Annotated in this window: 49 protein-coding genes, 3 tRNA genes, 1 other RNA gene and 2 pseudogenes (1 of these 55 running past the window's edge); 32 read left to right on the plus strand and 23 right to left on the minus strand. The window is 32.2% G+C overall.

Annotation, left to right across the window (positions count from 1 at the left end):
- Positions 1 to 186 precede the first annotated feature (186 nt).
- From ACGH6S_RS05560 to ACGH6S_RS05575, 4 genes and pseudogenes are all read left to right on the plus strand, one after another.
- Positions 187 to 370: pseudogene (locus ACGH6S_RS05560) on the plus strand (transposase); the annotation flags it as partial.
- A 100-nt stretch (positions 371 to 470) separates the two neighbouring features.
- Positions 471 to 716: an IS3 family transposase gene (locus ACGH6S_RS05565; RefSeq protein WP_411578472.1), complete on the plus strand. Its 246-nt coding sequence runs from the start codon at positions 471 to 473 to the stop codon at positions 714 to 716.
- A gap of 57 nt (positions 717 to 773) precedes the next feature.
- Positions 774 to 1,229 (plus strand): integrase core domain-containing protein, encoded by a 456-nt coding sequence (locus ACGH6S_RS05570; protein WP_411578462.1) that lies wholly within the window; start codon positions 774 to 776, stop codon positions 1,227 to 1,229.
- A 129-nt stretch (positions 1,230 to 1,358) separates the two neighbouring features.
- Positions 1,359 to 1,496, plus strand: coding sequence for a DUF454 family protein (locus ACGH6S_RS05575; protein WP_411578473.1), 138 nt, complete (start codon positions 1,359 to 1,361; stop codon positions 1,494 to 1,496).
- Positions 1,497 to 1,673: 177 nt separating this feature from the next.
- On the opposite strand, the gene ACGH6S_RS05580 is transcribed toward ACGH6S_RS05575, so the two are convergent.
- On the minus strand, positions 1,674 to 2,726 hold the full coding sequence (locus ACGH6S_RS05580) for a dihydroorotate oxidase (RefSeq protein ID WP_085164072.1): 1,053 nt from the start codon (positions 2,724 to 2,726) through the stop codon (positions 1,674 to 1,676).
- A gap of 521 nt (positions 2,727 to 3,247) precedes the next feature.
- On the opposite strand from ACGH6S_RS05580, the gene ACGH6S_RS05585 reads away from it, so the two are divergent.
- The 5 genes from ACGH6S_RS05585 to ACGH6S_RS05605 all read left to right on the plus strand — a co-directional run bounded on the left by ACGH6S_RS05585 (position 3,248) and on the right by ACGH6S_RS05605 (position 10,206).
- Positions 3,248 to 6,019: a flavocytochrome c gene (locus tag ACGH6S_RS05585; protein WP_411578463.1), complete on the plus strand. Its 2,772-nt coding sequence runs from the start codon at positions 3,248 to 3,250 to the stop codon at positions 6,017 to 6,019.
- Positions 6,020 to 6,048: 29 nt separating this feature from the next.
- Positions 6,049 to 7,014, plus strand: a complete 966-nt coding sequence (locus ACGH6S_RS05590) for an FAD:protein FMN transferase (RefSeq protein ID WP_085164070.1) — start codon at positions 6,049 to 6,051, stop codon at positions 7,012 to 7,014.
- A gap of 255 nt (positions 7,015 to 7,269) precedes the next feature.
- Complete coding sequence (locus ACGH6S_RS05595; protein ID WP_174798220.1) at positions 7,270 to 8,730, plus strand: DASS family sodium-coupled anion symporter; 1,461 nt, start codon at positions 7,270 to 7,272, stop codon at positions 8,728 to 8,730.
- Between the two features lie 399 nt (positions 8,731 to 9,129).
- Positions 9,130 to 9,513, plus strand: coding sequence for a hypothetical protein (locus ACGH6S_RS05600; protein ID WP_034910600.1), 384 nt, complete (start codon positions 9,130 to 9,132; stop codon positions 9,511 to 9,513).
- A 360-nt stretch (positions 9,514 to 9,873) separates the two neighbouring features.
- Complete coding sequence (locus ACGH6S_RS05605) at positions 9,874 to 10,206, plus strand: DMT family transporter (RefSeq protein WP_034910602.1); 333 nt, start codon at positions 9,874 to 9,876, stop codon at positions 10,204 to 10,206.
- 91 nt (positions 10,207 to 10,297) lie between these two features.
- On the opposite strand, the gene priC is transcribed toward ACGH6S_RS05605, so the two are convergent.
- Positions 10,298 to 10,801 carry a primosomal replication protein PriC gene (gene priC / locus ACGH6S_RS05610; protein ID WP_065589141.1) on the minus strand — a complete coding sequence of 168 codons (504 nt, stop codon included), beginning with the start codon at positions 10,799 to 10,801 and terminating at the stop codon, positions 10,298 to 10,300.
- 5 nt (positions 10,802 to 10,806) lie between these two features.
- Positions 10,807 to 11,271 carry a terminus macrodomain insulation protein YfbV gene (yfbV, locus tag ACGH6S_RS05615; protein WP_167370046.1) on the minus strand — a complete coding sequence of 155 codons (465 nt, stop codon included), beginning with the start codon at positions 11,269 to 11,271 and terminating at the stop codon, positions 10,807 to 10,809.
- 195 nt (positions 11,272 to 11,466) lie between these two features.
- On the opposite strand from yfbV, the gene ACGH6S_RS05620 reads away from it, so the two are divergent.
- Both ACGH6S_RS05620 and pta read left to right on the plus strand, forming a co-directional pair.
- The gene (locus ACGH6S_RS05620) at positions 11,467 to 12,672 is read left to right on the plus strand and encodes an acetate kinase (RefSeq protein WP_296318361.1); all 1,206 of its coding nucleotides are present in this window, start codon (positions 11,467 to 11,469) and stop codon (positions 12,670 to 12,672) included.
- Positions 12,673 to 12,738: 66 nt separating this feature from the next.
- Positions 12,739 to 14,889 (plus strand): phosphate acetyltransferase, encoded by a 2,151-nt coding sequence (pta, locus tag ACGH6S_RS05625; RefSeq protein WP_065589138.1) that lies wholly within the window; start codon positions 12,739 to 12,741, stop codon positions 14,887 to 14,889.
- 223 nt (positions 14,890 to 15,112) lie between these two features.
- Here the strand turns inward: pta and ACGH6S_RS05630 are convergent, their stop codons facing one another.
- Positions 15,113 to 15,580 (minus strand): MarR family winged helix-turn-helix transcriptional regulator, encoded by a 468-nt coding sequence (locus ACGH6S_RS05630; protein WP_065589137.1) that lies wholly within the window; start codon positions 15,578 to 15,580, stop codon positions 15,113 to 15,115.
- Positions 15,581 to 15,583: 3 nt separating this feature from the next.
- Positions 15,584 to 16,015 (minus strand): hypothetical protein, encoded by a 432-nt coding sequence (locus ACGH6S_RS05635; protein ID WP_085164065.1) that lies wholly within the window; start codon positions 16,013 to 16,015, stop codon positions 15,584 to 15,586.
- A gap of 258 nt (positions 16,016 to 16,273) precedes the next feature.
- On the opposite strand from ACGH6S_RS05635, the gene guaA reads away from it, so the two are divergent.
- Positions 16,274 to 17,857 carry a glutamine-hydrolyzing GMP synthase gene (gene guaA / locus ACGH6S_RS05640; RefSeq protein WP_411578464.1) on the plus strand — a complete coding sequence of 528 codons (1,584 nt, stop codon included), beginning with the start codon at positions 16,274 to 16,276 and terminating at the stop codon, positions 17,855 to 17,857.
- A gap of 547 nt (positions 17,858 to 18,404) precedes the next feature.
- Here guaA and ACGH6S_RS05645 read toward each other — a convergent pair.
- The 3 genes from ACGH6S_RS05645 to ACGH6S_RS05655 form a co-directional block, all read right to left on the minus strand.
- A tRNA-Arg gene (locus ACGH6S_RS05645) sits at positions 18,405 to 18,481 on the minus strand.
- A gap of 427 nt (positions 18,482 to 18,908) precedes the next feature.
- The gene (locus ACGH6S_RS05650; RefSeq protein ID WP_411578465.1) at positions 18,909 to 20,102 is read right to left on the minus strand and encodes an MFS transporter; all 1,194 of its coding nucleotides are present in this window, start codon (positions 20,100 to 20,102) and stop codon (positions 18,909 to 18,911) included.
- Between the two features lie 184 nt (positions 20,103 to 20,286).
- Positions 20,287 to 21,378 (minus strand): alpha/beta hydrolase, encoded by a 1,092-nt coding sequence (locus ACGH6S_RS05655; RefSeq protein WP_411578474.1) that lies wholly within the window; start codon positions 21,376 to 21,378, stop codon positions 20,287 to 20,289.
- A 189-nt stretch (positions 21,379 to 21,567) separates the two neighbouring features.
- Between ACGH6S_RS05655 and ACGH6S_RS05660 the strand changes: the two genes are divergently transcribed.
- A complete protein-coding gene (locus ACGH6S_RS05660) occupies positions 21,568 to 22,455 on the plus strand; it encodes a LysR family transcriptional regulator (RefSeq protein ID WP_081296763.1) in 888 nt (295 codons plus the stop codon).
- A 194-nt stretch (positions 22,456 to 22,649) separates the two neighbouring features.
- On the opposite strand, the gene ACGH6S_RS05665 is transcribed toward ACGH6S_RS05660, so the two are convergent.
- From ACGH6S_RS05665 to ACGH6S_RS05730, 14 genes and pseudogenes are all read right to left on the minus strand, one after another.
- A tRNA-Gly gene (locus ACGH6S_RS05665) sits at positions 22,650 to 22,725 on the minus strand.
- 12 nt (positions 22,726 to 22,737) lie between these two features.
- Positions 22,738 to 22,825, minus strand: a tRNA-Leu gene (locus tag ACGH6S_RS05670).
- A gap of 239 nt (positions 22,826 to 23,064) precedes the next feature.
- The gene (gene pgsA, locus ACGH6S_RS05675) at positions 23,065 to 23,616 is read right to left on the minus strand and encodes a CDP-diacylglycerol--glycerol-3-phosphate 3-phosphatidyltransferase (protein ID WP_034913104.1); all 552 of its coding nucleotides are present in this window, start codon (positions 23,614 to 23,616) and stop codon (positions 23,065 to 23,067) included.
- Positions 23,617 to 23,724: 108 nt separating this feature from the next.
- Complete coding sequence (gene uvrC, locus ACGH6S_RS05680) at positions 23,725 to 25,560, minus strand: excinuclease ABC subunit UvrC (protein WP_065575175.1); 1,836 nt, start codon at positions 25,558 to 25,560, stop codon at positions 23,725 to 23,727.
- A gap of 1 nt (position 25,561) precedes the next feature.
- Positions 25,562 to 26,239: an arginine ABC transporter permease ArtM gene (gene artM, locus ACGH6S_RS05685; protein WP_174798226.1), complete on the minus strand. Its 678-nt coding sequence runs from the start codon at positions 26,237 to 26,239 to the stop codon at positions 25,562 to 25,564.
- Positions 26,240 to 26,251: 12 nt separating this feature from the next.
- Positions 26,252 to 27,001 carry an arginine ABC transporter permease ArtQ gene (artQ, locus tag ACGH6S_RS05690; protein ID WP_411578466.1) on the minus strand — a complete coding sequence of 250 codons (750 nt, stop codon included), beginning with the start codon at positions 26,999 to 27,001 and terminating at the stop codon, positions 26,252 to 26,254.
- 111 nt (positions 27,002 to 27,112) lie between these two features.
- Positions 27,113 to 27,847 carry a transporter substrate-binding domain-containing protein gene (locus ACGH6S_RS05695; RefSeq protein WP_065560282.1) on the minus strand — a complete coding sequence of 245 codons (735 nt, stop codon included), beginning with the start codon at positions 27,845 to 27,847 and terminating at the stop codon, positions 27,113 to 27,115.
- A 23-nt stretch (positions 27,848 to 27,870) separates the two neighbouring features.
- Positions 27,871 to 28,599, minus strand: coding sequence for an arginine ABC transporter ATP-binding protein ArtP (gene artP / locus ACGH6S_RS05700; protein WP_296210296.1), 729 nt, complete (start codon positions 28,597 to 28,599; stop codon positions 27,871 to 27,873).
- 179 nt (positions 28,600 to 28,778) lie between these two features.
- A pseudogene (locus tag ACGH6S_RS05705) lies at positions 28,779 to 29,408 on the minus strand (ElyC/SanA/YdcF family protein); the annotation flags it as partial.
- 1 nt (position 29,409) lies between these two features.
- Positions 29,410 to 30,099 (minus strand): CidB/LrgB family autolysis modulator, encoded by a 690-nt coding sequence (locus ACGH6S_RS05710; protein ID WP_174798228.1) that lies wholly within the window; start codon positions 30,097 to 30,099, stop codon positions 29,410 to 29,412.
- Positions 30,096 to 30,551: a CidA/LrgA family protein gene (locus ACGH6S_RS05715; RefSeq protein WP_174798229.1), complete on the minus strand. Its 456-nt coding sequence runs from the start codon at positions 30,549 to 30,551 to the stop codon at positions 30,096 to 30,098. The genes ACGH6S_RS05710 and ACGH6S_RS05715 overlap by 4 nt, the downstream gene beginning before the upstream one ends.
- A gap of 88 nt (positions 30,552 to 30,639) precedes the next feature.
- The gene (gene sbcB, locus ACGH6S_RS05720; RefSeq protein ID WP_411578467.1) at positions 30,640 to 32,085 is read right to left on the minus strand and encodes an exodeoxyribonuclease I; all 1,446 of its coding nucleotides are present in this window, start codon (positions 32,083 to 32,085) and stop codon (positions 30,640 to 30,642) included.
- Positions 32,086 to 32,262: 177 nt separating this feature from the next.
- Positions 32,263 to 32,748, minus strand: a complete 486-nt coding sequence (locus ACGH6S_RS05725; protein ID WP_411578475.1) for an SCP2 domain-containing protein — start codon at positions 32,746 to 32,748, stop codon at positions 32,263 to 32,265.
- A 21-nt stretch (positions 32,749 to 32,769) separates the two neighbouring features.
- Positions 32,770 to 34,401 (minus strand): Na+/H+ antiporter, encoded by a 1,632-nt coding sequence (locus tag ACGH6S_RS05730; protein WP_065590948.1) that lies wholly within the window; start codon positions 34,399 to 34,401, stop codon positions 32,770 to 32,772.
- Between the two features lie 155 nt (positions 34,402 to 34,556).
- Here ACGH6S_RS05730 and recO point away from each other — a divergent pair, with 155 nt between their 5' ends.
- Positions 34,557 to 35,249 (plus strand): DNA repair protein RecO, encoded by a 693-nt coding sequence (gene recO, locus ACGH6S_RS05735; RefSeq protein ID WP_065610871.1) that lies wholly within the window; start codon positions 34,557 to 34,559, stop codon positions 35,247 to 35,249.
- 41 nt (positions 35,250 to 35,290) lie between these two features.
- On the opposite strand, the gene ACGH6S_RS05740 is transcribed toward recO, so the two are convergent.
- Positions 35,291 to 35,740: a YaiI/YqxD family protein gene (locus ACGH6S_RS05740; RefSeq protein WP_065560286.1), complete on the minus strand. Its 450-nt coding sequence runs from the start codon at positions 35,738 to 35,740 to the stop codon at positions 35,291 to 35,293.
- A gap of 242 nt (positions 35,741 to 35,982) precedes the next feature.
- Here ACGH6S_RS05740 and thrS point away from each other — a divergent pair, with 242 nt between their 5' ends.
- From thrS to htpX, 18 genes are all read left to right on the plus strand, one after another.
- Positions 35,983 to 37,908 carry a threonine--tRNA ligase gene (gene thrS / locus ACGH6S_RS05745; RefSeq protein ID WP_174798268.1) on the plus strand — a complete coding sequence of 642 codons (1,926 nt, stop codon included), beginning with the start codon at positions 35,983 to 35,985 and terminating at the stop codon, positions 37,906 to 37,908.
- 27 nt (positions 37,909 to 37,935) lie between these two features.
- Complete coding sequence (infC, locus tag ACGH6S_RS05750; RefSeq protein ID WP_065590951.1) at positions 37,936 to 38,475, plus strand: translation initiation factor IF-3; 540 nt, start codon at positions 37,936 to 37,938, stop codon at positions 38,473 to 38,475.
- A gap of 84 nt (positions 38,476 to 38,559) precedes the next feature.
- A complete protein-coding gene (gene rpmI, locus ACGH6S_RS05755) occupies positions 38,560 to 38,757 on the plus strand; it encodes a 50S ribosomal protein L35 (RefSeq protein ID WP_025315575.1) in 198 nt (65 codons plus the stop codon).
- Between the two features lie 32 nt (positions 38,758 to 38,789).
- Positions 38,790 to 39,143, plus strand: coding sequence for a 50S ribosomal protein L20 (gene rplT, locus ACGH6S_RS05760; RefSeq protein WP_024496189.1), 354 nt, complete (start codon positions 38,790 to 38,792; stop codon positions 39,141 to 39,143).
- A 213-nt stretch (positions 39,144 to 39,356) separates the two neighbouring features.
- Positions 39,357 to 40,340, plus strand: a complete 984-nt coding sequence (gene pheS / locus ACGH6S_RS05765) for a phenylalanine--tRNA ligase subunit alpha (RefSeq protein ID WP_174798269.1) — start codon at positions 39,357 to 39,359, stop codon at positions 40,338 to 40,340.
- A gap of 16 nt (positions 40,341 to 40,356) precedes the next feature.
- Positions 40,357 to 42,750 (plus strand): phenylalanine--tRNA ligase subunit beta, encoded by a 2,394-nt coding sequence (gene pheT, locus ACGH6S_RS05770; protein WP_411578468.1) that lies wholly within the window; start codon positions 40,357 to 40,359, stop codon positions 42,748 to 42,750.
- A 4-nt stretch (positions 42,751 to 42,754) separates the two neighbouring features.
- Positions 42,755 to 43,048, plus strand: a complete 294-nt coding sequence (locus ACGH6S_RS05775; protein WP_034913150.1) for an integration host factor subunit alpha — start codon at positions 42,755 to 42,757, stop codon at positions 43,046 to 43,048.
- Positions 43,049 to 43,193: 145 nt separating this feature from the next.
- An RNA gene (gene ffs / locus ACGH6S_RS05780) (signal recognition particle sRNA small type) lies at positions 43,194 to 43,289 on the plus strand.
- A 190-nt stretch (positions 43,290 to 43,479) separates the two neighbouring features.
- Entirely contained in the window at positions 43,480 to 44,580 is a 1,101-nt protein-coding gene (locus tag ACGH6S_RS05785; RefSeq protein ID WP_411579489.1) for a polysaccharide biosynthesis/export family protein, read from the plus strand.
- 29 nt (positions 44,581 to 44,609) lie between these two features.
- Positions 44,610 to 45,509, plus strand: a complete 900-nt coding sequence (locus ACGH6S_RS05790; protein WP_034913158.1) for a hypothetical protein — start codon at positions 44,610 to 44,612, stop codon at positions 45,507 to 45,509.
- A complete protein-coding gene (locus ACGH6S_RS05795) occupies positions 45,509 to 46,312 on the plus strand; it encodes an ABC transporter permease (RefSeq protein ID WP_174798272.1) in 804 nt (267 codons plus the stop codon). Before ACGH6S_RS05790 ends, ACGH6S_RS05795 begins: the two co-directional genes overlap by 1 nt.
- The gene (locus ACGH6S_RS05800) at positions 46,312 to 46,971 is read left to right on the plus strand and encodes an ABC transporter ATP-binding protein (protein WP_174798273.1); all 660 of its coding nucleotides are present in this window, start codon (positions 46,312 to 46,314) and stop codon (positions 46,969 to 46,971) included. The genes ACGH6S_RS05795 and ACGH6S_RS05800 overlap by 1 nt, the downstream gene beginning before the upstream one ends.
- Before the next feature lie 26 nt (positions 46,972 to 46,997).
- Positions 46,998 to 49,091, plus strand: a complete 2,094-nt coding sequence (locus tag ACGH6S_RS05805) for a capsular polysaccharide biosynthesis protein (protein ID WP_174798274.1) — start codon at positions 46,998 to 47,000, stop codon at positions 49,089 to 49,091.
- Positions 49,092 to 49,508: 417 nt separating this feature from the next.
- Positions 49,509 to 50,702, plus strand: coding sequence for a capsule biosynthesis protein (locus ACGH6S_RS05810; protein WP_174798275.1), 1,194 nt, complete (start codon positions 49,509 to 49,511; stop codon positions 50,700 to 50,702).
- A gap of 23 nt (positions 50,703 to 50,725) precedes the next feature.
- Complete coding sequence (locus tag ACGH6S_RS05815; protein ID WP_174798276.1) at positions 50,726 to 51,952, plus strand: acyltransferase; 1,227 nt, start codon at positions 50,726 to 50,728, stop codon at positions 51,950 to 51,952.
- 34 nt (positions 51,953 to 51,986) lie between these two features.
- Complete coding sequence (locus ACGH6S_RS05820; protein WP_174798277.1) at positions 51,987 to 53,072, plus strand: stealth family protein; 1,086 nt, start codon at positions 51,987 to 51,989, stop codon at positions 53,070 to 53,072.
- Positions 53,073 to 53,151: 79 nt separating this feature from the next.
- Positions 53,152 to 57,285 (plus strand): CDP-glycerol glycerophosphotransferase family protein, encoded by a 4,134-nt coding sequence (locus ACGH6S_RS05825; protein WP_174798278.1) that lies wholly within the window; start codon positions 53,152 to 53,154, stop codon positions 57,283 to 57,285.
- Positions 57,286 to 57,386: 101 nt separating this feature from the next.
- Positions 57,387 to 57,671, plus strand: the beginning of a protein-coding gene (gene htpX / locus ACGH6S_RS05830) for a protease HtpX (protein WP_174798279.1). The gene runs 585 nt beyond the window's last position; only the first 285 of its 870 coding nucleotides appear in the window; it begins with the start codon at positions 57,387 to 57,389; its stop codon lies off the right edge, out of view.

The raw sequence follows: 57,671 nt of genomic DNA on the forward strand, positions 1-57,671 counted from the left end.
CTATCATTTTTGGCGAAATGAATAATGACGATTTCACATCTGTCATAGAATGCGCTGACAAAATACTTGAAGCGTGTAACTATCCCCTAAAATAGTACAGCAAAAAAGTAGAAAATTCTCTTCATTAACCAACAGAGGATTTAAACATGAAATAGATAACACCATATCAATTCGTAGCTATTTTAAAAAAAAGTTGAAGCCGGTATTCCTGTCAAAGAACTTTGCCGTAAATATGGTATGGGGAATTCAACTTTCTATAAATGGCGTGATAAATACGGTGGTATGGAAACCTCCGATATCAAATGTTTAAAGCAGCTGGAGGCTGAAAACCGCAAGCTTAAGCAGGTGTTTGCTGAGCTCAGTTTAAAATCTCAACTTCAGGAGGAAATCATAATAAAGCTATAGTACCTACCAAGGCACGTAAAGCATGGGCTTTGGAGTTACAAGAAAATCATCCTGTTACTATTACCATGAGCTGCGCTATTGTTGGCTTAAGCCGCTGTGCTTACTATTATCAGCCCAAGTTACCAGATGATTCAGTAATTAGGTCGGTACTCAGTGCGATCACCGATAAGCATTTACGCTGTGGCTTTCCCAAGTGTTATAATCGCATCAGAAAGCTCGGCTATAAATGGAATCATAAACGTGTGTATCGGGTGTATTGTGAATTGAAGCTTAATCTCAGGGTAAAGCGTAAACAACGCATTCCTCCATGAAGCCCGGAAAGACTATCAGTACCCAATAAACAAGGTGAATGCTAGTCAATGGATTTTATGAGTGACAGCAGTCGCAATCAACGACGCTTTAGAACTTTCAATGTGATAGATGACTTTAATCGTGAGGCGCTAGGCATTGATATTGCAGTAAGCTTACGAGCTGGCAGGATTACCCGTTATCTGGATAAACTGGCCGAATATCATGGTTATCCACTCAAAATACGAGTAGATAATGGACCGGAATTCACTAGAAACACGTTTACTAATTGGGCAAAATCACATGGTATAACTATAGATTACATCAACCCCAGCAGCCCATATCAAAACGGGTATATTGAACGATTTAATCGTACCTATCGTACTGAAGTACTCGATTTATATCTTTTTAACAACTTAGCACAAGCAAGGAGAATAACCGAAGAATGGTTAACGATTTATAATACCGAAAGACCGCATGAGGTATTAAATAACATGACACCGATTGAGTATAAAACACTAAAACAGGCAGCATGATTTTCTACGTGAGTTGTGTACTAAGTTTGGGGTATTTACATATTGAATTGAATACTGAAACCTTTCTAAGTTACATTTTATAATGTTTAAAAAATGGTTTTTTATAATTATAGGTAGTGCTTCATTTTTATTGGGACAGTTAGTATTTTCGTGCCGCTCCTACCAACAGTGCTTTTTTATTTATTAACGACCTATTTTTTGAACAATATCTCAGATCGTCTTTATAGCTATTTTACTGATAATCATTACTATCAAACTTATATATAAAAAAGAAAGCAACAAAAATAAATTTGTTTGAAATGTTAGCAATGGCCTTAATTGTATTGTAAATACTTTTTATTTTATTATTTTAGGAAAAATTAAGAATGCAGTAGGGTATATAGGCAGTAAAAAATTACAGGGTAAGTTACCCTGTAACAAATGTGAGCCTAACTGTAAATAATTTTATTTAAGATTTTTCTTAATTTCTATAGCAAGCATTGGGTTCCACATGGCACCCGTAGCACTCATGACCGCATCTGCGCCATTATCGATAAACTGACGATAATGCTCACTAGAACTAACACCACCAACACCAACAATAACAAATTTTAGATCCATTTCTTTTCGATATTTAGCTAATCTACTTACCATATCTAAACCAGCCCAACGAATTGCATCTCCACAGACACCGCCTTCTTTTCTATTTTCCCCTAAGGCAGGATTACCTTTAGCATCAACTGGTTTAGCGGACAGTGTGTTAATTGTACTTAAGCCGTCGATAATAGAACCGACACGAGTCAATAAAGAAACGATCCTTTCATCATCAGGGAAATAGGCTAGTTTTAAAATAAGTGGGCGATCAGGAACAGCTGTTTTAATAGCGTTAACAATTCGTTCGACTTTATCTATATCAAAGCAAAGTAGTTTACTTGCTCCTTCGTTTGGGCAACTTAAATTTGCTTCAAGAATAGGCGCATTGGTTTCTCTAACTAATTTTGCAGCTAAAGCATAATCGATTTCTATTGCTTCATTGCTTTGCGTCCCCTGAAAACTACCAATTACATATTGCCCATGACCTGCAGATTTTACTGCATCAGCCATATCTGGTTGCCAAATATCTGGAGAAAAAGAAGGAACCCCAAAAGAGTTGGTAATTGATAGAGGTTGATTGTAAGCAGTATCTGCTAATACTGTATCTAAATTACACGATAATTTACCTTTAGGATGAACTGATAACACATTCGGTAATGGATGGCATTTATGTAGTTTTGTTCGAACTGTTTTATATACGCATAAATCAAATCCATAGGCAAATGCGGCTTTAATGTAGTTTGCATTTAATAAAGGACCTGCCGGTATACCAAATGGTAAATTAACGTCATGGTTTAAAAATTTTGAAGATTTTGTTGGGATTTGCTCAGCTTTATCTAATTGTGTAAAAAGACCAAATGGTCCTTGAGCATAATTATCTTCGTAGCTTATAGAAGGATTATAAAAAGGTGTTAAAGATTCCATACTATCTCCTGGTCATGCATGTTCTTAAAGTGAAGTTGGGTATTAAGTTGTAATAAAAATAAAATGAATAAGGTTTTATAGCCAAAAAAAATCCTCCATAAGGAGGATTAAGAAATAGGAACAATAGAGAGTAGAAAGATGGGGTAGATTCAGAACTGCTAATTGGAATTAAAGACATTAAGTTATTCTCTATTGTATAAATTTGTACACATTTTATCTGAATAAAATTAAAGTTCAATATGAAAATCATAAAAATATTTAACTAAATGAAAAGGTTATAGTATTTTTTTCTAGATTTTAAATCATAAATTCGACAATATAATCTCTCTAAAATACCCAAAATAAGCATGATCTTATCCTATTTATCGTGATAATTTTATAATTGCTTAATAACACTAAAAAAATTTATGTCTAAAAAATGATACTTGTTGTTATTAATGTAGATAATCCATGTGGAGAGTAACTATTGTTAATGTTATCATAATTAAAAAGCTTAAATACTAGTGAGTAGGTATATAAAAATGAAAAATGAACATATTTTTAGTCCGATAACTCTACCTAATGGCGTTGAACTAAAAAATCGTATAATGATGGCCCCAATGACAACTTGTTCTGGTTTTTATGATGGTTCAGTTACTCAAGATCTAATTGAATATTATCGTGTACGATCTGGTGAAATAGGGACAATTATTGTTGAATGTGGATTTGTTGATAATAAAGGATTAGCTTTTCCTGGTGCAATTGGTTTAGATAGTGATGACAAAATTGAAGGATTAGCAAAGATTGCGAAGGCAATCAAAGAAAAAGGCTCCAAAGCAGTAATTCAAGTTTACCATGGAGGGCGAATGGTTGAGCCAAAATTAATTGGTGGACAATCGCCTGTGGGGCCAAGTGCAATTGCAGCACCACGCCCTGGTGCAGCAATACCAGTAGCACTAAGCGCTGATGAAGTCGATGAAATGATCGAAAAATTTGGCCAAGCAGTGCGACGCGCTATCCAAGCTGGATTTGATGGTGTTGAAATTCATGGTGCAAATACTTACCTTATTCAGCAATTCTATTCACCAAATTCAAATCAACGAGATGATAAGTGGGGAGGAAGTCGTGATGATCGTACTCAATTCCCTTTAGCCGTCTTAGATATCACTCATAGTATGGTAAAGCAATATGCATCCCCAGAGTTTATCGTTGGTTATCGCTTTTCTCCAGAAGAATTAGAAATCCCAGGCATTCGTTTTGATGACACAATGTATTTGCTTGAAAAATTGGCCCTAAAAGGGCTTGATTATGTCCATTTCTCAATGGGAACAACGCTTAGATCGTCGATTGTTGATACTCAAGATCCAACTCCATTAATTAAAAAATTTGTTGCGATGCGTTCACCAATTTTATCAAAAATTCCTGTTGTAGGTGTCGGTAATGTTGTTAATCAAAGTGATTTGGATAGTGCCATCGACAATGGCTATGATTTAGTTGCGGTTGGTCGAGCTTGCATTGCTTATCCTGATTGGGTTAGTCGCATAAAGAAAGGTGAAAAACTAGAGCTATTTATCAATAGTGATAAACGTGAAGATCTGAATATCCCAGAACCTCTATGGCATTTTTCTCTCGTTGAAAGTTTAATTCGTGATGTGAATCTTAATATTAAAAAATTCAAACCTGGTAATTATCAAGAAAAAGTTAATGATGAATCTTATGAGTTTTTGATTAATGTTGAATTAGGAAATGATTTTATCAAAGATATACAACTCGTTAATGCTAACAACTTTGATAGCGAAGTATTAAATAATTTTACTGAAATTAAGCATCGAATTATTGACTCTAACAGCCCTCATGTTGATACCATTTCTGGCGCAACGACACAATGTGAGGCATTTAAAAAAGCTGTAACTAAAGCAATAGCCAAATCTAACAAAGAAGCGATTCTTGCGGAAGGTGGTGATCCTAATGACCAATCTTTTGATGTTGTGGTTGTTGGTAGTGGTGGTGCAGGGCTTACTGCTGCGATCCAAGCTCATGATCTTGGTGCAAATGTGGTTATTGTTGAACAAATGTCTGTAATTGGCGGTAATACCAATAAAGCTTCAGCTGGTATGAATGCGGCAGAAACCAAATTCCAAAAACTCAAAGGTATTACAGATAGTAAAGAACTCTTTTATAACGAAACGATGATAGGCGGAAAAAATAAAAATAACCCTGATTTATTACATTATTTTGTTGAAAATGCACCAAATGCCATTGATTGGTTAGATGAAAATGGTATTGAATTAAGTGGTATTACAACAACTGGTGGAATGAGTATTGATCGAACTCACCGTCCTGAAAGTGGTGCTGCAGTAGGTGGTTTCTTAATTAGTGGCCTAGTTAAAAACATCAATAAGCGTGGTATTGATGTTATGCTTGATACTGTAGTTACTGAAATTATGACAGAAAATAATAAAGTGGTTGGTGTTAAAGTTTCAGAAGAAGATGGCTCAAATCACGTAATAAAAACAAAAGTAGTTATTATTGCAACTGGTGGGTTTAGTGCCAATACCACAATGGTTGAAAAATATCGACCCGATCTTAAAGGTTTTGTCACCACTAATCACAAAGGCGCTACTGGTTCAGGCATTATGTTATTGGAAAAACTTGGTGCAGGAACCGTTGATATGGGAGAGATTCAAATCCACCCAACGGTTGAACAAACAACATCTTATTTAATATCTGAATCGATTCGAGGTGGAGGCGCAATACTTGTATCACAAAATGGTCAACGATTCGTTAATGAACTTGATACAAGAGATAAAGTTTCAGCTGAGATTATAAAATTACCTGAGCACTATGCTTATATCTTATTTGATCAGCAAGTCCGTAATGAAAACAAAGCAGTGGAAGAATATGTTTCAAATGAACTTGTATCACAAGCAAATACAATTGAGGAATTAGCACAAAAATTATCAATTGATACTAATACATTAACTAAAACTGTAAAGCGTTATAATCAGTTTGCTATTACCAAACAAGACAAGGATTTTGGCCGAACAACAGGTATACGTCATCCAATAGAAAAAGGTCCTTTCTATGCAATAAAGATCGCACCGGGCGTTCACCATACCATGGGGGGAGTGACAATCAACCCCCAAACACAAGTCCTAGATGCTAATAAAAATATCATCCAAGGGGTCTTTGCCGCAGGCGAAGTTGTTGGTGGTGTACATGGTGCTAACCGTATTGGTGGCAATGCTGTTGCTGATATCATTATTTTTGGTAGACAAGCAGGTAAAAAGGCTGCTGATTATATTAAAAATTAAATTATTACAACTAGCTGAGCTTGTTTAATATGGTATGTTCGAGATATGAATATTCTCAAACTTTAATGGGAACAACGGTGTCATTAACGCTTTTAGAGCCAAATGAAGCCGTTGCACACACTGTTTTTCAAATTATAAAAATGCTTGAGGATAAATTGACTGTTAACCGGTTATTTTCAGAAGTTATGTCAATTAATTTAGCTGCGGGTAAACACCCAGTGACAGTGAGTCGACCTATTTTTTCCCTAATTGAACAAGCTCAAAAAGTCAGTCTGTATTTCAATAGTTGCTTTAATTTTGCTATTGGCCCATTAGTTAAGCTTTGGAAGATTGGTTTCCAAGGTTATCAAGTACCATCTGCTGAATTAATAAAACAACAACTATTGTTAATTGATCCTAAAAATGTCGAACTTGATACAAACACACATTCCGTTTTTTTAAAAAAAACTGGAATGGAAATTGATTTAGGTGCAATTGCTAAAGGGTATATTGCTGATATTGTCAAATTGGTTTTACTCGAAAATCAAGTGTATCAAGGTATTATTAACTTAGGTGGAAATGTATTAACTTTAGGTGAGTGTTTAACAGAACAAAGTGGTTATTGGAATATAGGATTAAGAAAACCGTTTTCAATTAGTGATGAGCTGTCTGGCGTTATTAAAGTTAAAAATAAATCAGTTGTCACATCGGGAATTTATGAGCGCTTTTTTATGCAAAATAATAAACTTTATCATCACATATTTAATCCCAAAACAGGCTATCCGTTGGACAACGAACTTGAAAGTGTGACAATAATTTCAGATTCTTCATTAGAAGGCGATATTTATTCGACTGTTTTTTATGGATGGGGGATTGAGAAAAGTAAGGCGTATTTGCGAAAGAATCAAAATTTATCAGCCATATTTTTGCTAAAAAATAAAACTATAGCATTAATAAATCCTGATAACTTTAGTTTTCAAAAAACCGATACTCAATACACTATAAAAATAGATTAATTATTCAATTTGCAATAAATGCGATTTTAGTTAACGATATAATTTTATTATTTTTTATGAATTTTTTTTTGTGTAAATGGCTTAATATATAGGTCTTTTCACAAAAAATATTCAGGTAGATTGTTGATTTTATTTATTTTTTTTGATTATACAAACATGAGCAATTATAAATAATAGCCAAACAAAGAATAGTATTATTGTAACTGAATTAAATCTTATAAATTAAATAATATTTAAGTTAAAAAGGAAAATATTATGAGCGTAGTAAAGAAACCACCAGTAAAATGGTTGCCACTTATCATTATTGTGGTAATTTCAGCGATATTTTGGTTGTTTGTATCTCCACCTGAAGGTATTAGTCAAGAGGGTTGGCAAACCAGCATCATTTTTGTTGCAACAATTGCCAGTATTGTTGCCGAAATAATGCCAATTGGCGCAATTGGTCTATTAGCAATTACTGTTTTTGCTGTATTGAGACCATCTGGTGCAACAACAGCGACTGAGTCAATAAAAATCTCGTTAAGCGAATTAAATAGTAGTCTTATTTGGTTAATTGTTATTGCCTTTATGATCGCTCGTGGTTTTATCAAAACAGGTTTAAGTAAACGAATAGCCTATTATCTTGTTAAAATTTTGGGTAAAAATACCTTAGGACTTGCTTATGGTTTATCCGTTACTGATATTGCATTGGCACCAGCTATTCCAAGTACAACAGCACGTGCTGGCGGCGTTATTTATCCAATAGCGGAAGCACTAGCAATCAATTTTAAATCCAATCCCAAGGATGAATCAAGAAATCGCATAGGTACTTTTTTAATGCTAACTATTAGCCATGTAAATGATATCACCTCGGCAATGTTTCTAACGGCATTTACAGGAAATTTATTAGCAGCTAAATTAGTTACAACATCATTAAGTATTACATTAGGGTGGGGCCAATGGTTTGTTGCAGCAATTGCGCCATGTTTAGTTTCATTCGTTGTGATACCTTTGGTGATTTACTTTCTGACTAATCCAGAATTAAAAAGAACACCAGAAGCGCCAGAATTAGCGGCTGAAGAATTAAAGAAAATGGGGGTAATTACTGTTAAAGAAATCATTATGGGCGTTACTGTTGTACTTTTGTTAGCGCTCTGGATTTTTGGTAAAAATTTCGGTATTGATTCAACAACTACTGCGTTTATTGGCTTAACTATTTTGATCTTAACTGGTGTATTAAGCTGGGATGATATAAAAGGAGAAAAAGCTGCCTGGGACACATTAATTTGGTTTGCGGCATTACTTATGATGGCGGGGCAAGTTAATAAACTTGGTGTAACAAAATGGTTAGGGGACACAATAGGTGGAGCTGTACAAGGTCATTTAGGTGAAAGCAGTTGGGTATTAGTATTAGTTATTTTGTGTGTTGCCTATGTTTATTTACATTATTTCTTTGCAAGTGGAAATGCTCATATTGCTGCATTATTTCCCGTTTTCCTATCGATCGCTATTGCCTTAGGTGTACCAACTCTAACTGCAATTTTTGCGTTGGTTATTTGTACTAACTACTTTGGATCAATTACACAGTTTGCCAATGCTCGAAATCCACTATTATTTGCCGAAGGTTTTGTACCAGTAAAAACTTGGTGGAAAGTTGGGTTTATTTGTAGTGTTGTAAATCTAATTATCGTATTTACTGTTGGAATTTTATGGTGGAAGATAATAGGTCTGGATTAATTGTTATGTAACTGTAACTATCCTCTAAAATAATACATATTCCACCTTGAATCATTAAAAAAGTTATAGGTACTGTGAATGTTAATCAATGAATTTTATAAGTGATGGTAGTAGAAATTAACGTCATTTCAGAACATTCAATGTAATAAAATGGCTTTAATTGTGAAGTGTTAGATATTGATATTGCGGTCAGCTTACCAATAATTATCCGCTATTTGGATAAGCTGACTAAATATCATGGTCATCTAGTAAAAATATGAGTAGAGAAAAAAGAGACTATTTACTTAGTGAGATAATATTTCCCTTGATATGGCAAGAACAGTTGTGAAATTTGATGCATCAGTACGAATATCAACTCCATTTAATTCATCATTTTTAAATTGAAAATTTGAGGATAACATGCAAATAATTAAAAAATTATGTGATGACCTTAATTTGCCATATGGCGATCGATTTACTCAGGATTGGGCTTATGAGTTACCAGATCAATATAGAACAAAATATTGGTTAAATAAATATATTTTTGCATATTTATATAATGGATATTCTTCAATAGAAAAAAAAGAATTAATGATTTTATCTCTTGATGTTTGTAACGATTTAATTTCTTCGGGATTAAACCCTAATGATAAAGTTATTCAAAAGGTTTTAAATATTCTTTTTAACAATTATAAGAATTATGAGGATTTAATTAATTACTGGGCATTAGATAGTGCACCATTAACAGATTGTTTTACATTAACACCTATAATAAGAAAATTAAAATATCAAAATTATTTATAGAATTACTAAATTTTTTGTGCAGTATAAAATTTATTGGCACTACAAAGCGCCTTATTTTTAGGTATAATAATGGCTATTATATAGAATAGTGGAGTTGGTTTGATATGCATTTTTATTAATAATTAATAATTAATAATTTATTTTTTAAAATGGAAACCTAAGCTATCATAAAGCTTTTCCTTTTCAAGCGTTAATAGCTATCTATCTTTACCTCTTCATCACAATTAATGATATTAAAACAAAGCAAAACTATATTTTTCATCTATCAATGTTTAACAGTTAATTAGATATTGATTGTTATAAGATTTCAACATTAATTTTAGGTAATAGGCTTTTTATTTAACGACTATAGGTATTAAGATGAATTCATATTTATTACTTTTTTTTGCAATTATTTGTGAAGTTGTTGCAACTTCTTCATTAAAACTATCTGATGGATTTACCAATCTTATCTATTCCATCATTACCATTGTGGGCTATAGCGCTTCGTTTTATTTACTCTCATTAGCTCTAAAAACTATTCCCGTAGGTATTGCTTATGCTATCTGGTCTGGAATTGGAATTGTATTAATAAGCTTAATTGCATGGGTTTTTTTAAAACAAACTTTAGATTTTGCAGCTTTAGTTGGTATGGGGTTTATTATGTTTGGTGTTGTGATTATTAATTTATTTTCAAAAGTATCAGGGCATTGATTAATCGTAAATTAACTATAGGATAAATCCAAATAAAACTGTTCAATCAAATGAATGAGATCAGATTAAAATTAGGAAAGTATGAAATTTATTAATTGATATCATTCTCAATTTCAAATTCAATCTTTTTAATTGCTTGTTCACAGCGGTAAATTCGGTTATCAATTGCGGCGATTTTACTTTGATTGATAATTTCGGGCGATAGCTCTAGTTCGTATTTCATATTTTGTAGTCGGCGCAAGTAATCTAGGTGACGCATATGTTTTTGGGCTAAGGTTTCTGCAATAATATTTTGGAACCCTTTTTTGCGTAGGTTTTGGGTTGCTAGTTCACGCGTTAGGGCTGCAATTTGGTTAACTAACTTGTCAGATAAAAAAGTTATTTGTTCAACTTTTTCTAATTTTATGTTAGCAACTAATACTTGATAAGTTTGTTTGATTTTTTCAAGGTAAAACGTTTTATCTGTTACAACTTTATTAGTTTGAAATAGTTGCTCGTCAAAATAAGGTTCTTGAAATAGTTGCTCGTTTGCTAAATTAATTTGCTGTTCTAATTTGTCAATTTGTTTTTGTAGTATAGTGAGTAAATTTGCCATTGTGATTATTCTTTATAATAAGTTGAGCTATCGTTGTCTTGACCGAAATAATCACCTAAATGTAATTTGGCTAGGTTGATAATTTTCATAAATGCTTCAAATGTTAATTTATTGTCATCTAAACTATTTTTTTCGGCAATAATTTTTTTAGCAATTAATTTTATTTTTAATTGGTTATAACAGTCAATTAAATTAAGTGGTAAGGGCGATAGAGCACGTTTTCCTAGCCAAAATATTCCTTGCAAAGGCATGCTTAAGGTGAATAGTATGGTTATTATTGTTACAGCAATTTGTGCCGGCATGAAATACTGCCAAAAGAGTAAGCCAATAATGATAGGAGGCAAGTATTTATTTGCGGTTTTTATGTAGTTAATAATTTTTAATTCAGGAAATGAATGTGTTAATTGTTTGTCTACTGGGCAAAGCTTCATATACCTTTGACCAGCTTTAAATGTGGTTATTAAATTCATATTATTGTGATTCCTCGACATTCACTTCTTATTGTCTTAAAATAGTGCCATTCAAATTGGGGACTCTCTCTATTTTATCTCAAAAAACAAGATATCAGAAGTCACCTTAGCGTAGTCACATTGATTTTAAATCATGTGTTGAGTTACCAATTTTGATTGGTATATGTCTTTATTATTCAATTTATAGGAATTACTATGTCATCAAGTAATAACGCTCTTGTTCTTAATTGCGGAAGTTCATCATTAAAATTTGCCATTATAAACCCTGAAAATGGTGATGAGTTTTTATCTGGTTTAGCTGAATGTTTTCATCTTCCTGATGCTCGTATTAAGTGGAAGCTTGATGGTGTTAAGAACGAAGCTTCTTTAGGCGCTGGTGCAGCACACAGTGAAGCAATTCGTTTTATTGTTAATAGCATCTTTCCACAAAAGCCAGAATTATTAGATAGCATTAAATCGATTGGTCACCGTATTGTTCATGGTGGCGAAAAATATACCCAGTCAGTTGTTATTGATGATTCAGTATTAAAAGGAATTGAAGAAGCATCTGCTTTTGCGCCGTTACATAATCCTGCACATTTAATCGGTATTCGTGAAGCATTTGCTGCGTTCCCACACCTAAAAACTAAAAACGTTGCAGTGTTTGATACTGCATTCCATACAACAATGCCAAAAGAAGCTTATCTATATGCTCTTCCAAACGAACTTTATACTAAACACGGTGTTCGTCGTTATGGTGCGCATGGCACTAGCCATTATTATGTTAGTCGCGAAGCTGCTAAATTATTAAATAAACCAGTTGACCAAACTAATGTTATTACTTGTCATTTAGGTAATGGCGCATCAATTACAGCTGTTAAAAATGGTAAATGTGTTGAAACTTCAATGGGTTTAACTCCGCTTGAAGGCTTGGTGATGGGTACACGTAGTGGTGATATCGATCCAGCGATTATGTTCTTCTTACATGATAACTTAAAAATGTCTGTTGCTGATATTAATAACCTTTTAAACAAAAAATCTGGTTTATTAGGTTTGACTGGTGTGAGCAGTGATTGCCGTTATGTAACCGATAATTACGAAACAGATGAAAACGCTAAAAACGCTTTAGATGTGTTTGTTCATCGCTTAGTAAAATATATCGGCGGCTATGCTATGCTTTTAGATGGTCGTTTAGATGCTATCGTGTTTACTGGAGGTATCGGTGAAAACTCAGAAGAAGTGCGTCGTATGGCATTACAAAAATTAGGTATTCTTGGTTTTGAACTTGATCAAGAACGTAACCTTGCAGCTCGTTTTGGTAAGGGTGGCAAAATTACTAAAGATGGTTCAGCTATTGCGATGGTTATTCCAACCAATGAAGAACTTGTCATTGCTCAAGATGCTGCGCGTCTAACTGCTTAATAAATATTCAAAACCGCCTAAATGGCGGTTTGTTTTTATACAATAAAGATTTAAGAGGTAATAATTATGTCTCGTACAATTATGCTCATCCCAACTGGCACTAATGTCGGGTTAACAGGTGTGAGTCTGGGCGTTATTCGAGCTATGGAGCGTCAAGGTATTAATTTAAATGTGTTTAAACCTGTCGCGCAACCAAGAGCTGGTGGCGATGCGCCAGATAATACCACAACTCTAGTGAGCAACAATACATCAATTCCAACACTAAAACCGCTTAAAATGAGCCATGTTGAAAACCTATTAGGTTTAAATCAACAAGATGTGTTAATGGAAGAAATCGTTGCCCTTTATGCCGAAAATACTAAAGGAGCTGATGTTGTTTTAGTTGAAGGTATTGTGCCAACATCTGATTATCCTTTTGCTAATGAACTTAATAATAATATTGCTAAAACTCTTGGCGCCGAAATTATTTTTGTAGTTAATATGGGCAAAGATACGCCAGAACAACTTAGAGATCGTATTGAAATTGCTCGTTCTAACTTTGGTGGTATTAAAAATGATAAAATCGTCGGTGTGATTGTTAATAAAGTTAATGCGCCAGTTGAAGAGCAAAATCTTGCTCGTCCTGATGTTGCTGAAATTTATCATACCCCTAAATTTGATGATAAGAAAATTACTATCGATGATTTAAATGCACACAGTCCATTGCCTGTTCTTGGTTGTATTCCTTGGAATATTGATCTAAGTGCTTGTCGTGCTATAGATATTGCTAAGCATTTTGATGCAAAAATCATTAACGAAGGTTGTATTAAAAATCGTCGTATTAAACATGTGTCTTTCTGCTCTCGCAGCGTACCAAATATTATTAACCACCTACAACCAAATGCACTTTTAGTGACTTCTGCTGATCGTGCTGATGTGTTAGTTACTATCAGTTTAGCGGCAATGAATGGTGTGGCAATTGGTGGTGTACTCCTAACTGGTGGTTATGAAATCGACGATAAAATTGCAAAATTATGCCAACCTGCATTTGATACTGGTTTACCTGTATTTACAGTTAAAACCAACACTTTCCAGACATCGATTAGTCTACAACAATTTAATTTAGAAATTCCTGCTGACGATAAAGAACGTATGGAAAACACCCAAAATTATGTAGCTGATCATATTGATGCTAAATGGATTAAATCATTAAATGAAGTAGTGAATTCTGCACGTCGCTTGTCTCCTCCTGCATTTCGTTATCAATTAACTGAACTTGCACGTAATGCGAAAAAAGTAGTGGTATTACCAGAAGGTGACGAACCAAGAACAGTTAAAGCAGCTGCAATTTGTGCTGAACGTAACATTGCAAAATGTGTTCTTATTGGTAATCCTGACGAAGTGCGTAAAGTTGCCGCTTCACAAGGCGTGACTTTAGGTCAAGGAGTAGAGATCGTTGATCCTGAAAATATCCGTGAAAAATATGTTCCTCGCCTAGTTGAATTACGTAAAAACAAAGGGATGACTGAAGTTATTGCTCGTGAGCAATTGGCTGATAATGTCGTATTGGGTACCATGATGCTTGAAGCTAATGAAGTTGATGGTTTAGTTTCAGGTGCTGTACATACAACCGCTAATACTATTCGTCCACCGTTACAATTAATTAAAACTGCACCAGGCAGTTCCCTTGTTTCATCGGTGTTCTTTATGTTAATGCCTGACCAAGTATATATTTATGGTGACTGTGCAATTAATCCAGATCCAAACGCACAAGAGTTAGCCGAAATTGCCATTCAGTCAGCCGATACAGCAATCGCCTTTGGTATTGAACCTCGCGTTGCGATGATCTCATACTCAACAGGTAGTTCTGGTCAAGGTGCTGATGTTGAAAAAGTGAAAGAAGCAACTCGCATTGCTCAAGAAAAACGTCCTGATCTAATGATTGACGGCCCATTACAATATGATGCAGCGGTAATGCCTGATGTAGCTAAATCAAAGGCGCCTAATTCACAAGTTGCAGGTAAAGCTACTGTATTTATTTTCCCTGATCTTAATACAGGTAATACTACATATAAAGCAGTACAACGTTCAGCTGATCTTGTTTCGATTGGTCCTATGCTACAAGGCATGCGTAAACCTGTGAATGATTTGTCTCGTGGTGCATTAGTTGACGATATTGTCTACACTATTGCATTAACCGCAATTCAATCAGCACAAGAACAAAATGCTACAAAATAAGTTTAGCAAAACGTTTTAACGATTTATAAAAGGTGATGCAATATCACCTTTTTTAATTAAATTTAACCAAGTAATGAGTTTTAAAAGCTTGAGTTATAAAGATTCAGTTTTAAAGTATTTTGTTCTAGAAATTTGAGACAAGGTCTTCAAAAACTTATTTTAAGTCAATTCCATGCATTCAACGTTGATAAAAACAATAAATAATAAAAATTTATAAATGATGTTATCCCTTCATGTTGGTTTTTAATAGTGTTAATAACATTTCCATAAATTGTTCTTTATCACCTTGTAATGTTGAAAAAAAATCTTTATCTATTTGTTCAACTAAAGGTACAGTTTCATTTGCTTTATTCAATCCTTTTTGTGTTAATTGAATGGATTTTGCTCGACTATCTTTAATTGAGCAAGAGCGTTTTATATAATCCTTTTTTTCTAAATTCTCTAATATTTGGGAAATTGTCATCACATCGATATTTGTTTTATTTGATAAAATAATTTGTGTTATTTCATCTAGTCGCTGTGATAGATAAGCAAGCGTTGCAAGCACTATAAATTGAGGATGAGTGATAGACTGTTTTTTCAAGCAATTTTTGATATTCGTATGCCAGGACGAATAAGTTTTCATAAAAATAAAACCAATAGATTCAGAATCAGTTTGGAATTGAGTCAAAAACTTATTGTCCTTTGTCATAATTTACCCTTCAACTAAGCCATTTAATTTGTAAGTTTTATCTATAATATCATCTGAAATCTGTTTTATAAAATCATAGGATGCTTTAGTATCCATTTTTGGATCCGGTTTTAGAGAAATTTCTGATTTTAATGCATATTGATTATGCGATATTTCAATAATTTGATGTGAGAAAAACAGTAAACCTATTTCAGGCATATCAAATTGCTCTGTAAATTCTTGCTTATCAATAATCTTTGATAAAGTCACTTCCATTTCCGGTATATTTTGTAATTTGAAAATACCTTTAGACCCTGTTTTTAAGTCACCAAATATACGAAAGTCTTCAAGATCAGTTTCCCATAATTTTCTTAAATTAAGATCAGTATAGTATTGCCAAATTTGAGTTGGTTTAGCTTTGGTTGGTAATATGAAAGAAATTGAAATGGTATTCATAGCGTCTCCTTTTGATAAGTTAACTTATTATAAGTCTACTTATTAATTAAGTAAAGAGAATTCAATTTTTTTGATTTGTTGACCTATTACAAGGTTAATTTGATGACCATGATATTGAATTCTGTAATAAGATGATTTCGAAATTATTAATAATATAAAATATTTATAATTGTTTTTAATTAATGCTCTCAATTTAATTGGTAAATGGTACAATATCAGCCTGATTTTGTATTAGTTCATAGTTTAGGAATAAAATTGATGAAAAAAGACATCCACCAACAGCGCATATTAATCCTCGATTTTGGTTCACAAGTTACTCAATTAATTGCTCGACGTATTCGTGAAATTGGTGTGTACTGTGAACTTTGGCCGTGGGATGTATCAGAAGAGAAAATCAAACAATTTAATCCTAAAGGTATTATTTTATCAGGTGGTCCTGAAAGTACCACCGATGATAATAGTCCTCGTGCTCCCGAGTATGTTTTTAATGCTGGCATACCTGTTTTGGGTATTTGTTATGGCATGCAGACTATGGCAATTCAAGTTGGTAAAGGCGGTCAAGTCACTGGCTCTAACCAACGTGAATTTGGTTATGCTAAAGTGGATCTTATTGGATCGTCAAAATTAACTGATGGTATTTTGGATAGTACAAGCGAACAAGGCATTAATCAACTTGATGTCTGGATGAGCCACGGTGACAAAGTAACAACCTTGCCTGATTGTTTTACACTAATTGGTCGTACTGAAACTTGTCCATTTGCTATTATGGCTAATGACGAAAAACAATTTTATGGTGTTCAATTCCACCCAGAAGTGACTCACACTGTTAAAGGTTTCGAGTTATTGCAACGTTTTGTGATTGATATCTGTCACTGCGAAAAACTTTGGACACCATCTTCAATTATTACCGATGCTATTGCTCGAATTAAAGAACAGGTTGGCAATGACAAAGTATTACTTGGCTTATCAGGAGGGGTTGATTCTTCTGTTACAGCATTGTTATTACACCAAGCTATCGGAGATCAATTAACTTGTGTATTTGTTGATCATGGTTTGTTACGTTTGAACGAAGCTCAACAAGTTATGGATATGTTTGGTAATAAATTTGGCTTAAATATCATAGCTGTAAATGCTGAAGATCGCTTTTTAGCTGCACTAAAAGGTGAAGCAGATCCTGAAGCAAAACGTAAAATTATCGGGCGTGAATTTGTTGCTGTATTTGATGAAGAGGCGGCAAAATTAAAAGATGTAAAATGGTTAGCTCAAGGTACTATCTATCCAGATGTTATTGAATCGGCTGCTGCTGATACTGGCAAAGCCCATGTAATTAAATCACATCATAATGTAGGCGGATTACCAGAAGATATGAAAATGGGCTTAGTTGAGCCACTGCGCGAATTATTTAAAGATGAAGTCCGTAAAGTGGGTTTAGAACTTGGATTACCTTATGACATGCTTTACCGTCATCCATTTCCTGGTCCAGGTCTTGGCGTGCGTGTACTTGGTGAGGTTAAAAAAGAGTATTGCGACTTGTTACGTCAAGCTGATGCTATTTTTATTGAAGAACTTTATAAAGCTAATCTATACCACAAAGTAAGTCAAGCCTTTACTGTGTTCTTACCTGTTCGTTCAGTAGGTGTAATGGGGGATGGTCGTAAATATGATTGGGTTGTATCCTTGCGTGCAGTTGAAACCATCGATTTTATGACGGCTCATTGGGCTCAGTTACCTTATGATTTCCTAGGACGAGTTTCAAATCGAATTATCAACGAAGTTAATGGTATTTCTCGTGTCGTATATGATATAAGCGGAAAACCGCCAGCGACTATTGAATGGGAATAATTGTATTTAATATCACGTAATCTCATATTGTCTTTTTTTGTTATTTTAAGCCTTGTTTATCAAGGCCTTTTAACCTCATTTAATCCCACTTAGACTCAACTTTTTTAGAGGTATCTTTAATCAGGAATAAATACACTAACAAAAACTAAGTTTAAATTAGTAAAACAAAAGGAAAAAATAAAAATTCCATTTTGATTGTATGTTGCATTTTCTAAAATTGGGATAAACCCTTTTTCAAATTAGGTATTTGATAAGCGCATTATTTACTAGAATTATTTACAATAATTTGAGAAACTACTGTAATAAATATACATAAAAAAACAAAACTAACGCCTTATCACAGACAAGAGATATGGTGCTTATATCACAAAGAAAAAATAACGGTGACTGATTAGGCAAAATATCTGATTAAGTTTGAACTACCGCAAATTAATAGCTTACAAAGTCCTGTTACAATATAGCTTAAATCGTAAGATATTTCTTTAGAATCAACACATACACCATAATGTATCATACCAAACTTAATTAGTTTGAATCTTGCTTGTAATGGCGTCCCCTACAGGATTCGAACCTGTGACCTACGGCTTAGAAGGCCGTTGCTCTATCCAGCTGAGCTAAGGAGACTTAGATAGGTTTTTTATTTAGATGTTGTGTATTATATAAAGCTATTTCGATACGTCAATGATTTTTAATGGCCTATTATATCGGATTGATAAAATATCATCAATTTGGTTTTTTATTAGAGTCGTTGATGTTTTGTATTAATCATAAAATTTCTTTACATTTTTAACTATTAGCAAATTATATAATAGGCCTATGTAATTAAATGTCGAATATTGTTGTTAATAATATTCAGTTTTTATACATTCTAGTAATTAATTTTGGTATAGTAATATCTAGCTATGATTTAGTTAAATGATGACTTATAATGCTTTTTTAGCAATCTTTTCCAGTAGACAGTTATTATGACTCCCAAATTGTCCTTTAAGGTATCTTTTATCAACTGAAAGATGAAAATAGAGCCTAAAAGATTATTAGAGAAATAATTTTTTTAACTTTTTGTTTTATTTTTATAAAATACAATAGACGTTGCTATTACCGAACCAATTAATAATATACCACTTAATACAAAATTGCTTTGCCATCCCAGATAATCAAAAAACAATCCGCCTATCGTTGAACCTATCGCAATTGATGATTGAATTACTGCAACCATTAGTCCTCCACCAATTTCTGCATCTTTGGGTAATGTTTGTGCTATCCATGCCCACCACCCAGTTGGTGCGGCCGTAGCAAACAATCCCCATAAACTGAATAAAGTAGCTACAGTCCAGATGTGACTACTAGTTAAAAATAAACCTATGATAATGACAGTCATTATTAAAGAAATCATCATTAGTGTTTGATAGAGTTTAGTTTTCAGAAAGGTTGCAATTACCATTGTTCCAATAAAACCAGCGACACCTATAGCAAGTAAAATTAAAGATAGATTAAAATTATCTACCTTAGCCACTGTTTCTAGAAAAGGGCGCACATAGGTGAATAAAGTAAACTGTCCCATGAAAAATAATCCACATGCCAGTAAGCCTATAGATAGAATTGGTTTTTTTAGCAGTTGAAGCATAGGCTTGTTAGGTTGATTTTCTTTATAGGTTTTCATAGTAGGCAGGCTAATGCATTGCCAAATAAATGCAAAAATAGCAAGGGGAATGATACAAATAAATGCTCCACGCCAGCCTATTGTTTCTCCTAAGTAGCTTCCCAGTGGTGCGGCTATAATTGTCGCAAGAGCATTACCGCCATTGAAAATAGCTAGAGCCTTAGGTACTTGATGGTGTGGCACCAAACGAATGGCCGTTGCAGCTGACATTGACCAGAATCCACCGATAGCAATACCAATCAGTGCTCTTCCCAGAATATAAACCAAGTAATAGGATGTGATAGCGATAACTAGCCCGGATAAAGCCATTAAAAACGTAAAAAATAGTAACAGTAGTTTTCGATCTAAGTTTCCTGTAAATTTATGAATGGTCAGACTAGTTAGTACTGCTAGTATACCTGATATAGCAATGCCTTGACCTGCTTGTCCATCGGTAATTTGTAAATCTCTGGCAATAGGTGTCAGCAGGCTTACAGGTAAAAATTCTGAAGCAATTAATACAAAAACGCATAGCGTCATAGAAAATATACCGCTCCAGTGTGTGTATGTTTTATTGTTTGGTATATTGAGATTTTTTTTAGACATTATAGCTCTATCCTCATACCTTTTTAACCGGCCGATTTGCATTAAGGGCAAATGTTGTTTCTGGATATAGTAGTTATAAAGTTGATAAAAACAAAATATTAGAAATAACATTTTTGTCATTTATATAATGATAAAAGCCATCAGTAAATACAGCTAATTTTGTTAGGATGGCTAATATCTATCCTTATAATTTTAAGTTGGTCTTAAAAAACTGTTCAAATTTAGTAAATGGTATTTTTCCTGTGGTATTGTCATATAAATCGACATGATTTGCCTCAGAAACAATTACCAATTCTTTTTCCTTGCCGCCGACCATTTTATAAGCATCCTCAGCAAAATAACGAGAATGAGCCTTTTCACCAGTAACAATTAATGTGGGAATAGTAATTTCATTTGCATAGCTTAGTAGTGGCATATTCATAAATGAAAGAGGCATTGTTGCATTCCAAGCTCCAACCGAATTAATAGAACGAGGATGAAAACCACGAGGCATTCGGTAGTAATTATAAAACTCTTTCAACACTGGAGGCGGATTTCCTGGTAATGTTTCTGGCAAAATACGTTTAGAAGCACTGACTTTACCTTTTTCATCGACATAAATATCATGTCCACCTAATGTAGGAATACCTGTTTTAGCATCTTCCCAACGTTGTTCGTTCAGATATTGTAAAACAGAATGTCGATCAGCTGTTGAATAACGATCTTTCCTATCACCAACCCCATGAGCCATTGCACGACTCATATCGTACATTACACTCGTTGCAACAGCCTTTACACGAGTATCCATCGCTGCATTGTTTAATGCCATACCGCCCCAGCCACAAATGCCGAGCAGTCCAATACGATTACGATCCACCTCTTTTTGTAGACCAAGAAAATCAACTGCAGCACTAAAATCCTCGGTATTGATATCGGGAGAAGCAACATTACGTGGGTAGCCACCACTTTCTCCGGTATAAGATGGATCAAAAGCCAACGTAATAAAATCTTGTTCGGCTAGTGTTTGAGCGTATAGCCCGCTCGCTTGTTCTTTTACTGCACCAAAAGGGCCGCTGATTGCGATTGCAGCTAATTTGCATTCATTTTGATTTTTGGGAATATAAAGATCGCCGACTAATATAATTCCATAACGGTTCTGAAAGGCGACTTTACGGTGATTAACTTTTTTACTTTTAGGAAAGGTCTTGTCCCATTTTTCGAACAGAGATAAAGGTGAAATTTGATTTATCTTATCAGTACTCATAGTTATAACCCCACTTATTAGTGTGAATAGTATAGTAGTAGGTGGAACAAATTTTGCTAAAAGCTCTTGTTAATCATTTCTTTTACTGATTTAGGTTATATTTAGATAACACAGCAGAAATTGTATTAGTAATTATTATAATTAATATTAATAGTATTGATTAGTGGGGAAAAAATGCTAAGATTAATACTAAATTGTTATAAATAAGAGTAAAAAAATACTTTGCTAACTAAGCGAGAAAACTACAATGATCTTTACCTGTTTATGATTGTTGTACAGGAAGGAAGCTTTACCGCTGCAGCAAAACGGCTTGGGCTTGCACAATCAGGGATAAGTCGTTCTATCCGTGAGCTTGAAAAGCGCCTTGGTTTACAGCTTTTGGTTCGCACAACGCGCAAATTATCTCTGACGCAGGCGGGTGGACAATTTTATCAAAAAGTACTGTCTGGATTTGATGCATTAAATGACGGACTAACCTCTCTAGCTTATTATCGTAATACTCCATCAGGTACTGTTCGCATCAATGCTAGCCAGCATGTTATAGATAAAGTGCTATTACCTAAGTTAGCGGTTTTTCAACAACTTTATCCTGATATCCGATTGGAACTTATCAATGAAAGCAGGTTTGTTGATATTATTTCTGAGCGATTTGATGCCGGTGTGCGCCTAGGTCCAGAAATTAACGATGGCATGGTTGCTGTACGTATTTACCCAGATATGGAAATGGCAATTGTTGGCACTCCCGACCACTTTCGTCGCTATGGATTTCCACAAATACCAGCAGATTTAGTGGCACATCCTTGCATTGCATATCAGCTTGGTGACGGAAGTTTGTACTCGTGGGAGCTTTATCAAGATGGCGAAAAAATTACCCACCGACCTGAGGGAAAATGGGTTTTTGCTGATAGTTATTTGGAAGCTAAAGCTGCTCGCTTGGGATTGGGGTTAGCCTATGTACCAGAAGAATTGGTAGCGGATGATATAGAAAAAGGCGTTTTCATTAGAGTGCTACAGCGTTTTAGTCTTAAGCTCGAAGCATCGTATATCTATTACCCTAATAGAAATATATCTCCTGCGCTACGAGCTGTTATTGACGCATTGAAAATTTAAAGAGAGATTAAATTGTCTACATTTGATTATTTGTAATTTGTAATAGTCCTTATTTAATTTGATATTTGAGTTATTTTATAACGCAAAAGGGGATGCTAGAAATGAATCAAACAACAAAAATCATTAAACCTAAATTAGGACTTTAAAAATAAAATTATTGCCACTAACTCTTGTCTTAATTATTACTTTTTAATTGGAGCGGGAAACGAGGTTCGAACTCGCGACCCCGACCTTGGCAAGGTCGTGCTCTACCAACTGAGCTATTCCCGCATAGGTAAGAAGTGGTGCCCGGGGCGAGACTTGAACTCGCACGGCCAAAAAGGCCGAGGGATTTTAAATCCCTTGTGTCTACCGATTTCACCACCCGGGCTCAAAATTAATTACTAAAAAGTAATTTGTTTTGAATGCTGTGCATTTTACCGATCTTATGGTTTCAGTCAATAAAAATTTTAAATAAATCGTTTAATTGCTCAATGTTTGACTGATTAACAATTTAAATAGAAGTTATTGGTTGGTTTTGAAGGGGATGAGTAATTTTGTTTACTAGAATTTATCAACAAAATTACTCGAATAAAAACATGCTTAGGTAGAAATATTAACTAAAAGTTATTATTCTTCTAATAAATCGCTATGTGCTATCCATAAATATTGCAACATTGATAATAGCGTTAATACTGTTGCAATAAACAATGCTGCAAGACCTGCGTAAATAACAATGTCACAAGGACGCCAAAGTAGCCAAGTTAATGCTGTCATTTGTGCTATCGTTTTGATTTTCCCAATTGACGAAACAGCTACATTGTTACGTTTACCAATTTCAGCCATCCATTCCCGTAAGGCCGATATTATAATTTCTCGTGAAACAATAATAATTGCAGGGATTGAGATCCACCATGATTGATAATATTGTGTAATTAAAACAAGCGCTATTGTTACTATGATTTTGTCGGCGACTGGATCTAAAAATGCGCCAAACTTGGTTGTCTGTCCTAGGCGGCGAGCAAGATAACCATCTAATACATCAGTCACGGCCGCAATTAAAAAAATTAATGCAGAGAAAAAACCAGACCATTCATGAGGGAACAAATAAAATGCCAGCACAAAAAAAGGAATTAAAATAACTCGAAATAGTGTTAAAAATGTTGGAAAATTAATTTTCATGTGACAAAAGCTCTTTTTTTATTTTATTAATCAATGCATTATAGATTAATAAAAAACAGTATTTTCTTAATGATTATGTTGCCTGAAATATGTTATTTTTTCAATGGGTTATTGTTGTAAATTTAGATAAATTTTTTCAGCTAATTGTTTTGATATACCTTGTACTTGCGCTATTTCATCAATACTGGCATTTTTTAACTCTCTTAATCCACCAAAATGTTTCAGTAGTGCTTGACGCCTTTTAGCGCCAATACCTTCAATATGTTCTAAGGCGCTGTCGGTTAATTGTTTTGTCCCTTTTTTACGTTGACCAACAATAGCATGATCATGTGATGCATTTCTTATTTGCTGAATGAGTAATAGTGCAGGGGAATGATCATCAAGATAATGTCCTGTACCATGAGCTTCAAAAAAGAGGGTTTCTAATCCTTCTTTACGATCAGCTCCTTTAGCAACACCAATTAGTATAGGATGATTTTTGTTCCAATTTACCTCTAATTGTTCAAATACCTTTAGAGCTTGATTAAGTTGCCCTTTACCACCGTCAATAAAAATAATATCAGGAACTTTTTCATCGGGTAGTTCTTTTTTACTGTAACGGCGCGTTAAGACTTGTTCCATTGCCGCATAATCATCGCCAGGTGTGATACCAGTAATATTATAACGACGGAATTCAGATTTAACAGGTCCTTTATCATCAAATACAACACAAGATGCAATCGTGTTTTTACCCATAAAGTGGCTGATATCAAAACATTCCATTCGGTTAATTTTATCGATTCCCAAAAAAGATTTTAATGCGTCATATCGTTGTTTTATTGTAGAATTTTCTAATAGCTTATTTTTAACTTCAGTTTGAGCGTTTACTGTTGCAATATTGAGTAATTTAAGATTATCTCCTTTAGGTTCATCAATGAGTTTAACTTGATGCTCTGCAATAAGTGACAGTGTCTCTTCCATTGGTTGTTTATCTGATAATGAAAAATTGAGTAAAATTTTTCTCGGAATATTTCTATTCTGGTTACCTTGTAGATAAAATTGTCCTAAAAAAGTTTCTATAACTTCTTCTAGTTCTGTATTTGATGGTACTTTAGGAAAGTATGATCGATGACCAAAAGTTTGCCCATTCCGAATAAACAGTACATAGATACAAGCTAATCCTAATTCATAATGGAATCCAATAACATCAAGATTATCATTATTATTGTATATTGCTTGTTTTTCATTAATGTGTTTTATTGCTTGAAGTTGATCACGCAAAACCGCTGCTTTTTCAAAGTTGAGTTCGCTACTAGCTTTTTGCATATCTTCAGTTATTTTTTGTATTATCTGATCTGATTGACCAGATAAAAATAATCTAACATAGTTAACTTGTTCTAGGTAATCTTCATCACTGACTAATCCAGACACACAAGGCCCTAAGCAACGTTTAATTTGATATTGTAGGCAGGGGCGAGTTCGGTTGCGATAGGTTGAATTTAAACACTGTCTTATTGGAAATGTTTTTTGTAATAAAGCTAATATTTGCTTTACTGCATATCCACTTGGATAAGGGCCAAAAAATTCATCTTTTTTTCGATTGACCGCACCACGATAAAGAGACAATTGCGGATGTTGTTCTTTGCTTAACTTTATAAAAGGGTAACTTTTGTCATCTTTTAACAGTACATTGTATCGGGGTTGATACTTTTTAATATAAGTCTGTTCAAGCAGTAAGGCTTCGGTTTCGGTATTGGTAATTGTAAATTCAATATGATGGATATGACTAACGAGCATATCCGTTTTTAGCGTTTTTTTACTATTATTAAAGTAACTTTTTAAGCGATTATTAAGATCTTTAGCCTTTCCCACATAAATAATCGTCTGTTTATCATTAAACATTTGATAAATTCCTGGCTTATGTGGAACTGTTTTTAAAAAAGATGCTGAATCAAATTGGCTCATATTAGTTTTCAAATTTGAGGGCTTTTTTCTCTATAATCCTCATAATGGTGCTAAGTAAACCATTTATCAAGAGATATATTAACCCAGCAGCAATAAAAATAGTGAAATCATAATAATCCGCATTCAATTCATTGCTGTAGCCCATAACATCCATAACAGGAATCATTGATGCTAATGCTGTGCCTTTTACTACAAAGACAACTTCATTTGAATAAGTCGAAAGGGCTCTTTTTAATGCATAAGGCAAAACAACTTTTAAAGTTTGTTTTTTATTCATGCCAAGTGCTTCACAAGCTTGCCACTGTCCTTTAGGTAAGGCTTTTAATGAACCATAAAAAATTTGAGTTGTATAGGCGGCACTATTGAGTGTTAATGTTAAATAGGCACAAAACCAAGGCGAAGAAATAATGTTATAAAACGTCGGTATTTTGATTAAAATATCTCTAAATTGTGATGGCCCATAATAAATTAGTAAAAGTTGTACTAGTAAAGGTGTACCTGTAAATATAATGATATATGTGCGTATAACTTTATTTAATATAAAGTTATTTAATGACAATATGCATGATAGACAAGCAGCAATCAATCCAGCAGATAAAATACCCAAAATACCTAAACTTAATGTATCGGGTAAACCTTGGGCAATGATGTTAAGGTAATGAATAAAATTATCAGACATAATACGGCCTTACTAACTTTTCGCTGATGTAGGTTGTTCAAAATAGGTTGAGCGTTTTTCAATACGCGTTATAACCTTTTGACTTAAAATTGAGATAATTAGATAAATGATCATTGCAACAAAATACCATAAAAAAGGTTGGTTGGTTCGCGCGATGATAGTTTTGGTTTGCATCATTAAATCATCAATTGCAATTGCTGAAACTAATGCGGTGTCTTTTAACAAAATTAACCACTGATTACTTAATCCAGGCAAGGCATGACGCCACATTTGTGGCATTATAATACGAAGAAACGTGCGTGATTTACTTAACCCAAGTACTTGAGCTGCTTGTTTTTGTCCGTTAGAAATTGCTTTAAATGCACCGCGTAACGTTTGAGAGGCATAAACAGCGTATAAAAGTGATAGTGCTGCAACACCGCATAAAAAAGGACTAATATTAAAATCTTGAATATCTAATTGTATCGTCAACGACAAATAATAAAGATCGATTGTGAAACCATCATTTAATAATATTAATAATAGTGGTAATCCGTTATAAATAGCTACCACAATTAATAATTCAGGTAACGCGCGAATTGTTAAGTTAAATAAGGACATTGCCCACGCAACGGGTTTAAATGGAACAGATTCTAGTATTGAGAAAATTAAAGCGAAAACAATTCCGATAATTAATGATACAAAGGCCAATGATAATGTGATACCTGTTGCTTGTATAAGCGGCAAAATATACCCATCCATTAACGATGAGATCCATATCATTTTATTTGCAAAAAAATCAAACATAAAAAAACCAAGGTTAATTTAAAAAATAAATTCGCCGCAAGATAATGCGGCGAGATTATCATTGTTATATTTATTTAAAAATATAGTTTATTTATTAAACCATTTTTTATAGATAGCATCTAACTCACCGTTAGCTTTTAATTTATCTATTGCTTGATCGAATTGGTTAAGTAATTTTTCGTTCCCCTTACGGATAGCAATTCCTAAACCTTCACCAAAATAGTCGTGGTCAGTGATTTTATCGCTTAAAGCAACAATATCTGCCTCTTTGCCTAGCCATTCGCCAGCTACGATTGAGCTTGAAACTATTGCATCAATTCTCTTCGCTTTTAAATCTAAAATAGCGTACTGATAACTATCATAGCTAACCGCTTTCATATCTGGGAATTTATCACTTAAATATTTAGGATAAGTTGTTCCTTTTTGTAGACCAACTCGTTTACCTTTTAGTTGATCGAGACTAGTCAATGTATCTTTCAATGTAACAAATTGGATTGAGCTATCATCATAATAAATTTTAGTAAAATCAACTTGTTTTTGTCGTTCTGGCGTAATATCAATTCCGGCTATAGCAGCATCAATTCGACGAGTTTTTAAGCTAGGAATTAAACCATCAAATGATTGATTGACAATTTTGCATGAAACTTTTATTTCATCACAAATCTTATTAATCACATCAATATCAAAGCCGATGATTTCATTTTTTTCATTAGTAAATTCAAAAGGCGCATAAGTTGCTTCTGTTCCGATTGTTAAGGTGTCTGCTGCTTGAGCTACAAAAGCTGTTCCTGCAAGACAAATGGCTAGTAACGTTTTTTTCATATATCCACCTAATTTTATTTTAATTAATGTGACAAATAAGCTTTAAACTCTTCAGTTTTAGGATGAGCAAAACATTCGAGTTGTCCTCGCTCAATAATTTTACCTTGCTCCATATAAATTACTTGTGAAGCAATTTTGCGTGCAAAATCAACTTCATGCGTAACTATAATTTGTGTAATACCTGTTTGAGATAGCTCATTGATAATTTCGGCAATTTGCGATGTAATTGCTGGATCTAATGCTGCTGTAGGTTCATCGAATAATAATATTTGAGGTTCCATCATTAACGCTCTAGCAATAGCGACACGTTGCTGTTGTCCACCTGAGAGGTGAAGCGGGTAGCGTTGTGCCATATCATCAATTTGCAATCTTTGTAATATCGCCATTGCTTTATCGCAAGCTTCTTTTTTAGATAACTTTAATACTTGGCAAGGTGCTTCAATCAAATTTTCTAGTACCGTCAAATGCGGCCATAAATTATAGTTTTGAAATACCATGCCTACATTTTTACGGAGATGTCTAATTGTTGATTCACTAATTTTTTCAGAAAAATCAAAATGAGTGTTAGCAATAGTCATCTGCCCTGATCTAGGTATTTCAAGTAAGTTAAAAACTTTTAATAAAGAGCTTTTTCCTGCTCCACTTTGACCAAGTAATACAATGGTTTCACCAAGTGGATAGCAGAGTGAAACATCATTTAAGGCCTGATGTTTACCATAAAAACAGTTAATATGGTTTAATTCAATATTCATTGTTAGTTATACATTTTTTTGATGCTAAAGTTGATTAAATATTACTTTTTTCTGCATAAAAATGCAATCTAATTTATTAGACAAGTCCTCTTTTGTCTGGTTTTTATACTTAAAGATGCACTTTCCTGAAAGTTTTTACAATCTTTTGTTATTTAGGATGGTTATTGAGCATTAGATAAAATAGGAATTACAGGACCAAGATATCTAGGTTCTTTTTTTAGAATATAAAGATCAATAAATGCACTAACACGCGCAAACATTTCGCGGATACGGACTAACTTCATATTTTTAGGGGAGGGTACAGCAAAACATTGCGCTTGTATGTCTTGTGCAAGTGCAATAAAAATAGCTCGTTCGCAATGAAACTCTTGAGTGATAATAGTAAAATTATTTGCATCAAATACTTTATTGGCACGAACCACCGAATCGAAAGTTCTAAAACCTGCATAATCCAAAACGATCACATTGCTAGGAATTCCAGCTTTTATCAAATCCTTCTTCATAGTAATTGGTTCGTTGTAGCTTAAAAGAGCGTTATCACCACTTAATAATAAATAATCAACTTTGTTTTGCCAATAAAGATCAATTGCTCCATCAATACGATTACGATAAAAATCATTTAAACCTCCTCCTCGAACATATTTCGATGTTCCAAGTACAACACCAATAGTTCGGTAAGGAAGTTTGTTTTCATCATGATAAATATAAGGAGCTGTTTTATAGCTGACCCAATAATCTAAAACCACAATAGCAGTTATTGAAATCAAGCAGAAACTAGCAATATAAGCAATAAGCTTTTTTAATTTCATGCTAAAACCAGTTAAAAATAAATACCATTATTGGAAATAAAAAAGGTGCTGTCAATGAGGTCATAACACCACATAAAACTAATGATAACGAACTATACGCACCTTCGTTATAATCAACTTCAATACAACGGGCAGTGCCGACAGCATGTGAAACAGCACCGATAGCTAATCCTCTTGCTGGTGCTGATTTTATTCTTACTAAATTTAATATTTGATGTCCAAATATACCGCCTAATGTTCCAACTAATATCACGCATAATGCAGCTATTGACGGTACACCATCTTGATTACTTGCAATTGTTACTGCAATGGCAGTAGTAACAGATTTAGGTAGCACAGATGCAGCAATCTCGATACTTCCACCTAACCAAAATACAATACAAACACCGGTTATCATTGAAGCAAGCGATGCGGTAAAAGTAATAATCATTATTGACTTCCAACGCGCTTTAATTTGGGGGATAAGTTCATATAAAGGATAGGCGAGAGCAACAACAGAATAAGGCAATAGGTTATTAATGATTTGTACGTTGTCAACGTATTGTGTATAACTGGTGTTTGTTATCAGTAAAATTGGAATTAATACTATGACCGTAATCACTAGGGGATTAAATAACGGATTTTTTATTTTAAATGATATTTTTCTAATAATGAAGAAAATAAAAAGCGTTAATGATAGCATCCATATCATAGCTGATTGACCTCACCTTTTGGTGATGAAATTGTATTTTTTGCTGCGACTTTATGACATTGTTCCGTCAAAAATGCAGTTAGAATCAATACAATAAGAGAACCACCTACACAGCCAAATATAATCGGAACCCAATTTTGTAATAAAAGTGAATAATTATCCATAATCCCCATTGCTGCAGGAATAAATAACAATGTCATGTAACGCATGAATAGGTTACAGCTATTTTTGATCCAGCAAGTGGGAATTAACTGAAATGCAAGTAAGAAGAACAGGATCAATAAACCAATAATACTGCCAGGAATCATTATAGGTAATATTTTAGAAATAATATTACCTACCCATAAACAAAGAGTTAATATGACCAATCCACGACCATAACTAAAAAGAGTATAGTATAAAGAATATAGTCTATGTCTGATGGTGGCGTGCTTAGCTAGAAAATGTTTCATAACGTAAATGCTATTAATCTTAATTATAAATTATGACGGATGCTAGAGTGACATAAAGTTATTTGTCTATATGATACGCTCGTCAAAATTAATTACCAACTAAATAATGGCAGTAATGATAAAGTTGTTTAATTATTGCTAGTTTTTCTGGTTGCTGAATATAAGTTTCAGCATATTGTTCTAATATTAATAAGTAATCTTGAATTTTTGGGGTGTTGAGTTTATCGCGACAATAATCTTTCCAAATAATCTGTTCATGCTCTGTTAATGTTTGTGGGTAATTTCGCGCTTTATAACGAAAAAATAGTGTTGGTAAACGAGGATCATCAAACGTTAATGATAAACTATCTAATAGATGAATTGGAGTTGTTCGAATAGTCTCGCAGCGTAACTTATCTTGGTTATTTAGAAATTTTCCATAAATTTGAGCATCAACATCAGCGTTAATAGTATTAATAGGACTATTATTATCAATATTAAATAACGTCTGCATTTTATTTTGTAATAAATTTTGATTTTCTAACAATTTATGTTGGTTTATTAAACATTGCTCTATATCAATGTTAAACCGTTCAGCATTTTCAGGTAATAATGTTTTTAATGGTGCAATAACAGGACATTTATTGGTATGAACCAATTTTAAAGGTATTCGTGATTCACCTAATTGTAGATCTTTAGTTTTGGTGTAGAGCCTTTCCTTTATTTGCTCAACAGGTAGATCGATTAAGAGATCTATATCTCCAGTTAAATCGCAAATAACAGCGGCACTATTTTGTACTGGATGCCAAATTATAGGTGAAACTAAAGATAGATTACCACGATGGCTGCCTAACATACCTGATACATGAACTATTGGTGTCATATTAACTACATCAATAAGTTCAGCAACTTTATTTTTCTTACGTAATGAGAAAAAATAATTAAACAGTTTAGGTTGTTTTTCTTTTATTAATTTAGCCATTGCTATAGTTGCATAAACATCAGACATTGCATCATGTGCATGTTCATGCTTAATGTTATTTGCTTTTGTTAGATGTTCTAAACGAAAACTTGGTAGACCTTCATCATTAGTTGGCCAATTAATTCCTTCTGGTCTTAGCGCATAACAAGCACGAACTACATCAAGTAGATCCCATCTTGAATTGTTGTGTTGCCAACAATAAGTATAAGGGTCATAAAAATTACGATATAAAAGATTACGCGTTACTTCATCATCAAAACGAATATTGTTATAGCCTAAAATACAAGTATTAGGTTTGCTAAAAGCTTGATGAATTTGTCGAATAAATTCAGCTTCACAAACTCCTTTGTTATTAGCTTCTTGAGGTGTTATGCCAGTAATTAGTACCGCTTCTGGATTGGGTAGATAATCTTGAGTTTGACAACAATATATAACCAAAGGATTTTCAATAATATTAAAATTCTCATCAGTTCGAATTCCAGCAAATTGAGCAGGGCGATCTAATGCAGGATGAGTTCCAAATGTTTCATAATCATGGAAGTAAAAAGTTGGCTGTTCTTGGTTATTTTTCATTGTGTAACCATATATTTTATGTTTTCTGTCAAGAAACTCATAAATTTCATTATATATACTCAAAATAATCAGCTTCTTTTCCCCATTTTATAGGGGGCTTAGAATAATTTATTATTAGCAAGGTAGAAATTAATCAATTCAAAATTTTGAATGATTTAAAATGAGTATAATTTATTCTTAATTAGTTGGTGCACTTTCGATAATATCTGCTAGTTTTTCGAGTGTTAGCCTTAAAAATTTTGGCATAGCTTCCAACTCAAAAGAATCCATTAAATTTTTTACATATAACCCCAATTCAGTATCACCTTCAACAATCAAGCGACGTTGAAAAAATAGTGAATCGGGATCTTGTCGTCTAGTTGCTATCATAATCAAATCATTAGCATTACCTATAAAGCTTACATCAGCAATTTCTTCCCGGCTAACAACTAATTTGTTATCGATTAAACTAACAAACCACACAAGCTCTAGATCAGTAACTTGAATTTTAAGCCAACGATTTTCTAAAAAATCTAGATCACCATCTTGTAGAGAATGTTCAAATTGTAATTTCAATAATTGTTCTATGGTTTGTTTTTTGACATTAAAAGGAATGTATCGTAAGGTAAGCCCCAAAATATGGGGCGCTTTATTGACAAACTGTGAATGAATTTTGTTTAGAATTTGGCTTTTTGCTCCAATCATTTATGCATCCCCAGAAATCATTTTTTCATAAATATCCAGATCGTTATTTAAATGTTCATAAACTTCTTCGCTCACTTCATTACGAACTTTCATTTGTAGTAAAGCTGTACGTTCTGCACCAATTGCAACTAGACGCATACGTCTTTCTAAGTTTTCAGCCTCTAGTGCTTTTTGTTCTAAATCTTTAAGTCCAGTTCGGCGTCTTAATGAACCAATGACACGAGAACCAATTTCATGTATAATTTCCTGATCTAAGCCAGATTCAGACGTTTCTTGCAATAAATTATTTTGCATTTTTTCAAGACTGATAATCGCTTCTTCTGCCATTTGACCTTTAACTGATAAAATTTCATTTTTTTGTTCAGAATTATCTAAAATTACACTACCTCGTAACAAGATAGGTAAGATTATCACCGCTGCAATCAATGATATTAATATGATACCTGTCGCAATAAAGACCAGTTGATAACGTCCATTAATTGTCATTGGAATAGATAAAACACCAGCTAGAGTGATAGCTCCTCTAACGCCAGCAAATGTTGAAATTAAAAGATCTCTGGTTGAGTATGCCCTAAATGCAAGAGGTCTCTTAGTTCCAAAAGGCATCGTTGGCATATGTTTCATTGACCATAACCAAGCAAATCTAGTTCCCATCAATACAGCAAAAACGAATAAAACAATTAAACATAGTTGCCATACCTCAATTGAGGTATCAATTTGGTTTTCTACAAAAGTATTATTAAAAATGCTTGGTAGTTGAATACCTAATAAAACAAATACAAATCCATTAAACACAAAGGTTAACATTGACCATGTACTATCTGATTGCAAACGTGCAGTTAAAGGTGCGTTTCGCATCATACCAGAATGATTGACTGTCATACCTGCGCTTACTGCTGCTAAAATACCAGAGCAATGACATTCCTCAGCAATGATATAGGCGGCAAAAGGTAGTAAAAATAGTAATACTATTTGAATAGCGGGATCATTGTGAGTAAGCTTATTTATTTTACGTAAGATACGTGCATATAACCAAGTAAATAAAACACCAATAGCTAATCCACCAATAGCAACTACAAAAAACTGGACACTAACATCAAAGATATTGAATACTGCATCACCAACGGCAATAGCAATAGCAAATTTTAAAGAAACCAAACCTGAAGCATCATTCATCAATGCTTCACCTTCGATGATTTCCATCTTTTCTTTTTCAATACGACCTTTACCTACAATTCCACTTAATGCTACGGCATCTGTTGGCGATAAAACTGCTGCTAATGCAAATGTTGCAGCTAGATCGATTCCTTTTGGTAACATCCAATAAAGTAAATAACCAACAGCTACAATTGTTATTACAACTAAAACTAGCGCTAGCCCAACAATTTCTCTAACATTGTGCACAAAATCTTTTACCGATGTTTTGCGCCCATCGGCAAAGAGTAAAGGTGGAATGAATAAAACAAGAAATAACTCTGGGTCAAATTTGACATAAACTCCAAAGGCAGCCAATATACAACCTAATAATATTTGCATTAGAGGCAATGGGATTTGTATTGGTAGCATTTTAATAACAACACCAGAAAGTGATACAATTAAAACTAGTAGTAAAATTATTGAAAAAAGATCCATAGTTCCTCTTTTATTTATCCTATAATCCTATTGTTTACATTGATTATATCGGATCTTCAACTAAATTTCAGTTGAAAATTTCATAGATTTATCTAAATTTTACTCAGATACAATTATTAACCAAGAAACAGTAGTGTAATTGAAAGGTATTTTGAATGGAAAATTGGCAAAGAGCATTTATACTACATACTCGTTCTTATACTGAAACTAGTTTATTAGTCGATCTATTTGTTGAAAATATCGGAAAAGTAAAGGTATTAGCTAAAGGTGCTAAACGAAAAAGCTCTGCCTTGAAAGGTATGTTGCAACCTTTTACTCCACTTATTGTGCAATACTCAGGCCAAGGTGAAATAAAAACATTGCGTCAGGTTGAAGCTATGTCGCTTGCATTGCCATTGGTATCTGTTTTTTTGTATAGCGCATTTTATTTAAATGAACTATTACATCGAGTTTTAGTTGCAGAAGCAGAATTGCCAACTCTTTTTGATGATTATCTAAAAAGTCTGCAACAATTAGCCCAACAGGTTCCTGCTGAAAATGTGTTGCGAGCTTTTGAATTATCGTTATTAGAAAATTTAGGATATCACGTTGATTTTTTTCACTGCTGTGTAACTGGCGATGACATTGTTAAATCGATGTATTATCAATATCAATCGGAAAAAGGATTTATCAGTAGTTTATTACAAAATAGCATCAGCTTTACTGGCGAGCAGGTTTTAGCTTTAGGAAAACGTCAATTTGATAATATCGATACGTTAAAAGCAGCTAAACGCTTTACTAGGATGGCGTTGAAACCTTATGTAGGATCAAAACCATTCAAAAGCAGAGAGCTATTTCTAAAAATTTAGTTTTGCTAATTTGGCTGCTCGATTTAAAAGAGTTATTAAATTCATTTCGATGTTGAATTAAGTAATATATCAAGCTGATTAGCAAATTTTTCTCGGTCTTTGCTGGAAAATGGAGCTGAACCTTTAGATTGTATTCCACTTGCTCGCATGGTTTCCATAAAATCTCTCATAATTAATCGTTCTTTAATTGTATCTAGTGTATATTGTTCACCTCGTGGCGTGAGCACTAATGCATTTTTATTTAAAACTTCGGATGCAAGTGGAATGTCTGAGGTAATAACTAAATCATTTTTTTGAACCGACTCAATTATTTTTCTATCTGCTACATCAAATCCTTTTTCAACTAATAAAGTTTTAATATAAGGTGACAAGGGGATAGTTAAACATTGATTTGCAATTAATGTTGTATTTATTGCTTTTCGATTTGCAACTCGATATAAAATCTCTTTAATTGGGTTAGGGCAGGCATCAGCATCAATCCAAATATTCATAGCATATGTGTTCATATTATAAACTTTTATTAGTTAATGATTATAATCTTTGTTATACAAAAATAACCATTTATTTGTAAAAAAGTTTCCGGTAACTATGTGTTTTAGTATATTTATTAAGCTTCATATTAATATGATTCTTTCTATTTTAAATCCAGATGATAAGTGGTAGTATATTCGACCTATTTTTTAAGTAAGCAAGTGCGCTTTCGTGTGGCGCACCACTGTTATAAGGATTTGTTATGCCAATTATTACTCTTCCTGACGGAAGCCAACGTCAATTCGATAAACCCGTTACTGTTTTAGAAGTTGCTCAAAGTATTGGAGCAGGTCTTGCTAAAGCTTGTATAGCTGGGCGTGTAAATGGCGAGCGTAAAGATGCCTGTGATGTCATTGATCAAGATGCAACATTAGCCATCATTACAGCCAAAGATGAAGATGGACTCGAAATTATTCGTCATTCTTGTGCACATTTATTGGGTCACGCAATTAAACAACTATGGCCTAATACACAAATGGCTATTGGTCCAACAATTGATAATGGTTTTTATTATGATGTTGATTTAGATCACTCTTTAACTCAGGAAGACCTTGATGCACTAGAAAAACGCATGCATGAGTTGGCTAAAAAAAATTATGAAGTAAAAAAAGAAGTGGTTAGTTGGGAGCGCGCTAGAGAAGTTTTTTGGGAGCGACATGAACCATACAAAATTGCTATTTTAGATGAAAATATTCCAAAAGATTCAAAACCAGCTCTTTATCATCACGAAGAATATATTGATATGTGTCGTGGACCACATGTACCTAATATGCGTTTTTGCCATCATTTTAAATTGCAAAAAATTGCTGGAGCTTATTGGCGCGGTAACAGTGATAATAAAATGTTACAACGTATTTATGGAACAGCATGGGCAGATAAAAAACAACTTGATAGCTATTTACAATTTTTAGAAGAAGCCGCTAAACGAGATCATCGCAAAATTGGTAAGCAACTAGATCTTTATCATATGCAAGAAGAGGCGCCTGGTATGGTGTTTTGGCATAATGATGGTTGGATTATTTTCCGTGAACTTGAGGTTTTTGTTCGCACTAAATTGAAAGAATACGATTATCAAGAAGTAAAAGGTCCATTTATGATGGATCGTGTTTTGTGGGAAAAAACAGGTCACTGGGGTAATTATAAAGAGTTAATGTTTGTTACTTCTTCTGAAAATCGTGAATATTGTATTAAACCAATGAACTGTCCAGGACATGTACAAATTTTTAATCAAGGCTTAAAATCTTATCGTGATTTACCATTACGTATGGCGGAATTTGGTAGTTGCCATCGTAATGAACCTTCAGGATCTTTACATGGTTTGATGCGCGTTCGAGGTTTTACACAAGATGATGCACATATCTTTTGTACTGAAGATCAAATTCGCAGTGAAGTAAATAGCTGTATCAAAATGGTTTATGATACTTATAGTACTTTCGGTTTTAATGATATTACTGTTAAGTTATCAACCCGTCCTGAAAAACGAATTGGTAAGGATGAAACTTGGGATCTTGCTGAAAAAGATTTAGCTGAATGTTTAACAGAAAATGGCATTGAATTCGAATATTTACCAGGTGAAGGCGCTTTTTATGGCCCAAAAATAGAATTTACCTTGCATGACTGTTTAGGTAGAGCATGGCAATGCGGTACAGTTCAGCTTGATTTTATGCTACCTGAACGTTTAGATGCGACTTATGTAGGTGAAGATAATGAACGTCATGTCCCGGTTATGATTCATAGAGCTATTTTAGGTTCTATGGAGCGTTTTATGGGTATCTTGACTGAAAACTGTGCAGGTCTTTTCCCTACTTGGCTTGCTCCATTGCAAGTTGCAGTAATTAACATTACCGATAATCAAGCTGAATATGCCAAACAATTAACCGCACAATTACAAAAAGTTGGCATTAGAGCAAAAGCGGACTTGAGAAATGAGAAAATAGGGTTTAAAATTCGCGAGCATACTCTAAAACGTGTTCCTTATATGTTTGTTTGTGGAGACAAAGAAATGGAATCAGGAACAATTTCAGTTCGAACTCGTCAAGGTAAAGATCTTGGTAGCTTTGAAGTGAAACATGTTATAGAATTGTTGCTTAACGAAATTCATAGTCGTTCATTAGAACAAATGAATTAATGATAAATTAATTTGGAGGAATGAGATATTAAAGTCAGTAAACGAATTCAGTCAACACGAGCACATAAAATCAATGATGAAATTACAGCTCGTGAGGTGAGGTTAACCGGCGTCGATGGTGAGCAGCTCGGTATAGTAAGCTTAGATGAAGCTTTAAAACAAGCTGAAGAAGCAACTTTAGATTTAGTTGAAATAAGCCCTAATGCAGAGCCACCTGTTTGTCGAATTATGGATTATGGCAAGTTCCTCTATGAAAAGAGTAAAGCAACAAAAGAGCAGAAGAAAAAGCAAAAGGTTGTTCAGGTTAAGGAAATTAAGTTCCGACCTGGTACAGACGAAGGCGACTATCAGGTAAAACTCCGCAGCCTGATTCGCTTTCTTGAAGATGGCGATAAAGCTAAAGTCACGTTACGTTTTCGTGGTCGTGAAATGGCTCACCAACAGTTAGGTTCTGAAATGCTTGATCGTATTAAAAAGGATTTAGCTGATTTGGCGATTATTGAATCTTATCCAACTAAGATTGAAGGTCGACAAATGATTATGGTGCTAGCGCCGAAGAAGAAATAATGGTTTTACAAGCTAATTTTTGATTTATTGAAAGTTACACCATTATTTTATTTTTATTAACAATGCGAAGTGGAAATTAATAAAATGCCTAAAATTAAAACTGTAAGAGGCGCAGCAAAGCGCTTTAAAAAAACAGCTTCTGGTGGCTTTAAGCATAAGCAAGCTAACAAGAGTCATATCTTAACTAAAAAATCAACCAAACGTAAACGTCATTTACGTGGTTTGACAACTGTGTCAAAAGGCGATTTAGGTTTAGTTACTGCGTGTGTTCCATACGCTTAATTTATTGGTTAATTATTTAGAGGATATAGTTTATGGCTCGTGTTAAACGTGGTGTTATTGCTCGTGCACGTCACAAGAAAATTTTAAAACAAGCAAAAGGTTATTATGGTGCTCGTTCACGTGTGTATCGTGTTGCTTTCCAAGCTGTAATCAAAGCTGGGCAGTATGCTTACCGTGACCGTCGTCAACGTAAACGTCAATTCCGTCAATTATGGATTGTGCGTATCAATGCTGCAGCACGCCAATGTGGTCTTTCATATAGCCGTTTTATTAATGGTTTAAAGAAAGCTTCAATTGAGATCGATCGTAAGATCCTTGCTGATATTGCAGTATTTGATAAAAATGCATTTGCTGCATTAGTTGAAAAAGCTAAGGCTGCACTATAATATTTATGAGAGCCGAGTTATCTCGGCTTTTATTATTTTAATTTTTGATTTTTATCATAAAGAGTAATTTAATTATGAATTTAGTTGTTTTTTGTTTCTTTTTTGGCTTCTTTAGTAATACTAATTCGTGAGGCAAAGAAAAAACAAAAAATGATTATAAAAGCCTCAAAAAGAGGCTTTTTTTATATAATGAACAATAAGCAGGAGAACTGTATGTCTCAATTAGTTGAACTGGTAAATAAAGCCAAATCCGCTATTGAAAGTGCTAATGACATTAATATGATCGAACAAATTAGAGTAGAATATTTTGGTAAAAAAGGCCATTTTACAATGCATATGGCCTCATTACGTGATGTTCCTGCTGATGAGCGCCCAGCAGTCGGTCAAAAAATCAATGACGCAAAACAAAAAGTCGTTGAAATATTAAATCAAAAGCGCAATTTTTTAGAGCGTCAGGCTCTTGATGCAAAATTAGCTAATGAAACAATAGATATTACTTTACCAGGTAAAACTCTTGAATTAGGTGGATTGCATCCCGTTACTAAAACAATCAATCGCTTAGTCGATTTTTTTGGTGAATTAGGGTTTGTTGTTGAAACAGGCCCAGAAATTGAAGACGATTACCATAATTTTGATGCATTAAATATTCCTGCTCATCATCCAGCTCGTGCTGATCACGATACATTTTGGTTTGATGCAAAACGATTATTAAGAACACAAACCTCAACCGTACAAATTCGTACAATGGAAAATCAAAAACCACCGATTCGAATTATTGCTCCAGGGCGGACTTACCGTAATGATTACGATCAAACTCACACACCAATGTTCCACCAAATGGAGGGGTTGCTTGTTGATAAAGATATCAGCTTTACTCATTTAAAAGGATTATTACACGATTTCCTACATTGCTTTTTTGAAGATGATATGGAAATTCGTTTTAGACCAGGCTATTTCCCATTTACTGAACCTTCAGCCGAAGTTGATATTAAAGCTAAAAATGGTAAATGGTTAGAAGTATTAGGTTGTGGAATGGTTCACCCTAATGTATTACGTAATGTTGGTATTGATCCTGAAGTATATAGCGGTTTTGCATTTGGCATGGGGATAGAACGATTAACTATGTTACGTTACGGTGTCACTGATTTACGTTCTTTCTTTGAAAATGATTTACGCTTTTTAAAACAATTTAATTGATTCTGGAGATCAAAGCATGAAATTTAGTGAAAGTTGGCTACGTGAATGGATCAATCCAGAAATTAGTAGCGAAACGCTAGCCGATCAATTAACAATGGCTGGTTTAGAAGTTGATGATATTGAAAAGGTTGCAGGTGATTTTTCTGGTGTGGTTGTTGGCAAAGTTGTTGAATGTATGCAGCATCCAAATGCAGATAAATTACGTGTTACAAAAGTTGATATAGGTAAACCAGAATTACTTGATATTGTCTGTGGAGCACCAAATTGCCGACAAGGTTTGACTGTTGCATGTGCTACAGTGGGAGCTGTTTTACCAGGTAATTTTAAAATCAAATCAGCTAAGTTACGAGGTGAACCGTCAGAAGGCATGCTATGTTCATACTCAGAATTAGGGATTGCTGATGAACATAATGGTATTATTGAATTACCTGATGATGCTCCTTTAGGTATGGATATTCGCGAATATTTAAATCTTAATGATGTAATAATTGATATTAGTGTAACACCAAACCGTGCAGATTGTTTTGGTATTGTTGGGATTGCTAGAGATATTTCTGCAGTTAACAATATAGTTATGAAAGAAATGAAAGTAGACAGCGTTCCGACAACAATGACCGATACATTACCCATTCAGGTTGATGAAACTAAAGCTGCGCCACGTTATTTGGGTAGAGTTATAAAAAATATTAATGTTAATGCTACAACACCGCTTTGGATGAAAGAAAAATTACGTAGAGGTGGGATTCGTTCAATTGATGCCGTTGTTGATATTACTAACTATGTGTTATTAGAGCTTGGTCATCCAATGCATGCCTTCGATTTGGCTCAGATAGAAAAGGGCATTGTTGTCCGTTATGCTAAAGAAAATGAAAAACTAGTTTTACTCAATGGTAATGAAGTTAAATTTAATAATAAAACCTTAGTTATTGCTGATCACCAAAAAATTTTGGCATTAGCAGGAATTATGGGCGGTGAAAAATCATGCGTAACACAATCAACTAAAGATATTTTTCTTGAGTCAGCATTTTTTAATCCATTAGCAATAATAGGAAAAGCTCGTGAGTATGGTCTACATACCGATGCTTCTCACCGTTATGAGCGTGGCGTTGATCCTGCTTTACAGTTGGTGGCAATGGAAAGAGCTAGTCAATTAGTAATTGAAATTTGTGGTGGTGAAGCAGGTCCAATTATTGATGTCACAAATCAAAATGATCTTCCTACACAGGCAACTATTGAGTTACACCGCAATAAAATTGATCGTATCATTGGTTATAAAATTGAAACACAAAAGATCAGTGATATTTTAAACAGACTTGGTTGTGAAGTTGAATATAACAATAACAATAACATTTGGATTGTAAAATCACCAAGTTGGCGATTTGATTTACAAATTGAAGAGGATTTAGTTGAAGAAATTGCCCGCATTTATGGATATAACAATATCCCAAATGCTAATTTGAAAATTGAATCAGTAATGAAACCAAAACCAGAAAGTCAAATCCCATTACGTAGAGTAAAGGATTTATTGGTCGATAGAGGGTATCAAGAAGCGGTAACATACAGCTTTGTCGATCCAAAAGTTCAGCAAATATTATATCCTGAACATTCAGAAATCAAATTACCTAACCCAATTTCAAGTGAAATGTCAGTTATGCGTTTATCACTTTGGTCTGGGTTATTAGATGTGATACTATATAACCAAAATCGTCAGCAAACGCGTGCCCGATTATTTGAAACTGGTTTGCGTTTTATTCCTGATGAAAATTGTGAATTTGGTGTACGTCAGGAGTTAATGTTAGCTGGTATTGTTACTGGTAATTTATACGAAGAACACTGGCAACTCCCTAAAAAGAATGTAGATTTTTATGATCTTAAAGGTGATCTTGAGTCAATTTTTTCTCTTTTAGGGTGTGGTGATCAAATACAATTTAAAAAATCTGAACTCCCAGCTTTACATCCTGGACAAAGTGCTGCGATTTATTTAAATGATGAGTTATTAGGTCATTTAGGAGTCTTGCATCCAGAAATTGAAAAAAAATTGTCTTTAAATAGTAAAACGCTTGTTTTTGAAATAAATTTAGCTAAAATTAGTAAAAAAGAGGTACCTGTAGCTCAGGATTTATCCAAGTATCCGTCAAATAAACGTGATATAGCTATTATTGTTTCAAATACAATACCAGCAGCGGATATTATTTTAGAGTGTAAAAAAGCGGGTGGTGAGCAACTTATTAAAGTTACTCTTTTTGATGTGTATCAAGGTGAAAATATCAAAGAAGATCAAAAAAGCATTGCTATTAGTTTGGTTTTACAAGATAAATCACGTACGCTTGAAGAAGAAGATATAACTAACATTGTAAGCAAATGCGTTACTACCTTACAAAATCGTTTTAAAGCCCTATTAAGAGAATAATAATATGACATTAACTAAAGCAGATATTGCAGATCGTCTTGCCGAAAAATTTAATATTGATCGACAAGAATCTAAAATCCTTGTAGAGCTATTTTTTGAAGAGATTCGGGTGGCTTTAGAAAAAGGTGAACCAGTTAAATTATCTGGATTCGGTAATTTTACAGTACGTGATAAAAATTCACGCCCAGGTAGAAACCCAAAAACAGGTGAAAGTGTTGATATTTCAGCTCGTAGAGTTGTTACATTTAGACCAGGTATAAAATTTAGAGAGCGTGTTGAGAAAAATCTAGTAATCTAATTTCTTAATTACATACTATCATTTCAAATAATGGCTTTTCTTTTGATATAGCATCTAAAGAAAAGCCGAACAGTTGTGTTATACTAAAAAGTAGTTGTAAAAAATTAATAATTCGAGTATGATACCTCCGATTCAATGGAGGCTCTATGGGTTCTCTTGCAACATTTTTTTGCTCACTAGGTCAGGTCCGGAAGGAAGCAGCCAAAGTAAAATACATGTGTGTGGGATGTAGCTGATAGGGTCTCCTCCAATGCATGTTTGCAGTAAATTTACCTATTTTTTAATTATAAATAAAATTAAATATATTTTATCAACTAAAATACATGTGTAAATTTCTAATCCAAAACTTTTAAAAATATATAATTAATTGATGAGTAAGGAAATTTATTTTGAAATTACCGTCCCTTCTTCCAATAACGCTAGCAATTATTTTGAGTGGTTGTACTGTTTTACCTCATTCAGGACCAAATTTTTTATCTATAAAAAATATAAATAAACAACATGCTGAATTAGATAAAATTTATAATAAAGTAAAAATCGTTGATTTAAATATTTCATCTGATTCTATAAAAGAAGCGCAAACTAATTTATTTAACTTTACAAAGCTTATTAATGAAAGGGATAGCCAAGATAAAAAAGTTGATAATATAGGTAAAGGCGATAGTATAAAGATTTCTGTAATTGAAACCCCTCCAGCAATACTGTTTGTAGGTTCAGGTGATACAGGTGCTCCAAAAACTGGATTAACTGAATTACCAATAGTAATTGTTGATTCTAAAGGGTTTATTTCTTTGCCGTTTGTTGGAAATGTGAAAGTTGCTAATAAAACTCCCACTCAGCTACAAAAAGAAATAATTGAAAAGTTATCTGGAATTGCAAATAGACCCCAAGTAATTGTCACTGTTTTAGAAAAACGTTCTTCAAATGTTACAGTTATTGGTGATAAATTTAGTGGTAAAATGCCTATAACAGCTAAGGGGGAGCGTTTATTAGATGCCGTTACCATGTTAGGTAGCAATATGTATGATATTAAAGATACTTTAATACAAGTCACTAGGAATAATAAAGTTAATAAAATTCCACTAAGTTTAGTATTATCTAATCCTAAATTTAATGTTCATCTTCAAAAAGATGATGTTATTACTTTGATTAATAAGCCTAGTTCTTTTATTTCTATGGGGGCAATAGGCTCAACAAAAGAAGTCAGATTTGAAGCTGTTGGAATTAATTTGTCACAAGCATTAGCTCGTATTGGTGGTTTACGAGATAGTCAATCTGATGCCCGAGGTGTTTTTGTGTTTAGATATCAAGACACTTTGTCGATAGATAATAAGAAAGAGCTTGTACCAACTGTTTACCAAATAGATTTAAATAATCCTAATTCATTCTTCATAATGAAGAATTTTCAAATTAAGAATAATGATATTGTTTATGTTGCATCTGCACCAATTCTAGAACTACAAAAATTCTTATATGCGATTTTCTCACCAGGTGTTGGAGTTGTTAATCAAATTAACCAGATTAGTGAATAAGTTTTTAATTATTGCACTCGTGAGATTTTATGTTTTTAAATTTTAAAAGAAAAAAAAGTTGGTTATTACATCTAATTGTATCATTACCAACTTTATTATCGATAATTTATTTTGGATTAATTGCTGAAAATATTTATACATCTGAAGCAACATATATTATACGTTCTTCGGATACTCAATCATCATTGGGAGGATTGGGAAGTTTTTTTTCAAAAGTTGGAATTTCACGCTCTAATGATGATTCATATGTTGTTTTGTCATATATAAAATCTAGAGATGCTCTATCCTCTGTTGAAAAAGTTTTACCAGTACAAAAGTGGTATACTCAAAAAGGCGATATAATATCTCGATTTAATGGATTTAATCTTGACTCGTATAATAAAAAAGAATATTTCTATCGATACATGAGTAATATGATAAGTGTCAATTTTGACAGTTCTACAGGTATTGCTACAATTAGTGTAAATGCTTTTGATATGCAAGATGCATTCAAAATAAATGAACAATTATTAAAACAAGCTGAAGGTTTTGTAAACCAAATAAATTTACGAGCCAAACAAGATCTCATAACCGCATCGCTAGCAGAACTGAAAAATGCTGAATCACAGATGAAGAAAGAAGCTCATGCTCTAGCTGAATTTCAAAGAAATAAAAATAGAGATGCTAATTTAGCTGAGTATCAACAGATATTAATTAATAATACGGTTGCTAAACAACAATTTGAGGCAGCCACATTATCATTACGTAATGCTCAGGTGGAAATAACTAAAAAGCAACTTTATCTAGAGCGAATAGAGCAGCCGAGTATATCAGATGTATCATTTAAACCCGCACGCATTTATAATATCATTGCAACTTTTATAATTAGCTTTTTAGTATATGGTATTATTAATTTACTTTCAGCTGGTATAAGAGAACATAAAGATTGATGACGGAAGTAATTAGTAAAACATCATTTATGCGTTCATTAAAAATACAAATTAATGTATTGAATGCTTTAATTTTAAGGGAAATAATTACCCGTTATGGACGTAATAATATCGGTTTTCTTTGGCTATTTGTTGAACCTATGTCGTTAACGTTGTTAATAAGCTTAATGTGGTTTTTTTTTAAAATAAATTCTGTATCCAATCTTAATATTATTGCATTTGTATTAACAGGCTATCCAATGGTAATGATGTGGCGTAATGCTTCATCTCGAGCAAAAGGTTCAGTAACTGCCAATAAAGCATTGTTATATCATCGTAATATCAAAATTTTAGATCTAGTCTATGCACGTGTATTTCTTGAAGTGATTGGGGCAAGTGCTGCTCAAGTTTTTGTTATATCAATTTTTATTTTTGCTGGGCTAATTGCTATACCCTATGATCCTTTTTATATGTTATGTGCATGGGGGTTGATGTGTTGGTTTTCTCTGGGGTTAGGTCTAATCATTTTTGTTTTATCTGCCAAATATGGTGCTTTTGATAAAATGTGGGGTACTTTAAGTTTTATCCTTATGCCTTTATCTGGAGCTTTCTTTTGGGTTGATACCTTTCCCCATGAAATACAAAAGTTACTGCTTTATATTCCACCAATTAATGGAACAGAAATGTTTAGAGCAGGTTATTTTGGCCCCTCAACTATAACACATCAAAGTGTAAGTTATTTAGTTTTTTGTAATATAGTTTTATTATTTGTGGGATTAACCATGGTAAAAATTAATGAGAATTATATTCTTGAGGATAATTGATGATTATTGTTAAAAATGTAGGTAAACGGTACTCAACAAGAAAAGGATATAAAACAGTCCTAAATAATATCAATTTTTCATTATATAGAGGAGAAAAAATTGGCATTTTGGGACGTAATGGTGCAGGTAAATCTACACTAATTAGACTTCTAAGTGAAATAGAAAAACCAACTACAGGTTCAATAATAAGGAATATGTCAATTTCTTGGCCATTAGCTTTTTCTGGTGCTTTTCAAGGTAGTTTGACGGGAATGGATAATTTAAGATTTATTTGTCGAATTTATGGATGTAATATCGAAAAAACGAAAGAGTATGTTGAAAATTTTGCGGAATTAGGTGATTATTTATATGAACCAATAAAAAAATACTCTTCTGGCATGAAAGCTCGTTTAGCTTTTGCGTTGTCTTTATCAATTGAGTTTGATTGTTATTTAATTGATGAAGTAATTGCTGTTGGTGACTCTAGATTTACAGAAAAATGTAAAACAGAATTATTTGAAAATAAAAAAGATCGCGCTCTTATCTTAGTTTCACATAATATGAATGCTATAAAAAATTATTGTGATAAAGCTATGGTGCTTGATGCTGGTTACTTATATCAATTTGATACAATTGAACAAGCTTATATTTACCATAATAAACAACAAAAAATTACATAAGCTTATTATTAATAGAATTATTCTAAATGAAAAATGTTCTAGTCTTTTCAAAAAAAATCCTGACAATAAAAAGTATTAATCACTTTTTTTCTGATCTGTCATTTAGTAAAAAAAATACTAAGAAGAAAATTGATGCAGTTGCAGGGTGGGGATATCGCCCAACAACAATAAAAGCTAGGGCATATGCAACTAAACATTTACTACCATTTATTGCTCTTGAAGATGGCTTTTTACGTTCTATTGGTTTAGGTCTAGAAGGCTATCCTCCACTATCACTTATTGCCGATAGAATTGGAATTTATTATGATTCTAGAAAGCCTTCAGAATTAGAAATATTAATTAAAAATAAAACAAATTTAAATAAATATATAAATGAAGCAACCTTTGCATTAAAATTAATTATTGAAGCACAGTTATCAAAATATAATCATGCACCTGATTTTTGTGGTTTCGAGGATAAAACCAATAATAAAAATAAAAAAGTATTAGTTATTGATCAAACATTTGGAGATATGGCTGTCGAGCTAGGTGGAGCAAATCAACAAACCTTTATATCAATGCTAAATTGCGCAGTCAATGAGAACCCACTTTCAACAATTTATGTAAAAACCCATACAGATGTAATTAATGGATATAAAAAAGGTTATTTAACTCAAATAGTTAACCAAAAGTCTGTTATGTTATTTAGTGAAGATGTAAACCCTCTTTCATTGCTTAAACATTTTGATAAAGTGTATGTCGTTACATCGCATATGGGATTTGAAGCACTTTTATTGGGTAAACATGTTGTTACCTTTGGTTTACCTTGGTATGCTGGTTGGGGATGTACTGATGATCGACATAAAAATATAAACCATTTACGAGCAAATGATAGAAGAACTCAAGCCACAGTCTTAGAGCTTTTTATCGCAAGCTACATATTATATTGTAAATACATTAATCCTTATACAGGCAAAAAAGGAACTATTTTTGATGTTATTAACTATTTAATCAAAATCAAAACACTCAATAATAAACTTAGAGGTAATATTGACTTAGTTGGGTTTTCATTCTGGAAGAAACAAGTACTGTTACCTTATTTAAGGCTACCTTCTGTAAAAGGTCGATTCTATTCAGTGCGTAGATATATAAAAATTCTCAATAACAAAGATGCAAAAAATAAACTTAAAACTGAAAAATTATTAATATGGGGGCAAGGAAAAAAAGAGTTACTTCCAATTATTAACAGTATGAATCCATTTCGTATTGAGGATGGCTTTATCCGTTCTATTGGTTTAGGATCCAATCTAGTTATGCCATATTCACTGGTTATTGATAAACTAGGTATTTATTTTAATTCCCAAAATATTAGTGAATTAGAGATTTTATTAACAAATAAAAAAGTTACTAAAAAGGAAAAAGAAAAAGCCAGCTCACTACAAAACTTACTAATTGTAACTAAATTAGGTAAATACAATGTTGGTAAGAAAATGAATATTAGACCTATTGGAAATAAGGAAAAAATCATTTTAATACCTGGACAGGTTGAGGATGACGCATCTATTTTATATGGTTCTCCTGTTATAAAAACAAATCTAGAATTAATAAAAGCTGTTAGACAAAATAACCCTGACGATTATATTGTTTATAAACCTCATCCAGATGTTTTAAGTGGTAATCGAAGAGGTCAAGTTGATGCATTTGAAATAAAAAAATATGTTGATAATATTATTGAGTTTGTTGATATTATCGATTGTATTGAGCAAGTTGATGAAGTCCATACAATCACTTCATTAGCAGGTTTTGAAGCTTTAATCAGAAATAAACTAGTAGTGTGTTATGGGCAACCATTTTACTCAGGCTGGGGGTTAACAATTGATATATATCCTAATGTTAGAAGAAATAGGTCATTAACACTCCATGAACTAATTTATATAGTTATGTATGATTACCCGATTTATATTCATCCTGATTCTTTAAATTTTACCGATCCAGAAACTTTAATAAATTATTTAAATGATAAAAAATTAAAAGCTTCAAGAGAAATTAGGCAGGTTTGGTTAAAAAAACAATTTAACAAGTTAAAACAAGTTGTTTTTATTATTTGTAAATTAAAATTAAAGAAAATTAAACAACTATAAATTTTTTATTGTAGGAAAAATAGAGTTATTTACACTCATGGTTAAAATAATCCACTAAAAATTCATAAAGCGTTTTTTCCTAAATCGCTTTTATTGGGTTTAACCATACAATTATGTGATTAAATAAGATTTCTATATTTTTTAACAAAAAATTACAAATTAGTATTTTTATGTTAGAATATTCAAAATATATGCAAAAATAGAACGTTTTAATTAATTACCCAGAATCTGAAGTTAATCTTTCTTTGTTTCTTCATGTTTCAATGTGGACGTTTAATTTTGTTGACTAATTGAAAATAAATATTATAGGAATAGATTAATAAATTAAATTTTCATAAATATTTTTTATTACAATAAAATAAATTATTCAAGTAGTAAATAGTTTTTGATATATAATTTGTTACTTTCAATGAAGCAATGAACCACTATTTATACGAACTAATCCATACTCAAAGAAATATATTATTTCTACAAGGTCCTATTGGTCCTTTTTTTAAAAACGTTGCAGAGTGGTTGAAAAAATCAGGATGTAACGTTTATAAAATAAATTTAAATGGAGGTGATGAGTATTTTTATTCAAAAAATAGTGTTTCTTTCTGTAAATCAGTTGAAGAGTTCCCTCAATTTTTACAAGATTATATCTATCAACATTCTATCGACGCAATTATTGTTTTTGGCGATTGTCGGATATACCACAAAATAGCTAAGTCAATAGTAAATTCTAATCCAAATTTATCATTTTGGGTGTTTGAAGAAGGTTATCTTAGACCGCATTATATTACTTTTGAGAAAGATGGGGTTAATGGTTTTTCTCTCTTACCTAAAAATCATGATTTTTATCAAAATATTGAAATTACCTCTATAGATGATAGTAATGGGAAGTCTCATTATTATTCAATGATTTACTACAGTATTGTTTATTATTTTTTTATGCTATTAAAGAAATATAAATATTCTAATTATATACATCATAGGAAAACATCATTATCTTTTTATGCTTTTCATTGGGCTTTAGCTTTAATTAGAAAATTGAAATCAAAGTTAATAGAGCCTAGATTGATAAAAAATGTTATTGACAATGAATATAAACCATTCTACATTTTTCCTTTACAATGCAATCAAGATTTTCAAATTCAAGAGCATAGCCATTATCACTCTATGAAATCATATATTTTCAGAGTTATACGCTCATTTTCTTTATTTGCTGATGAAAAAAGCTATTTACTAATCAAGCATCATCCGATGGATGAAGGTTTTAATAATTATAACCGACTAATAAAAAAACTGGCTAGTCGTTATGGTGTTAGTAAACGGGTGATATATATCCATGGCGTTCCTATGCCAATTTTACTTAGAAAAGCAATCGGATTGGTAACAGTTAACAGCACTTGTGGACTTTCAGCTTTGATTCATGGATTACCTGTTATTGCTCTCGGTAAAGCACATTATGATATAAAAGGGTTAACTTTTCAAAATGGACTTGACCGTTTTTGGATGGAAGGGCATAAACCCGATACTCAGTTGTTTGAAAGATATCGTAGTTATTTGTGTAATAAGTCCCAAATTAAGGGATCTATTTATTATGCTGACTTTAAGTTAAATATTGAATAGTTTATTCATACGAGAAAACATAAATGAAATATACAGTGGCAAATATCAATGTGGATGGTGATTATTCAGATGATAAAGGAAATTTGATTGTAGCACCAAAAAATTTGCATAATGTAACAGTAAATTTTGTTGGCGATAATAATAAGTTAATTATTGCGGATACAAGTAAAATTCGTAATATTAATTTTGATTTTCCATCGCATAATGCGGTTATCCTAATAGGGAAAAATGGAAACTTATCAGGACAAATAAGAGCAGGCTATTCTTGTCACATTAACATTGGTGATAATGTTACTTGTACAAATAAAATATATATCACATCAGCAGAAAAAACAAAAATCATCATTGGCGATGATTGTATGTTTGCTACAGGTAACCAAATTCGTTCTGATGATGCTCACGCAATTTATGATGTTAATTCAGGAGAACGAGTAAATAAATCTAAAGATATTATTATTGGTGAACATGTATGGTTTGCTTTTAATTCAGTAGTTTTATCTGGAAGTCAAATTGGAGAAGGTTCAGTTGTCGGGTTTGCTAGCATAGTAAAAGGGAAATACCTAAATAATTGTATAATTGTAGGAGCTCCCGCAAGAGCTACTAAATATAACATTGCTTGGGAAAGACCTCATGTAATGCTCAGAGAACCTTGGATTAGAACCCATCAAAATCAAATAAAATCTAAAAAGGAATATTGGAATAAGACAATTGAAAATAAACCCATCTATGTAGGTCAAGGCGTATTTCATAATATACACAAATTAAATCCCTTTGAAGAATCCACTAATAAAACAAAATATCATCCTTATGTTGAATTATATTATATATTTCTTCAGGAAAATAGAATTTATTTAAAGGGAATTGCGGCTATTATTGGAATTCCCTGTCCAGAATATAGTCCAAGTATAAAAAACTTCTTATTATTTATCAATGAAAGTTCATGTCACTCAAAGCAATTAGCAAAATTTTCAGATCCGAATATTAGTAGGAAGTTATTTAATGGTGATTATATTAGTTATGATAAAGCAGGTATGTTCAGTTTTAGAAATGAAGGTTTATCAATTGATGATATTCCTGATGGGACTTATAAATTGAAGATAAAATTAACTTTCAATAAATTAGAATATTATATTGATCTTAAATGTGAGAATTTTAAAGAATCGTTTTATCAAAATGATGAATTAATATTAAAACTATATGTTATTCAAAATATTATTTATTTCGAAAAAACAACCAAAATTCTAATATAATAAATTTATTATCAATATACATTAGATTCATAATATGAGTAAACTTAATAAACTTTTAAAAAAACCAGGAATATTTTTTAGAGATTATTTTATAAAAAAATATCCCTTGTCCTTAGATGAACAAGACCATAATTTATTGCATGAAAATATTCTAATTGAAAATGATTTGAGATTATATGATATTACTGCAAATGAAAGTAATGAACCTGTTGATGTAGTTATTACATGGGTAAATAATAAAGATCCTGATTGGTTAGCAAAGTTTGAATATTATAAAAATCAAAAAATTAATGATATTAATCCTATTTCTGTAGATGATGCGAGATTTGAAGATCATGGGGAGTTATTTTACGTAATTAGAAGTATTCAACTACATATGCCATGGGTAAGAACAATTTTTTTAATTACAGATAATCAAATACCCACCTTTGATCTCCCTAGCAAAGTTAAGATTATTGATCATAGCCAAATTATAGATAAAAAATATCTTCCTACTTTCAATTCCCATGTTATTGAGGCTCATTTACATAATATTCCAGAATTATCTGAAAATTTCATTTACTTTAATGATGATGTATTTGTTGCTAGATATTTACCAAAATCCCACTTTTTGTCAGGAAATAATATATCCTCTCTTTTTTTAAATAAAAGAAATTTAGATGAAATGTTGCAAAAAGGTGTAACAACTCCAACACTAAAAGCTTGTTTTAACTCAAGAAAATTATTACTTAAAAAGTATCAAAAAAATGTATGCATTCCCTTAGCGCATACATATATCCCATTAAAAAAATCTTATTTTACTCTTGCATGGTCACTTTTTAATTTTGAAGTTAACTCTTTTATTAATAATCGATTTAGGGATGATAATGATCTTAATTTAGCCACATTTTTAGTTCCATGGATTATGTATTTTGAACAGCAATCAGTATTAGCGAGAGATATCTGTTATTACTTCAATATCCGATCGAGCTCTGCTAATACTTATTATGATATATTAAGTTATAAAAGCAAAACATCTCCTCATTCTATTTGTGCGAATGATTTTGTGACTACAATAAATACAGAATTACTATACCGGAAGAATTTAATCAAATTTTTAGAATCTTTTTATATGCAGTGATTTTTTTATTAATAACATACCTATTTACTATAATAATATTAGGTTAACTTTTTTGTATTACGATAGGAATTGTACGACTATGTCAATAAGTAAGAAATGGAGAAAATTCAAAAAAAATCCTAAACTTTTTTTTTACGATATGTATCAAAATAGGAGAGAGAATATATTAAAATATTCTCCAAAAAGGATATATAAGACCGAACAAAAATTTACTGTAGTATCTGCAGTCTATGGCGTTGATAAATATTTGAAAGATTATTTTGAAAGCTTAGTAAATCAAACTATTGGATTTGAAACACATATTAATTTAATTTTAGTTGATGATGATTCTCCAGATCAGTCTTCGGAAATAATTCAAGAATGGATAAGAAAATATCCTAATAATATTACTTATATTCATAAAGAAAACGGTGGACAAGCTTCTGCACGTAATTTAGGTATGGATTATGTAAAAACCAAGTGGGTCAGTTTCATTGATCCCGATGACTTTGTTAGTTTGGACTATTTTGAAGAAATAGCTAAGGTAATTGATAAAAATCCTGAAGATATTGGACTAGTTAGTTGTAATTTTATTTTTTATCGTGAAAGTATTGATCAATACAGTGATTCACATCCATTAAAATATCGTTTCACTGAAGGAATTACATATAATTCAAATTTTGATTTTGGTAAAAATATAGTGATGTCTGTTAATTCAGGGGTATTTTCTGCAAAGGTAATCTTTGAAAATGATTTATTTTTTGATCCTAGGCTAAGACCTTCGTTTGAAGATGCTCGCTTTGCTTCAGAATACATATATTATATCAAATCATCAAAAGTGGTTTTTTTACCATCTGCTAGATATTATTACAGGAAAAGAGAAGATAGTTCATCGACTTTAGATACATCATGGAACGATAAACGTAAATTTTTAGATGCTTTAGAATATGGTCCAATTTTTGTTTTGGAATTCTACAAAAAAAAATTACAACAAATACCAGAGTTTATACAAAGACAAGCTTTATATGATTTTGCTTGGATTTGTAGACATTTACTTAATAATCCTAATCCTCTAAATATTCTGAGTAATGATGAAAAAATAAAATTTTATGAAAATGCTGAAAAGATTTTATCCTTTATTGATATTAAAACAATTTTAAATTTTGATTTAGCTGGAATTTGGTTCTTATATAAAGTAGGTTTACTAGGCTCCTTCAAGGGTATAACTGATATAACTCAGATAGCATATATTGAAAAATATGATCAAACTAAAAGAGAAATTTTGATTTCATATCACAGTTATAGAGAAAGTGATATTTCTATATTGTTTGATAATAAAGATACAATACCTAAGTATCAAAAAAAGAAAAAACATACATTTGGCGATAAATATTTTGTAACAACGTATAAATTATGGATTAGTTTACCAGATAATTTTAGCAAATTTGAAATCAAATTTAATGGTGTTCATTCAAAAATTTTTATTAAAGGAACTTTTTTTTATACAGGAGTTTCTAATCAAAAAATGATGGAACATTTAAGTCATTTTGTTCAAAAAAATAAAAAGGATCATTGGATTCTTATGGATAGAGATACTAAAGCGGATGATAATGCAGAACATTTGTATAGATATATTAGATCTCAACACCCTGAGCAAGAAATTTATTATGTATTGTCAAATAAATCTCATGATTGGAATCGTTTAAAAAAAGATAATTTTAATTTGTTAAATTTTGGATCATTTGAACATAAAAAATTATTAAAAACAGCGTCAAAAGTGATTAGTAGCCATATTGATAAATATGTCAATGATTATTTTTCTGATGGCTTAATGTTAAAGCAACAATTTATATTTTTACAACATGGTGTTATTAAAGACGATTTATCAAATTGGATCAATACAAAGAAAAATATAAGTTTGATGATCACTAGTACCGAAGCAGAGTTTAACTCCATTGCATTTGATAATAAATATTATTTAACTAATAAGGAAGTGATATTAACAGGTTTAGCTAGGCATGATGCTTTGTTTTCGCAAAAAAACAAATTTGGATCTAATAATAAGACTATTTTAATAATGCCAACATGGCGTGATTCTATTTTACCGAAAGCGAAAACAGATTGTTCTGAGCGAGATATAAACCCTGATTTTATAACTACAGATTATGCTATACATTGGCGAAGTTTTTTACATAACGAAGTATTGAAAAAAATAACAAATGAAGGAATAAAAGTTATTTTTGCTCTTCATAAAAACATAGAACCATATTTAGATGATTTTAATATTCCATCTTATATTGAGCAATGGCACTCTGACAGCTGTAGTATTCAAGAATTATTTTTGAAATCCACACTCCTTATAACTGACTATTCATCGGTAGCGTTTGATATGGCATATTTAGAAAAACAAATCATATATTATCAATTTGATGAGCATGATTTCTTTTCAGGTAAACATACTTTTTCAAAAGGTTATTTTGATTATAGACAACATGGTTTTGGTCCTGTAGTTACTACAGAGGATGATTTAAATAATACTTTAAAAACTATTATCAAAAATGGTTTTACTATTGAAGAACCATTTTTATCAAGAATTAAGAATGTTTACCCTTATAGAGATGGACTATGCTGTAAAAGAACTTTTGATGCTATCCAAGCGTTGGATAAAAAATCTGAAAGCCCAGAAATAATTAATTTTACAGTTTTAGCTGATTTTATGTTAAGAGCGTACGAAGAGCAAAATTGGCCAATAGCAATTCAGCGAGCAAAATTGTTGTTATCAGGTAATAAAGAACAAGTAGAACTTGCCCAACTTGTATTATCTGAGGCAAGTTATTATCTGAGAAAACCTTCAGTATTTCTTAATAATGTTAATAAGAATAGTATTAAAAATAATAAAATTGATGCATTTCTTTTTATGGCACAGGAAGAGTGGAAAAATGCTTATAAAAGTTGGAGTAAAGTAATAAATAAATCAAGCTCCGATTTATTTTATCAGCTAATATGTTGTTGCCACTATTTAACCAACAGTAGTTATGCTGTTACAGTTAAAAATGAGTATTTGCAAAACTTTAATAATGATAAAAAAATGTTATATTTAATCAATGCATTAATATTCATATCTAATAAAAACTGGAATGGGGCTATAGAACAATTAAATCTTTTACTTAAGAGTAATGTAACTAAATCCTTTTTGAGGAAATATTTTCCTGAATTAATTTTGGCAGATGTATATATAAAAATTAATAAACTAGATAACTGTCAAAAACAATTAGCTAATTTTGAAAAACATACTACTGATAATTTTGAATATAAGTTACAAAAAGTTAAACTAGATTTAGCTAAAAAAGAATATTACAACGTAATTTCCTATTTAAAAAAAACATTTAAAAATAATTTTATGATAATTCCTAATTCAGCTTTAATTAATTATATTGAAGCTTTAAAAATGTCGGCAAATTGGGAAGAAATTATAGCTTTCTCTAAAGCGTTATTGAAGAAAGATGGATATTGGAAAATTATAGCACAGCAAATGTTAGCTGAAGCAAGCTATAGAACATATAAAATATCTTTATTTACTAATAATATAAAGGAAAAAATTGAGGATATTAAAGATGAAAAAACCAAAGCATTTCTTTTTATGACACAAGAAAAATGGAATGAAGCTTATCAATGTTGGGAAAAAATTACTAATAAAAAAGCAATAAACCTCTTTTATCAGCTAATTTGTTGTTATAATCTTCAGGATTCTTCTTATGCAATAAAAATTAGTTCAAATTATTTAAAAAACGAATTATTTGAACAAAAAGAATTATATATGTTAAATGGGCTTGTATATATTACGCAACAAAAATGGGAAAAAGCGATTTCCCAATTTAATCATTTAATAAATTCCAATACATGCAAATATTTTTTAAGAAAATATTTACCTCAATTAATTTTGGCTAATATTTTTCGTAATTTAGGAGAATACCAAAAATCAAATAAATTATTAATTGAATTTGAACAACATACTCCAAATGATGTGGAGAATCATATACAAATGGCAAAGCTAGCTCTCTCTCAGAAGGATCACCAGAAAGTTATAAGTTTACTGAATAGGTTATTTGATAATAATTATCAGTCAATGCCACCATCAGTTTTAGCTGATTATATTCAAGGTTTGACTATGTTTGTAAATAATGAAATAGCTAATTTAGAAAAGATCATTAAATTTGCGGACAATAAAAAATAACTTATTTTTAAAAGGCAACCTATTTATTAATAGATAGGTTGCTAATAAATATTACTTATTGATTATTAGTTTCATTAACACCAATAAAAAAGGACACTTTCATGATGCGAATTGGATTATTTATTCTAACTAACTTAGCCGTTATGTTTGTATTTGGAATCATTTTAAGTATTTTAGGCGTTGATGCGCATAGTACTTTAGGATTACTTATATTTGCAGCAATCTTCGGTTTTGGAGGATCTTTTATATCTCTTCTATTATCTAAGAGAATGGCTTTGAGGTCAGTAGGGGGACAAATCATTACTCAACCTAGTAATAGTCAAGAACAATGGTTACTTGATGTTGTTCGTCGATTGTCAACGGAACTTAATATAAAAATGCCAGAT

It is taken from the genome of Gilliamella sp. BG3 (assembly GCF_046635605.1).
Classification (GTDB): Bacteria; Pseudomonadota; Gammaproteobacteria; order Enterobacterales; family Orbaceae; genus Gilliamella; species Gilliamella bombi.

Excerpts from the sequence above, each read along its gene's own strand:
- yfbV (WP_167370046.1), bottom strand. The coding sequence starts at position 11,271 with ATGAATTTAATAACCACATTTAAAGCTGGTCAAAGGTATATGAAGCTT.
- ACGH6S_RS05570 (WP_411578462.1), top strand. The coding sequence starts at position 774 with ATGAGTGACAGCAGTCGCAATCAACGACGCTTTAGAACTTTCAATGTG.
- pgsA (WP_034913104.1), bottom strand. The coding sequence starts at position 23,616 with ATGAAAATTAATTTTCCAACATTTTTAACACTATTTCGAGTTATTTTA.
- ACGH6S_RS05800 (WP_174798273.1), top strand. The coding sequence starts at position 46,312 with ATGATTATTGTTAAAAATGTAGGTAAACGGTACTCAACAAGAAAAGGA.
- priC (WP_065589141.1), bottom strand. The coding sequence starts at position 10,801 with ATGGCAAATTTACTCACTATACTACAAAAACAAATTGACAAATTAGAA.
- ACGH6S_RS05710 (WP_174798228.1), bottom strand. The coding sequence starts at position 30,099 with ATGATATGGATGCTATCATTAACGCTTTTTATTTTCTTCATTATTAGA.
- artP (WP_296210296.1), bottom strand. The coding sequence starts at position 28,599 with ATGAATATTGAATTAAACCATATTAACTGTTTTTATGGTAAACATCAG.
- ACGH6S_RS05815 (WP_174798276.1), top strand. The coding sequence starts at position 50,726 with ATGAAATATACAGTGGCAAATATCAATGTGGATGGTGATTATTCAGAT.
- ACGH6S_RS05585 (WP_411578463.1), top strand. The coding sequence starts at position 3,248 with ATGAAAAATGAACATATTTTTAGTCCGATAACTCTACCTAATGGCGTT.
- ACGH6S_RS05730 (WP_065590948.1), bottom strand. The coding sequence starts at position 34,401 with ATGGATCTTTTTTCAATAATTTTACTACTAGTTTTAATTGTATCACTT.
- ACGH6S_RS05590 (WP_085164070.1), top strand. The coding sequence starts at position 6,049 with ATGGTATGTTCGAGATATGAATATTCTCAAACTTTAATGGGAACAACG.
- ACGH6S_RS05790 (WP_034913158.1), top strand. The coding sequence starts at position 44,610 with ATGTTTTTAAATTTTAAAAGAAAAAAAAGTTGGTTATTACATCTAATT.
- rplT (WP_024496189.1), top strand. The coding sequence starts at position 38,790 with ATGGCTCGTGTTAAACGTGGTGTTATTGCTCGTGCACGTCACAAGAAA.
- ACGH6S_RS05635 (WP_085164065.1), bottom strand. The coding sequence starts at position 16,015 with ATGAATACCATTTCAATTTCTTTCATATTACCAACCAAAGCTAAACCA.
- artM (WP_174798226.1), bottom strand. The coding sequence starts at position 26,239 with ATGTCTGATAATTTTATTCATTACCTTAACATCATTGCCCAAGGTTTA.
- pta (WP_065589138.1), top strand. The coding sequence starts at position 12,739 with ATGTCTCGTACAATTATGCTCATCCCAACTGGCACTAATGTCGGGTTA.
- thrS (WP_174798268.1), top strand. The coding sequence starts at position 35,983 with ATGCCAATTATTACTCTTCCTGACGGAAGCCAACGTCAATTCGATAAA.
- pheS (WP_174798269.1), top strand. The coding sequence starts at position 39,357 with ATGTCTCAATTAGTTGAACTGGTAAATAAAGCCAAATCCGCTATTGAA.
- ACGH6S_RS05605 (WP_034910602.1), top strand. The coding sequence starts at position 9,874 with ATGAATTCATATTTATTACTTTTTTTTGCAATTATTTGTGAAGTTGTT.
- ACGH6S_RS05805 (WP_174798274.1), top strand. The coding sequence starts at position 46,998 with ATGAAAAATGTTCTAGTCTTTTCAAAAAAAATCCTGACAATAAAAAGT.
- ACGH6S_RS05795 (WP_174798272.1), top strand. The coding sequence starts at position 45,509 with ATGACGGAAGTAATTAGTAAAACATCATTTATGCGTTCATTAAAAATA.
- ACGH6S_RS05825 (WP_174798278.1), top strand. The coding sequence starts at position 53,152 with ATGTCAATAAGTAAGAAATGGAGAAAATTCAAAAAAAATCCTAAACTT.
- pheT (WP_411578468.1), top strand. The coding sequence starts at position 40,357 with ATGAAATTTAGTGAAAGTTGGCTACGTGAATGGATCAATCCAGAAATT.
- guaA (WP_411578464.1), top strand. The coding sequence starts at position 16,274 with ATGAAAAAAGACATCCACCAACAGCGCATATTAATCCTCGATTTTGGT.
- ACGH6S_RS05715 (WP_174798229.1), bottom strand. The coding sequence starts at position 30,551 with ATGAAACATTTTCTAGCTAAGCACGCCACCATCAGACATAGACTATAT.
- ACGH6S_RS05595 (WP_174798220.1), top strand. The coding sequence starts at position 7,270 with ATGAGCGTAGTAAAGAAACCACCAGTAAAATGGTTGCCACTTATCATT.
- ACGH6S_RS05740 (WP_065560286.1), bottom strand. The coding sequence starts at position 35,740 with ATGAATATTTGGATTGATGCTGATGCCTGCCCTAACCCAATTAAAGAG.
- artQ (WP_411578466.1), bottom strand. The coding sequence starts at position 27,001 with ATGATATGGATCTCATCGTTAATGGATGGGTATATTTTGCCGCTTATA.
- ACGH6S_RS05630 (WP_065589137.1), bottom strand. The coding sequence starts at position 15,580 with ATGACAAAGGACAATAAGTTTTTGACTCAATTCCAAACTGATTCTGAA.
- ACGH6S_RS05775 (WP_034913150.1), top strand. The coding sequence starts at position 42,755 with ATGACATTAACTAAAGCAGATATTGCAGATCGTCTTGCCGAAAAATTT.
- ACGH6S_RS05580 (WP_085164072.1), bottom strand. The coding sequence starts at position 2,726 with ATGGAATCTTTAACACCTTTTTATAATCCTTCTATAAGCTACGAAGAT.
- ACGH6S_RS05820 (WP_174798277.1), top strand. The coding sequence starts at position 51,987 with ATGAGTAAACTTAATAAACTTTTAAAAAAACCAGGAATATTTTTTAGA.
- rpmI (WP_025315575.1), top strand. The coding sequence starts at position 38,560 with ATGCCTAAAATTAAAACTGTAAGAGGCGCAGCAAAGCGCTTTAAAAAA.
- ACGH6S_RS05600 (WP_034910600.1), top strand. The coding sequence starts at position 9,130 with ATGCAAATAATTAAAAAATTATGTGATGACCTTAATTTGCCATATGGC.
- ACGH6S_RS05695 (WP_065560282.1), bottom strand. The coding sequence starts at position 27,847 with ATGAAAAAAACGTTACTAGCCATTTGTCTTGCAGGAACAGCTTTTGTA.
- sbcB (WP_411578467.1), bottom strand. The coding sequence starts at position 32,085 with ATGAAAAATAACCAAGAACAGCCAACTTTTTACTTCCATGATTATGAA.
- ACGH6S_RS05650 (WP_411578465.1), bottom strand. The coding sequence starts at position 20,102 with ATGTCTAAAAAAAATCTCAATATACCAAACAATAAAACATACACACAC.
- uvrC (WP_065575175.1), bottom strand. The coding sequence starts at position 25,560 with ATGAGCCAATTTGATTCAGCATCTTTTTTAAAAACAGTTCCACATAAG.
- ACGH6S_RS05810 (WP_174798275.1), top strand. The coding sequence starts at position 49,509 with ATGAACCACTATTTATACGAACTAATCCATACTCAAAGAAATATATTA.
- ACGH6S_RS05565 (WP_411578472.1), top strand. The coding sequence starts at position 471 with ATGAGCTGCGCTATTGTTGGCTTAAGCCGCTGTGCTTACTATTATCAG.
- ACGH6S_RS05620 (WP_296318361.1), top strand. The coding sequence starts at position 11,467 with ATGTCATCAAGTAATAACGCTCTTGTTCTTAATTGCGGAAGTTCATCA.
- recO (WP_065610871.1), top strand. The coding sequence starts at position 34,557 with ATGGAAAATTGGCAAAGAGCATTTATACTACATACTCGTTCTTATACT.